At 72.3% G+C, this 45,767-nt stretch carries 42 protein-coding genes; 19 read left to right on the plus strand and 23 right to left on the minus strand.

From position 1 onward, the window contains the following. Window positions 1–208 precede the first annotated feature (208 nt). Window positions 209–1,654, plus strand: a complete 1,446-nt coding sequence (locus tag L1885_RS02410) for an amino acid permease (protein WP_235795293.1) — start codon at window positions 209–211, stop codon at window positions 1,652–1,654. Between the two features lie 131 nt (window positions 1,655–1,785). Continuing rightward, window positions 1,786–2,594, plus strand: a protein-coding gene (locus L1885_RS02415; protein WP_372481842.1) for an IS5 family transposase whose coding sequence is annotated in 2 segments (ribosomal slippage) — window positions 1,786–2,133 and window positions 2,136–2,594 — 807 coding nt in all. Because the reading frame shifts where the segments join, the coding sequence is not laid out codon by codon here. A 36-nt stretch (window positions 2,595–2,630) separates the two neighbouring features. Here L1885_RS02415 and L1885_RS02420 read toward each other — a convergent pair. From L1885_RS02420 to L1885_RS02450, 7 genes are all read right to left on the minus strand, one after another. Then, entirely contained in the window at window positions 2,631–3,095 is a 465-nt protein-coding gene (locus L1885_RS02420) for a DUF3885 domain-containing protein (protein WP_235795260.1), read from the minus strand. Between the two features lie 692 nt (window positions 3,096–3,787). Beyond that, window positions 3,788–4,612: a 3,4-dihydroxyphthalate decarboxylase gene (gene phtC / locus L1885_RS02425; RefSeq protein WP_235795261.1), complete on the minus strand. Its 825-nt coding sequence runs from the start codon at window positions 4,610–4,612 to the stop codon at window positions 3,788–3,790. Window positions 4,613–4,906: 294 nt separating this feature from the next. Continuing rightward, the gene (gene ligD / locus L1885_RS02430; RefSeq protein ID WP_235795262.1) at window positions 4,907–5,923 is read right to left on the minus strand and encodes a non-homologous end-joining DNA ligase; all 1,017 of its coding nucleotides are present in this window, start codon (window positions 5,921–5,923) and stop codon (window positions 4,907–4,909) included. Next, window positions 5,920–6,864 (minus strand): DNA polymerase ligase N-terminal domain-containing protein, encoded by a 945-nt coding sequence (locus L1885_RS29345; protein ID WP_372481843.1) that lies wholly within the window; start codon window positions 6,862–6,864, stop codon window positions 5,920–5,922. Before L1885_RS29345 ends, ligD begins: the two co-directional genes overlap by 4 nt. Window positions 6,865–7,224: 360 nt before the next feature. Further along, on the minus strand, window positions 7,225–7,614 hold the full coding sequence (locus L1885_RS02440; protein WP_235795263.1) for an Asp23/Gls24 family envelope stress response protein: 390 nt from the start codon (window positions 7,612–7,614) through the stop codon (window positions 7,225–7,227). Beyond that, the gene (locus L1885_RS02445) at window positions 7,608–8,534 is read right to left on the minus strand and encodes a hypothetical protein (protein ID WP_235795264.1); all 927 of its coding nucleotides are present in this window, start codon (window positions 8,532–8,534) and stop codon (window positions 7,608–7,610) included. Before L1885_RS02445 ends, L1885_RS02440 begins: the two co-directional genes overlap by 7 nt. Continuing rightward, entirely contained in the window at window positions 8,525–9,118 is a 594-nt protein-coding gene (locus L1885_RS02450; protein ID WP_235795265.1) for an RNA polymerase sigma factor, read from the minus strand. Before L1885_RS02450 ends, L1885_RS02445 begins: the two co-directional genes overlap by 10 nt. A gap of 301 nt (window positions 9,119–9,419) precedes the next feature. On the opposite strand from L1885_RS02450, the gene L1885_RS02455 reads away from it, so the two are divergent. The 4 genes from L1885_RS02455 (at window position 9,420) to L1885_RS02470 (ending at window position 11,410) form a co-directional block, all read left to right on the plus strand. Continuing rightward, window positions 9,420–9,956, plus strand: coding sequence for an Asp23/Gls24 family envelope stress response protein (locus tag L1885_RS02455; RefSeq protein WP_235795266.1), 537 nt, complete (start codon window positions 9,420–9,422; stop codon window positions 9,954–9,956). Window positions 9,957–10,140: 184 nt separating this feature from the next. Beyond that, window positions 10,141–10,329 carry a hypothetical protein gene (locus L1885_RS02460; RefSeq protein ID WP_235795267.1) on the plus strand — a complete coding sequence of 63 codons (189 nt, stop codon included), beginning with the start codon at window positions 10,141–10,143 and terminating at the stop codon, window positions 10,327–10,329. Next, window positions 10,329–10,718, plus strand: coding sequence for a hypothetical protein (locus L1885_RS02465; RefSeq protein ID WP_235795268.1), 390 nt, complete (start codon window positions 10,329–10,331; stop codon window positions 10,716–10,718). Before L1885_RS02460 ends, L1885_RS02465 begins: the two co-directional genes overlap by 1 nt. Window positions 10,719–10,720: 2 nt before the next feature. Beyond that, window positions 10,721–11,410, plus strand: coding sequence for a DUF6286 domain-containing protein (locus L1885_RS02470; protein WP_235795269.1), 690 nt, complete (start codon window positions 10,721–10,723; stop codon window positions 11,408–11,410). Between the two features lie 813 nt (window positions 11,411–12,223). On the opposite strand, the gene L1885_RS02475 is transcribed toward L1885_RS02470, so the two are convergent. From L1885_RS02475 to L1885_RS02490, 4 genes are all read right to left on the minus strand, one after another. Continuing rightward, on the minus strand, window positions 12,224–13,048 hold the full coding sequence (locus tag L1885_RS02475) for a DUF1295 domain-containing protein (protein ID WP_235795270.1): 825 nt from the start codon (window positions 13,046–13,048) through the stop codon (window positions 12,224–12,226). Continuing rightward, a complete protein-coding gene (locus L1885_RS02480; protein WP_235795271.1) occupies window positions 13,045–14,403 on the minus strand; it encodes an SAM-dependent methyltransferase in 1,359 nt (452 codons plus the stop codon). The genes L1885_RS02475 and L1885_RS02480 overlap by 4 nt, the downstream gene beginning before the upstream one ends. 3 nt (window positions 14,404–14,406) lie before the next feature. Further along, a complete protein-coding gene (locus L1885_RS02485; protein ID WP_235795294.1) occupies window positions 14,407–15,123 on the minus strand; it encodes a DUF1365 domain-containing protein in 717 nt (238 codons plus the stop codon). Between the two features lie 83 nt (window positions 15,124–15,206). Beyond that, window positions 15,207–16,529, minus strand: a complete 1,323-nt coding sequence (locus tag L1885_RS02490) for an NAD(P)/FAD-dependent oxidoreductase (RefSeq protein ID WP_235795272.1) — start codon at window positions 16,527–16,529, stop codon at window positions 15,207–15,209. Window positions 16,530–16,772: 243 nt separating this feature from the next. On the opposite strand from L1885_RS02490, the gene L1885_RS02495 reads away from it, so the two are divergent. Next, window positions 16,773–18,644, plus strand: a complete 1,872-nt coding sequence (locus tag L1885_RS02495) for a molybdopterin-dependent oxidoreductase (RefSeq protein ID WP_235795295.1) — start codon at window positions 16,773–16,775, stop codon at window positions 18,642–18,644. 158 nt (window positions 18,645–18,802) lie between these two features. After that, on the plus strand, window positions 18,803–19,459 hold the full coding sequence (locus L1885_RS02500; RefSeq protein WP_235795273.1) for a fasciclin domain-containing protein: 657 nt from the start codon (window positions 18,803–18,805) through the stop codon (window positions 19,457–19,459). A gap of 566 nt (window positions 19,460–20,025) precedes the next feature. Here the strand turns inward: L1885_RS02500 and L1885_RS02505 are convergent. Both L1885_RS02505 and L1885_RS02510 read right to left on the minus strand, forming a co-directional pair. Beyond that, complete coding sequence (locus tag L1885_RS02505; protein ID WP_235795274.1) at window positions 20,026–20,778, minus strand: anti-sigma factor; 753 nt, start codon at window positions 20,776–20,778, stop codon at window positions 20,026–20,028. Continuing rightward, window positions 20,775–21,359 carry a sigma-70 family RNA polymerase sigma factor gene (locus L1885_RS02510; protein WP_235795275.1) on the minus strand — a complete coding sequence of 195 codons (585 nt, stop codon included), beginning with the start codon at window positions 21,357–21,359 and terminating at the stop codon, window positions 20,775–20,777. Before L1885_RS02510 ends, L1885_RS02505 begins: the two co-directional genes overlap by 4 nt. 441 nt (window positions 21,360–21,800) lie before the next feature. Here L1885_RS02510 and L1885_RS02515 point away from each other — a divergent pair, with 441 nt between their 5' ends. Continuing rightward, the gene (locus tag L1885_RS02515; protein ID WP_235795276.1) at window positions 21,801–22,691 is read left to right on the plus strand and encodes a GNAT family N-acetyltransferase; all 891 of its coding nucleotides are present in this window, start codon (window positions 21,801–21,803) and stop codon (window positions 22,689–22,691) included. 523 nt (window positions 22,692–23,214) lie between these two features. Here the strand turns inward: L1885_RS02515 and L1885_RS02520 are convergent. Further along, window positions 23,215–24,174, minus strand: coding sequence for a GlxA family transcriptional regulator (locus L1885_RS02520; protein ID WP_235795277.1), 960 nt, complete (start codon window positions 24,172–24,174; stop codon window positions 23,215–23,217). A gap of 486 nt (window positions 24,175–24,660) precedes the next feature. Between L1885_RS02520 and L1885_RS02525 the strand changes: the two genes are divergently transcribed. Next, complete coding sequence (locus L1885_RS02525; RefSeq protein WP_235795296.1) at window positions 24,661–25,119, plus strand: cupin domain-containing protein; 459 nt, start codon at window positions 24,661–24,663, stop codon at window positions 25,117–25,119. Window positions 25,120–25,293: 174 nt separating this feature from the next. Here L1885_RS02525 and L1885_RS02530 read toward each other — a convergent pair whose 3' ends face one another. Continuing rightward, on the minus strand, window positions 25,294–25,791 hold the full coding sequence (locus L1885_RS02530) for a hypothetical protein (protein WP_235795278.1): 498 nt from the start codon (window positions 25,789–25,791) through the stop codon (window positions 25,294–25,296). Between the two features lie 238 nt (window positions 25,792–26,029). Here L1885_RS02530 and L1885_RS02535 point away from each other — a divergent pair, with 238 nt between their 5' ends. Beyond that, the gene (locus L1885_RS02535) at window positions 26,030–27,679 is read left to right on the plus strand and encodes a M1 family metallopeptidase (protein WP_235795279.1); all 1,650 of its coding nucleotides are present in this window, start codon (window positions 26,030–26,032) and stop codon (window positions 27,677–27,679) included. A 47-nt stretch (window positions 27,680–27,726) separates the two neighbouring features. Here the strand turns inward: L1885_RS02535 and L1885_RS02540 are convergent, their stop codons facing one another. Both L1885_RS02540 and L1885_RS02545 read right to left on the minus strand, forming a co-directional pair. Beyond that, window positions 27,727–28,317 (minus strand): GNAT family N-acetyltransferase, encoded by a 591-nt coding sequence (locus tag L1885_RS02540; RefSeq protein ID WP_235795280.1) that lies wholly within the window; start codon window positions 28,315–28,317, stop codon window positions 27,727–27,729. 69 nt (window positions 28,318–28,386) lie between these two features. Continuing rightward, entirely contained in the window at window positions 28,387–28,962 is a 576-nt protein-coding gene (locus L1885_RS02545) for a TerD family protein (RefSeq protein ID WP_235795281.1), read from the minus strand. Between the two features lie 249 nt (window positions 28,963–29,211). Between L1885_RS02545 and arfB the strand changes: the two genes are divergently transcribed. Further along, window positions 29,212–29,643: an alternative ribosome rescue aminoacyl-tRNA hydrolase ArfB gene (gene arfB / locus L1885_RS02550; RefSeq protein WP_235795282.1), complete on the plus strand. Its 432-nt coding sequence runs from the start codon at window positions 29,212–29,214 to the stop codon at window positions 29,641–29,643. A gap of 87 nt (window positions 29,644–29,730) precedes the next feature. Here the strand turns inward: arfB and L1885_RS02555 are convergent, their stop codons facing one another. Beyond that, complete coding sequence (locus L1885_RS02555) at window positions 29,731–30,213, minus strand: flavin reductase family protein (protein WP_372481844.1); 483 nt, start codon at window positions 30,211–30,213, stop codon at window positions 29,731–29,733. A 475-nt stretch (window positions 30,214–30,688) separates the two neighbouring features. On the opposite strand from L1885_RS02555, the gene cdgB reads away from it, so the two are divergent. Together cdgB and L1885_RS02565 are read left to right on the plus strand one after the other, a co-directional pair. Then, entirely contained in the window at window positions 30,689–32,554 is a 1,866-nt protein-coding gene (cdgB, locus tag L1885_RS02560; RefSeq protein ID WP_235795283.1) for a diguanylate cyclase CdgB, read from the plus strand. Window positions 32,555–32,874: 320 nt separating this feature from the next. Continuing rightward, the gene (locus L1885_RS02565) at window positions 32,875–33,945 is read left to right on the plus strand and encodes a carbohydrate-binding protein (RefSeq protein WP_235795284.1); all 1,071 of its coding nucleotides are present in this window, start codon (window positions 32,875–32,877) and stop codon (window positions 33,943–33,945) included. A gap of 173 nt (window positions 33,946–34,118) precedes the next feature. On the opposite strand, the gene L1885_RS02570 is transcribed toward L1885_RS02565, so the two are convergent. The 3 genes from L1885_RS02570 to L1885_RS02580 form a co-directional block, all read right to left on the minus strand. Continuing rightward, a complete protein-coding gene (locus tag L1885_RS02570; protein WP_235795285.1) occupies window positions 34,119–34,865 on the minus strand; it encodes a DUF4232 domain-containing protein in 747 nt (248 codons plus the stop codon). A 369-nt stretch (window positions 34,866–35,234) separates the two neighbouring features. Beyond that, window positions 35,235–35,432 carry a DUF8839 family protein gene (locus tag L1885_RS02575; protein WP_235795286.1) on the minus strand — a complete coding sequence of 66 codons (198 nt, stop codon included), beginning with the start codon at window positions 35,430–35,432 and terminating at the stop codon, window positions 35,235–35,237. 182 nt (window positions 35,433–35,614) lie between these two features. Beyond that, window positions 35,615–36,274, minus strand: a complete 660-nt coding sequence (locus L1885_RS02580) for a hypothetical protein (RefSeq protein ID WP_235795287.1) — start codon at window positions 36,272–36,274, stop codon at window positions 35,615–35,617. 558 nt (window positions 36,275–36,832) lie between these two features. Here L1885_RS02580 and proP point away from each other — a divergent pair. Then, on the plus strand, window positions 36,833–38,383 hold the full coding sequence (proP, locus tag L1885_RS02585; protein ID WP_235795298.1) for a glycine betaine/L-proline transporter ProP: 1,551 nt from the start codon (window positions 36,833–36,835) through the stop codon (window positions 38,381–38,383). Between the two features lie 49 nt (window positions 38,384–38,432). On the opposite strand, the gene L1885_RS02590 is transcribed toward proP, so the two are convergent. Then, window positions 38,433–39,839 carry a S53 family peptidase gene (locus L1885_RS02590; protein ID WP_235795288.1) on the minus strand — a complete coding sequence of 469 codons (1,407 nt, stop codon included), beginning with the start codon at window positions 39,837–39,839 and terminating at the stop codon, window positions 38,433–38,435. A 744-nt stretch (window positions 39,840–40,583) separates the two neighbouring features. On the opposite strand from L1885_RS02590, the gene L1885_RS02595 reads away from it, so the two are divergent. Then, a complete protein-coding gene (locus L1885_RS02595) occupies window positions 40,584–40,976 on the plus strand; it encodes an SPW repeat protein (RefSeq protein WP_235795289.1) in 393 nt (130 codons plus the stop codon). 126 nt (window positions 40,977–41,102) lie between these two features. Further along, entirely contained in the window at window positions 41,103–42,113 is a 1,011-nt protein-coding gene (locus L1885_RS02600) for an arylamine N-acetyltransferase family protein (RefSeq protein WP_235795290.1), read from the plus strand. 137 nt (window positions 42,114–42,250) lie between these two features. Here the strand turns inward: L1885_RS02600 and L1885_RS02605 are convergent, their stop codons facing one another. Next, window positions 42,251–42,973 carry an MBL fold metallo-hydrolase gene (locus tag L1885_RS02605; protein ID WP_235795291.1) on the minus strand — a complete coding sequence of 241 codons (723 nt, stop codon included), beginning with the start codon at window positions 42,971–42,973 and terminating at the stop codon, window positions 42,251–42,253. Between the two features lie 203 nt (window positions 42,974–43,176). Between L1885_RS02605 and L1885_RS02610 the strand changes: the two genes are divergently transcribed. Further along, entirely contained in the window at window positions 43,177–43,833 is a 657-nt protein-coding gene (locus tag L1885_RS02610) for a TetR/AcrR family transcriptional regulator (protein WP_235795292.1), read from the plus strand. Window positions 43,834–44,156: 323 nt separating this feature from the next. Then, window positions 44,157–45,203, plus strand: coding sequence for a zinc-dependent alcohol dehydrogenase family protein (locus tag L1885_RS02615; RefSeq protein ID WP_235795299.1), 1,047 nt, complete (start codon window positions 44,157–44,159; stop codon window positions 45,201–45,203). Window positions 45,204–45,767 lie beyond the last annotated feature (564 nt).

The raw sequence follows: 45,767 nt of genomic DNA on the forward strand, positions 1-45,767 counted from the left end.
CGCGGGCGGACCGGGCGCCGGAGCCGCGGACGGCGGCCAGGGCGCCGGGGCGCTCGAAACAGCCGCAGCGGCTGGACGCGGTAGCGCAGGACCAGGGAGCGGTCCGGCCGGCGGCGTGGCCACTCGTCCCGGGGCGGGCGCGGGCGCCGGGACCGCGGACGCGGGCGACGAGGGCTACAGCAAGGACCTCAAGTCCCGCCACATCAACATGATCGCGATCGGCGGCGCCATCGGCACCGGCCTCTTCCTCGGAGCGGGCGGCCGACTGGTCTCGGCCGGACCCGCCCTGGCCCTCGCCTACGCGGTCTGCGGGCTCTTCGCGTTCTTCGTGGTGCGCGCGCTGGGCGAACTGGTGCTCCACCGGCCCTCCTCCGGCTCCTTCGTCTCGTACGCCCGTGAGTTCTTGGGCGAGAAGGGCGCCTACACGGCCGGCTGGATGTACTTCATGAACTGGTCGACCACCGGCATCGCCGACATCACGGCCGTCGCGCTGTACGTGCACTACTGGGGCATGTTCACGTCGGTGCCCCAGTGGCTGCTGGCGCTGTTCGCGCTGGCCGTGGTGCTGTCGATCAACCTCATCTCGGTGAAGATCTTCGGCGAGATGGAGTTCTGGTTCGCGATCATCAAGGTCTCGGCCCTGGTCGTGTTCCTGGCCATCGGCGTGTTCCTGCTGGTCACACAGCACCCCGTGGGCGGCAGGACGCCCGGCTTCGACATCATCACCAGCCACGGCGGCATCTTCCCGACGGGAGTGCTGCCGGTCGTGATCGTGCTCCAGGGCGTCGTCTTCGCCTACTCGGCCGTCGAACTCATCGGCGTCACGGCGGGCGAGACCGCCGAACCGCAGAAGATCGTGCCGCGTGCCGTGAACTCGATCATGTGGCGCGTCATGGTCTTCTACGTGGGTTCGGTCGTCCTCCTTGCCCTGCTCGTCCCGTACACCGGGTTCCATTCCGGGCAGAGCCCCTTCGTGACGGTGCTGTCGAAGATCGGCGTACCGGCCGCGGGCGGCGTGATGAACCTCGTCGTGCTGACCGCGGCCATGTCCAGCCTCAACTCGGGCCTCTACTCGACCGGGCGCATCCTGCGCTCGATGGCCATGGCGGGCTCGGCGCCGCGCTTCACCGGCCGGATGAACCGGCACCAGGTCCCCTACGGCGGGATCCTGCTGACCGCCTCCGTCTGCATCCTGGGCGTCGGCCTCAACTACGTGGTGCCCGGCGAGGCCTTCGAGATCGTCCTGAACATCGCGTCACTCGGCGTACTGACGGCGTGGGGCATGATCATGATCTGCCACCTGGTCTTCGTGAACCGGTCCAAGAAGGGGCTCGTCACACGTCCCTCGTACCGGCTGCCCGGATCCCCCTGGGTGGAGCTCCTGACCCTGGCGTTCCTCGCCGGAGTCCTGGTGCTGATGTGGTTCGACAAGCCCATCGGCCGCAACACGATCCTCATCGTCCCCATCGTCGCGGCCGCACTGGTGGCGGGCTGGTTCCGCGTACGCGGCCGGATCGCCGCACGCACCGACGGCGGACAGGACCGGGGCGCCGGCGGCCCGGGTGCCGGCGGCCCGGGTGCGGGCGGTCCGGGTGCGGGCGGTCCGGGTGCGGGCGCCGACGACCGCGGTGGCGCGGGAGCCCCGGCGGCCTGACAGAAGCGGAGCCGGGGGCGAGGTCCGTCAAGGGCACGGAGGGATCGGAATGGCGGATGCCCCTCCCCGCGGGGCGGCGAGGGGCGCCTAAGACGCCGTTTCTTATGGCTCGATCGCTCGTTGAGCTGTGCATGACGAATCTGGTTGAGCGGCTTGTGCCGGATGAGTTGTGGGTGCTGTTCCGGCGGGTGGTGCCGCCCACGGAAGTGAAGCGTCCGCAGGGCGGAGGCCGCCGTCGGGCTGGCGACCGTGAGGTTTTGGCCGCGGTCATCTTCGTGGCCACCTCGGGTTGCACTTGGAGGCAGCTCCCGCCAGTGTTCGGCCCAGCCTGGCAGACGGTCTACCGGCGGTTCGCCAAGTGGAGCGCGGATCGGGTCTGGGCCCGTCTCCACCGGGTAGTACTGGACGAACTCGGGGCGCGGGGCGAGCTGGACTGGTCGCGGTGCGCGATCGACTCCGTCAGCGTCCGGGCGGCAAAAGGGGGCTTCTGACGGGACCGAATCCGACCGACCGAGGCAAGTTGGGATCGAAAATCCATCTGGTCACCGACCGGAACGGCCTGCCGCTGTCACTCGGCGTCTCCGGTGCCAACATGCACGACAGCCAGGGACTGGAACCGCTCATCCGCGGAATCCCACCCACCCGTTCCCGTCGCGGCCCGCGCCGCAGGCGGCCGGCGAAGCTGCATGCGGACAAGGGCTACGACTACGACCACCTGCGACAATGGCTCCGTTCACGCGGCATACGCCACCGCATCGCCCGCAAGGGGGTCGAGTCCTCCACCCGGCTCGGCCGCCACCGCTGGGTCGTCGAACGAACCGTGTCCTGGCTGGCCGGCTGCCGACGCCTGCACCGCCGCTACGAACGCAAGCCCGAGCATTTTCTTGCCTTCGTTGGCATAGCGGCCCTGCGCATCTGCTTCCTTCGGCTGATGTGCTGAGCCGGGGAATTCGGGCAGGGTGGTGATCCTGAACCGTCAAAGCCCCGACGGGCTGCCGGAAAGCCAGTGGGCGTGCCTGTCACGGGTCCGATCCCGTTCCTCAGGCGTGGTGAGGAAGACGTCCGCGCCCCCGTCGTAGGGGTAGTGAATGCGCCGCATCTGAGTATCGGTGACGAAGACTCCCGCTACCTTGTCGTCGGCGATGTCACGGAGCAGCTCGTCGAGGCAGCCATGTCGCCAGGGTCGGCGGGCGGCAAAAAGATGGCAGTAGGTACGGAACTCCGGGTCAGGGTCGTCCTCCACCAGCAGGCTCTGCCAGTAGCCAGCGCCAGGCTGGAACGGTGGAACCTCGGCTTCGGTCGTCCAGACCGGCGTGATCACGTACACATCCCCACCGGCAAACAACTCATCGAGGATTGTGTTGTACCGCCCCAGGACGATGGCGTACTCGGTCTCGTTTTCTGCGTATCGCTTCGACTCCGGCAGGCTGTGGAAGCGCACCCAGACATCCCGGTACGGGCCGCGGAGCTTGTACCCAACCGGCGGGCAGTCGGGCCAACGCCGCTGCCACAGGTCCGTCAAGACCGTCCGTACGCCTCCAAACACCTGCCTCACTCGTCCTCTCGGGCATGAGCTCCTGTCGACGATCATGATGCCCGGCACCCACCCACCAAGAGAAACGGCGTCTAAGGCCCGCCCGGTCGGCTCCGGACAGTGCGCCGGGTTCTGCCGTGCCTCCTGCGGATCGCGTTGCCCCTCGGTCCGACCTTTCTCGGACTCCTCTCGGTCTCCTCTCGGACTCCTCTCGGACCTGAGCCAACGCTCGCCCGGCCCGCCCCGGGCCTGCCCGGTCCGCTCGGCACCACCCGGTCCGCTCCGTCCTGCCCGGACCGGACCGGTTGAACGCGAGCCGGGCCGGCTGAGCGCGATCCGGACTGGCTCACTCGTGCTCGGAAGGGCTGAGCGCGATCCGGACTGGCTCGGCCGTGTTCGGAAGGGCTGAGCGCTAGCCGGACCGGCTCGGCCCCGCGCAGTTCGGCTCAGCCCGCGGACCGGCTGAGCCCCGCCCGGTCCAGCTGAGCGCCATCCGGGCCGCATCAGCCCTGCCCCGTCTCGGCCCCGCCCGGATCGTCTCAGCCTCACCCTGCGGCGGCTGAGCGCCCCCGGGCCGGCTCGACTCCGGCCAGGTCGGCTCAGACGCTGCTCAGCCCAGCGTGGTGCATCTTCGCTACGTTCGTGCGCCATACGAGTTCGTCGTTGAATCCGCCCCCGAGATCCGGCAGTTCCGCGATGTCCTCGTCGGGCAGCACCGGCGGAACGCCGTGCGCGTTCGCACTGAGGGTGATCTTGGCCAGCGCGTCCAGATTCAACGCCCGTACCACCGCCTCCTGCACCGTCGCACCCGTGGCGACGATGCCATGCCCGCGCAGAATGCAGGCCGGCCGGTCGCCGAGCGCCTCGGCCAGCTCCTTCCCCAGGTCGGCCCGGGTGACAAGGACCCCGCGGGGGTAAACAGGTATGCCGCCCAGTGCCATCCGCATCGCGGGGATGTTGTACGCACCGACGATCGGCCGCAGTTCGAGGCCACCCAGGTCAGCCGCGACAACCGACGGGGGATGCACGTGCACCACCGCGCGCACGTCGAGGCGGGCCTTCAGCACCTCCTGATGGATCGGGAGTTCATTGGGCGCCTTCGTGCCCTCGGGCAGCCCCGACGGCGTGCCACCCAGCGGAACCCGGTGCACATCACTCCGCCCGGTGAACAACAGTCCCCGCTCGCCCGCTCCCCGGCACCGTACGTACAGCATGTCGGGATCTTCCGCGTCCCGCAGGCTGATGTGGCCGAGGATGTCCTCGGCCAGGCCCTGGAACGCGAGGATGCGACAGCCCAACGCGATCAGCTCCGCCGGATCCGTGGATCCCGCGCGATCCGCGACGGGATCGCGCACCGTGCTCGTCTCCGTGTGCGTGCCCGTGGGGACGACCGTAGCGCCCGTGGCGTCTGCAGGAAGGCTCATGACAGCAACTCTTCTGCTCTGAAGAAACTTCTTCTTTCGCTGTGCACGCTGCCACCACCCCTTTCACTGGTCAAGAACGCCGTCTCACGCCCGCATCAGGACGGCTGCCAACACGGGCACGGCCCGCGATGGCCGGGTGGGCATGGACTCGGCGGCCACGTAGAGTGCGGTCGGTATCTGGCGCCAGGCCTCTGTCGGCACCTCACCGGTGTCCGCCCCACCCCCGACCGATCCATGCCGATGCAGCCGCACGACACCCCACCGTTCCGGCACGCCTGGCGTGCCGACGCCCGCTCAGCCGCCGGTGGCCTTCTCGCGCACCACGTCGCCCGGCTCCTTGTCCTCCCGGAGCCCGAGGAAGCGCGGATGACGCAACATGCCGTCCCGGGTCCACTCCGTGAACCCGATCTGCGCCACCAGCTCCGGCCGTGCCCAGTGCGCGGTGTGCTCACGGACACGATCGGAGAACGGCACGCTGGGCGTGGCCAGTTCGTCCAGGCGCGCACGGATGTCCCGCAACGTGGCCCGGTCGTATCCCGTGCCGACCTTGCCCGCGTAGCGCAGTCGGGAGCCTTCGTAGTACCCGATCAGCAGCGCGCCGAAGCCCGTGCGCGAGCCCCCGGGCTCGGTGAAACCGCCCACGACGAACTCCTGCCCCCGGGCGCACTTCAACTTCAGCCAGTCGCCCGACCTGCGCGGCTGGTAGCCGCCGGCCGCCCGCTTCGCTATCAGGCCTTCCCAACCCTGTCGGCAGGCCCGCGCCAGCAACTCCTCGCCCCCCTCGTTGCGGTGCGGCGTGAACCGCAGCGGTGCGTGGTAACTGAGCGCCCGGCGCAGCAGCGACTTCCGCGAACGCAGGGGAAGGCGCGTCACATCGGAACCGTCCAGGCGCAGGATGTCGAAGACGTAGTACGTCACTGCCACGTGGCTGGCGCGCGCCTTGCGCTCGTCCGTGATCCCGAGCCGCTGCTGAAGGCGGGAGAAGTCCGTCCGGCCGTGGGAGAACGCCACCACCTCCCCGTCCAGGACGAAGTCCGCCGTGTCCTGGTCCGCCAGAGCGTCCACGATCTCCGGGTAGGTCGCGTTCTCTCGGAGGCCGTTGCGTGAGAGGAGCCTGGTGCCGCGCTCGTCACGTACGGCCAGCAGCCGGACGCCGTCCAGCTTGCGCTCGAATATCCATCCGCCGGCGTCGAAGTCGCGACGGTCGCTGAGCGTCGCCAGCATCGGCTGCGCTGCGAGTTCGGCGCCGGACGGCGCCTCGGACAGCAGCCGGCGTTCATCGGGGGAGAGGGAGGACAGGAGCTCGCTCATGTGCCACCGCCTCGTGCCGTTGCCGTGCCCGCCCGTGCGCGGCCGGTGGCCCTGGCCTTCGCACTGCTCTTCGTGGCCTCGCCCTTCCTGTCCTTCCCGCCGCCGTTGCGGGTGTTGATCATGTGGTGGGCGCTGTCCTGCTCACCGTCCTCTTGGGCGACCTGGTTCAGGGTCCGTCCGGACTGCGCCGACCTGGCTCGGCGGGGATCCGGCGTGTGGGTGCCGTGGCGATCGGCCTTCCTGTCGGCCCGCTTCACGAGGAGCCACGCTTCCTCGCCGTCGTCCTCGTGGCCCGTGCCTTCCCCGCCCCGGAAGCGGGTGAGTGTGTACCCACCCTGCAGCTTGGGTCCGTCGAGCCAGAAACTGGCGTGTCCCGCGGCGAGAGCCTTCGCGAAGGAGTCGGCATCAGTTGCCTCGCCGTTCTTTCCGAGCGGCTGGTACGTGCCGGTGTCCCACACGATCACGGTGCCCGCGCCGTACTGTCCGCCGCCGATGACGCCCTCGTATCCCCGGTACTCCATCGGATGGTCCTCGGTGGGTACCGCAAGCCTCTTGTCCCGGGGGTCCGTGGACGGCCCCTTCGGCACGGCCCAGGACTTCAGGACACCTCCCACCTCCAAACGGAAGTCGAAGTGCATCCTGCGGGCATCATGAATCTGCACGACGTAGGACAGAGACCCGGACGCGCCATCGGCCAGGTCAGGGCCCCTGCGCGACTCTGTTTCCCCTTCCCCTTCCGGCCTCCGTCCGCCGGTCGCGTCTCGGCCATGCGTCGCGCGCCGGCCCGCGGTCGTCTCAGCCCCGCGGCCCTTGCCCGAACGGCGTGGGCTGCCCCCGTCGTCCCCCTGCTCTCCTCCTGCTGTGCCGCCGCCGCGTGGCTCTCCTGTGGCGGTGAAATCGCGCTTCTCCCGATACCGCCCCAATGAGTCGTCCCCAGCCACAGATCCCTCCTTCGACGCAGGTCAAACCCCGAGTACCCCGTGAACGTCTTCCTTCTCACCCCGTGCGTGCCGGACGCTAGCGCGCCCCCCGCCGGCCTCACGATGCCGCCGCCCACAGTCCCGCCGCCGGCCCCGCGATGATCACGCCCACGGTCCGCCGCCGGCCCCGCGAGGCCGCCGCCTACCGCGCGCCACTCCGCAGCCCGCCGACCCGCCACCGGGGCGACGCAGCGGTGAAGGCACGGGACCCTGCGCCGCCACGCCGGGGGCCCGGCCCGGCAGCAGCACCCTCTCCTGAGCCGAGTCGAGCCGCCTCGACCCCGGGGCCGGTGGGGTGCCACGCTCCGTAGTGGCGACGTCTTACACCACTCCCGTCACGGTCACCGTGACCGAGAGGGACCGGCCCGCGTCGGACTGCTGCTCTCCTGTCGCCGTCGGTGGATGCTCGAGCTGCGAGGACAGCACCTTGGTGGCGGCGGATGTGGCGGCGGCCCGTACCGCCCGCGTCACGTCCAGAGCGCGGTGCCCCTGCCCGGTCACCAGTTGAACCGTTATCCGCCATTGCTCCGACTCGGCCTCATAGGCGACTCGCACACCGGAGACCGGGTGAGTCGAGCGGCGCCCCACACCGCGAACCACATCGGCGAAGCCGGGCCGAAGAAAAGCGACGCCGTCGATGGCGACAACGGCATCCGCGATCGCCCTGGTCAGATTCCCCGCCAACTCGCGCCTGCCCGCAGCGTTCACCATCGATGACTCCGTTCTCCTGCCGGGCCGACCCCTCCCAATGGGTCGGCGAACTCGTCGTCCAGGACATCCACGACTGAGACATCTATGGCCCGGACACGGATACCGACTGTCTCGTCCGCAGCCGTCGTCACCCGCTCGCGCACGCTTCTTGCCAATTCGGGCACGGTCCACGAGAGCGTCGCGGCCACCTCAAGGTAGACGTCGACGGGCCCGCGATCGGGTGTGATGACCATCGGAGCCTGGAAGAACGGGGCCCCGCCCACCGCCCGCGTCGGAACAGTGTCCAGAGCGCCGCTCTCATCTGCGCTGCCGTTCGGGGTCTCGCTGCTGTGGGTGGCGTCCCGATGCCAGGACGGAGGCGAGTCCGAGTCGTCGAATGCCGCGTCCTGCCTCGCGGCCGGCCGGATACGGCAACTGCCTGCCCGCACCCCGGGCAGGGCGTCCGCCGCTTTCCGCAGCAGCTTCGCCAGTGCTGCCTCGACGATCCACGCGTCCTCCTCCGGCTCTCCGAGAGGGAGCGTCCGTCCCGGCCTCAACTCCAACCTCACCACGTCCATCACGCGGGCCGTGACCGACTCGACGCGGCTGCCGAACGCCTCGTTGTCGCTCCGGCCGGCTGCGGCTTCGAAGTCGCGGTCTGCTGTCTCATCGGCGGCGACGAGATCCTGCAGGGCCTGGAGGCGGTCGAGTGCGGCCGCGCAGTGCGGGCATCCGGCCACATGGAGGTCGGAGTCCGCCTGCTCCGCATCCCATGCCTGCCACAGCAACGCCAGTGAACGGCCGCAGGGCAGCAGCTCGTCCCCGTTCACGTCTCCGTCCATGAAGCGATCACCCTCCCGGATCGGGCTTTCAGCGGCACCTTGGCCACCTTCGTGGACCGGGCCCCCGTCCCACGACGGCCGGTTCCTCTTCATCGCCATGCGACCATCGCCTCCGTCAGAGCGCGGCGTGCCCGATAGATCTTTCCGCGAACAGCCTCCGAGTTGATACCGACGGCCGCTGCGATGTCGTCATATGACAATCCGTACACCGTGCGCAGAACCCAACAGGCGTGCTGTTCAGGCGGCAGACGACGCAGCGCGCCACCGAGATCCGACACCGCGGCGGCATTTTCGGCGGCGCGGGCCGGGGAGACCGCGTGGTCCGGCGCGGTGGGCTCAGGAACAGCGTCGAGCGGTGTCGTCGGGTGCCGGGCGCGGAGCTGGTTGAGGCACTTGTTCGTCACGATGCGGAACATCCACGTGCGGAACTGTGATTCATTGCGGAATTGGGGCAATCGCCGCCAGGCACTCACGAACGCGTCCTGCACGGCGTCCTCCGCGTCGCCACGGTCCGCCAGCAGACGGGTGGCCAGCCTCAACAGACCTGGCGTATACCTGCGGACCAGCGTCTCGAAGGCGTCCGTATCCCCTTCACTGGCACGCACGACCAACAGAGCTTCGTCCGGCCAGGACCGGCCTTCGGCTGCTCCGGCGCGTCTGCCCTGCCTCTCCCTTACAGGCACGAACGGCCTCCTCTCCCCGTGCTTGCTTCGAATCGTTGGACACGGGAGCAGCCGTGATCCTCACGCTCGGCAGCCCAGGAAAAAAATTTCGATCAATTCGCCGCAGGAGCGTGAGGATCGCGCCGCGAAGGTGTCGAACGGTTATCGGCACGCTGCTCCGCTGCCCCACGGGGCAGAGGACATACGCGCGCACGGGCCCGCACATATGCGCACCCGCCCGAGCGCGCATATGAGTAAGACAAGCGGCGAGCGTGCGCAGATCGACACGAGCTCGACTCAACACGGTTCGAGGAGGACCCCCATGACGACATCCGCAGTGACTTCGGGAGCGAAGACCGTCCCGCCGGCTCCCAGCGGGCCGCCCCCGCACGTTCCCACCAGGACCGGCGGCCAGGACACGACGACCGTCGACGCCGGACGCCGAGGGGTGGACGCACCGGCGGGGACACGTGGCAAAACCATCATCGCGACCGGTGTGGTGGAAAAGATCGCCGGCATGGCGGCTCGGGAGGTTCCCGGCGTGTACGCGCTCGGTGGCGGTGGCCTCAGCCGCACGTTGGGCGCGGTGCGGGACCGGGTTCCGGGCGGTGGAGGGCGAGCCGGCCTGGGCCGCGGAGTGAAGGTGGAGGTGGGCGAACGACAGACCGCGATCGACCTGGACGTGATCGTGGAGTACGGCGTCTCCATCCAGGACTGCGCCACGGACATCCGGGAGAACGTGATCTCGGCGCTGGAACGGATCACGGGACTGGAGGTTGTCGAGGTCAACATCTCGATCGGAGATGTCCATCTCCCGGACGACGACACGGCTCAGGACAGTGATCTGCGGCTGCAGTAGGGGCACCGTTGAGGCCGGGAAGGGTCGTGCCGCGCTCGGGGACGACGCCAGGACGGGGTGGCCGGCGTCGGCCTCCGCAGTCGATCCCGCAGGTGCGGGCGCCGGTTTCCAGGGAGCGTCACATCTGTCCAGGTGATCGGTCCAACGGCTGTTTCAGCAGGTCGGGCTCGGCAAAGGAGAAGAGATGAAAGGGTGGTCCGCGCTCGGCATCGTGGCGGGCATGGCATTGGGGTTCGCCGGCTATTTCGGCGGGTTCGGAGCCTTCCTCCTGGTGGCGGCGTTGGGGGCGGTCGGTTTCGGTGTCGGCCGGATAGCTGACGGCGACCTGGATGTGCACGATCTGCTGCACCCGGACCGGCGCGGGAGGCCCTGATGCCGTCGGCGACCACCGAGATCGGCGGTGCCGGAAAAGCCGGCCCCGCCAGCTCCGTCAGCGCGGCGCAGGTGTCGGCGCAGCGAGGCACGACAGTGCTGAGCGACCGCGCGGTGGGCCGAGTAGCCGCACAGGCCGCCCAAGAGGCACTGTCGCCGTACGCGCACACGGCGGCCAGGGCCACCGCTGACGTGCGTCGCGGCGCCGCACGGGTAGCCGTGGAGATCGACCTGCCATATCCCGTGGACTTGGACGCTGTGTGCAGGCAGGTGCGGCAGCACGTCACGGAAAGAGCCGGCGCGCTGACAGGGCTGCGAGTGGTTGTCGTCGATGTTCTGGTGGGTCGTCTGACGCCCGTGCGGGCGCACAGCAGCGAGAGGGTGGAATGACCATGGCGCGGATGTCCGGCCCGACGTCAAAGGTGCCGAGGGTGCGGCGGCCCTGGTCGCCGAGGCGCGGTCCCGCCACGCTGTGCGCGCTGTTGGGAATGGCCTCTGGCGGGGCCGTTCTCTACGACGTGGTGATGGTGAGGCTCGGCGGGACGCCCGCGCCGTGGCGCCATGCCCTGCTCGAACGCACCTACGGGGTGAGCCCGACGACCGCGCTGGTCGGCGTGGTTGCGGCCGTCCTGCTGGTGGCGGGTCTGTGGCTCATCTGGCTCGCGCTGACACCCGGTGCGCGCAAGTTCGCGCCCATGGTCCCTCCCGAGACCGGGGTGCGCGCTTTTTTGGACAGGTCGGCCGTGACCTTGTTGCTGCGCGATGCGGCGCTGGAGGTTCCGGGTACGGGATCCGTGCGGATCGGTGTACGGCGGCGCAAGGTGCTCGTACGGGCGACGGTTCGCTACGGAGCGATGGACGAAGTCCAGGACGCGGTGACCCGGACCCTTTCCGAGAAGCGGGACGGCCTGGGACTCGCATCCGAACCCCGGCTGGTGGTTCGGGTGCGGCCCGACGAGACCTGGGCGGCGCCCAGGGACGCAGTGCCGGAAAGGGGCGCTGCCGCCGGCATCCCAGCGCAGGAACAGCAGGTTCGAGGGGACAGCGCCGCGTCGAGGATGCGTGTCGGCGACGACACGTGACTGGACCGCCTGAGAAGCGAAGGCGTGCAGGGAGCGAAATGTCCGAAGAGAGGCGGGAAGCGGCGTGCGGGGAACGGCGAACAGGGGCCTGATCGCGCTGATCGGACTCGCGGCTGTAGGGCTCGGCAGTTGGTTGGGGGCAACCTGGCTGATGAGCCGGGCACATGCCGGAACGGTGCCGGCCTGGTGGCCGGCACATGGCGTGGGCCGGCATCTGGTGGATCGTACGGCCGTCGACCGGCTCAGGCGTGAGGACTGGTGGACACCCGTCGTGATCAGCGGATTGGCTGTCGGGCTACTGCTGTGCGCAGGCTGGTTGCTGACACAGGGCGGCCGGCGACGACCCAACGCGCTGTCCCTGGAGCAGTCAGGAGGGCGACTGCGCAGGGCGACACTTGAAGGCGCGATAGCGGCAGAAGCAGAAGCGCTCTCCGGCGTGAAGGGGGCTCGCGTCCGGCTCACCATGAAACGCAGGCGGAGGGACAGGGCGCCCGGTCGTCCCTCGGGTTTCCGTTCCCGGGTGACGCTCGTGCTGGAGCCGTACGCGGATCCTGCGCCCGTGCTCACGGAGCTGGTGGAGGGCCCCTTGGCCCACGCGGGCACCTCCACGGGGCTGGGGCGGCCGAGCACGACCGTGCGGATGCGTACCGCATCGCACAGGGGTCGCAGGGTCCGCTGAACGGACAGGTGCGAAGGTGCCGACCGGGCCGCCGTGCAGGACCAGGACTAGACGGTGCAACGGGGCTCGGGCCGGTTCCCACATCGGCCCGCGTCCCGGTGCGGACAGCGGCGTGCGACGCGGAAGCAGGGACCTCACACTCCTTGGGACGGCTGCCCCTTCGGCGGCCGGGGAAAGAAGCCGCTCGTGCGGGCGGTGTAGTCGGCGAAACCCGGTCGGTCGGCCATGTGCCGCTCCAGCAGGCGCTTGCCACTTCCCATGGTGAGCAGCAGCGACATGACCACCGGGCTCACCACCGTCGCAGCGGCCGTCTGCCAGCTGCCGCACGCGAAGAGGAACAGTCCCCACCACACACAGAAGTCGCCGAAGTAGTTGGGGTGGCGCGTCCAGCTCCACAGACCGCGGTCCATGATGTGGCCCCTGTTGGCGGGGTCCGCTGTGAACGAGGCCAGTTGGTGGTCGCCCACGGCCTCGAAGAACAGTCCCACCAACCACACGGCGCAGCCCGCGTACGCGAGCGGACCCAGTGCGACCGGCAGGTACTGCGCGGCCTGGACCGGTAGCGACACCAGGACGACGAGCAGCGCCTGCAGCAGGTACACCTTCCGCAACGCCCGCAGCCGCGGGTTGCCTGATCCCCGGGCCAGCATCTTCTCGTAGCGGGGATCCTCGCCCTTGCCGCGTCCTCGCCGGGCGATGTGCGCGGCAAGCCGCAGGCCCCAGACCACGGTGAGCGCCGTGACCAGCCACTGGCGTCCCCCGTCCCCGTGGCCCCCGCCGGCCGCCGATCCGAGCGAGACGACGGCCGAGACCGCGAAAGCAGTTCCCCACGCCACGTCCACGTACCGGTGCCTGCCCCGTGCGACCGCGATCGCGAAAGTCACCAGCATGACGGCAAACACGCCAACCGCCGAGAACCCGACACCGGCTCCGAAGGCCCCCCAGGGATAGTCGCTCACGAGCCACCGTCCGACCCGGTCGCACCGGCGACGGCGTCGGCGGCCGCACCGCTCGCGCGGGCGCCCCTGCCCGTGCGGGAGAGCACGATCTGCCGTACGTCCAGATAGCCGGAGCGGAACCCCGCTTCCGAATAGGCGAGATAGAAGGTCCACATGCGTCGGAAAGTCTCATCGAAACCCAAAGCATCCACCTCCCGGGCGTGCTCCGCGAAGGCCTCACGCCACAGCCGCAAGGTCTCGGCGTAGTGAGGGCCGTAGGCATCGGCCCGAACCGGCCTGAGGTCGGTCATGCGCGAGCAGATCGACTCGACGGCCTCCAAGGACGGGATCACCCCGCCCGGAAAGATGTATTTGTGGATCCAGGTGTGAGTGTCCTTGGTGGCGAGCAGACGGTCGTGCGCCATGGTGATCGCCTGGAGAGCGACACGTCCGCCGGGAACCAGCAGCCGATCCAACGTTCTGAAGTAGTCCGGCCAGAACTCCACGCCCACGGCCTCGATCATCTCGACGCTGACCACGGCGTCGTAGGTGCCCTGGACGTGCCGGTAGTCGCACAACTCGACCGTCACCGCGTCCGCGTGGCCTGCGGCATCGACCTTGCTGCGCGCAAGCTCCTGCTGCTCCTCGGAAAGGGTGACGCTGTGTACGTGTGCGCCTCGCTCGGCGGCCCGCACGGCGAGTTCTCCCCAGCCCGTGCCGATCTCGAGCAGCCGGGTGCCGGGACCGACCTCAGCCGCGTCGAGCAGCAGGTCGATCTTGTGCCTCTGGGCCGCGGGCAGCGCCGCCCGGTCGGCGGGAAGCGCCCGGAACACGGCGGAGGAGTAGGTCATCGTGTCGTCGAGGAACAACGCGAAGAGGTCGTTGGAGAGGTCGTAGTGGCGGCGGATGTTGTCCCGGGACCCCTCAGGCGTATTGCGCTGGGCCGAGGGATGGCGCGAGACGAACGCCCTGCGCAGGCGCTGCAGCGACTCCGGGAGGAGGCGGTGCGCGTGGCCGGCGAGGACGGTCAGCACGGCGACGAGGTCGGGCGCGTCCCACTCGCCGGCCATGTACGACTCGCCGAATCCGATCAGGCCGCCGGCGCCGATCCTGTGGTAGAAGGCCGCCGGGTCACGGATGTCCATACGAGGGCCGCCGATGCCTATGGTGGCCGCTTCGGCACCGTGCAGGTGCACGGCCAGCGGGAGGCCGGCCAGTGCGTGGTGGACGATGCGGCGCGCGATCGCGGTGCGCATCCGCGACGCGCGGGGCAGCCGTGCGACGTCCGGCCAGCGGGCGGGGTCGGCAGGGGTGTGAAGTGCCGCAGGGGAGGACGGCTCGGCCGGGTGGTCCGGACGCTGGTACGAAAGGGTCACGTGTTACTCCAGGCCTTCCTGGTGCGGATGGTGAGGACGAGGCTGCACGGGAAGGCCGCGCAGCACTCGCAGGGCAACGCCGTGGAGGCGGATACCCACGGAGACGGCTGCGGTGGACCATGGCCGGCGCGCAACGACGCGCAGGAGCTCGCGCCGCGTGGCGGGTCGCCGGGTGCCACGCACGGTCGCGGTGAACGCCCTGCCGGCCTGCCGGTCCAGATGAACGGTCAGCGACAGCCGGTCACCGGGCTCCGGCAGGAGCATGGTGTACCCGCCGTCGACGGGAAAGAAGGGCGAGACGTAGAAGTCCTTGTCGACGGTGGCGCGCCCGTGGTCGTCGGTGCGCAGCAGATAGCAGTGCCGCTCGCCGTAGGTGTTGTGCACTTCCGCGACCACGCATGCCGTGGAGCCGTCCGGGCGATGGCACCAGTACAGCGTCAGCGGATTGAACACGTGGCCCAGCACGCGGGCGTGCGCCAGCATCACCACCCGGCCTCCCGCGAGGTCGATGCCGTGCGACGAGAGGAACGCATCGAGTCCGGCGCGGATCGTGGGCCTGTTGCCGCCGAAGTGGTCGCGCCCTTCGAAGCGGGCCAACGAGCGCATCCACCGCGGCAGCACGGGGGGCTGATCCGGGTCGATCAGCCAGAGGTAGGTGTGCGCGCGGAAGGAATAGCGGCGGGGGGAGAGCCGCACATGGCCGATCGTGCACGGATACAGCGCGGGGACCGCGGGCGGTGCGGGGTCGCTCGGCTCGGGGGCCTCGGGCGAATACGCCGGGCGCGTGTTGCCGGTCTCCCGGGTCACCAGGCCACTCCCATCGACGCGGCGGCGACGACGCCCGAGCGGCAGCCGTCCTCGTGAAAACCCCAGCCGTGGTAGGCGCCGGCGTAGGCAGTCGTCCCGGTGTTGAGCTCGGGCAGGTGACGCTGCGCCTCGACGGACTCCGGCGTGTACACGGGATGCTCGTAGTCCATGGCGGCGACGACCTGGCCTTCGTCGACGAGGTGGCCGCCGTTGAGAGTCACCACGTAATGCTCGGGGGAGTCGAGGCGCTGGAGGCGGTTCATGTCGTAGCTGATCCGCACCGCGGACGCGTCGGCGGAGCAGCCCGGCAGGAGCATGTTCCACGATGCCGCGGCGCCCTCCGCGCCGGGCAGGAGCGATGTGTCGGTGTGGAGTTGGGCAGGGTTGCGCGCGTAACGGAAGGCCCCGAGGGTCTGACGTTCCGCGTCGGTCGCGTCGGTCAGCATTCGCAGCGCGTCGCCGGGGTGGACGGCGATCACGACCCCGTCGTAGGGCTCGGCGCGGCCGTCGTCCGACGTGACCGTCGCACCCTCGGAACCCCGGGTGAGGGCCCGGACGGGAGACGACGTGTGGACGTTGCCGAGCTGCTTGGCGATGCGCTCCACATAGGCCCTCGACCCGCCGCTCACCGTGCGCCAGGTCGGGGAGCCGCCCACGGACAGCAGGCCGTGGTGGTCGAGGAACCGGAACAGATAGGAGGCGGGGTATCGCAGCGCCGTCCGCCCGTCGCAGGACCAGACCGCGGAGACCAGGGGGGTGATGAAGTGGGCGACGAAGTAGGGGGTGAAGCCGGCAGCGTCGAGGAACGCGCCGAGGGTGACGGCCCGACTTGCTCCGTCCGAGCGGGGTCGGGTCGGCCGACCGCCTTGGTGCGACTGCTCCGCCTCGTTCCGGAGGAGGCGACGGGCCGCTCGGTGGAAGCGGGGTATCTCGGAGAGCATGCGGAGATAGGCCGGCTTGAGGGCGTTGCGCGGCTGTGCGAGGACGCCGCGCAGGCCGCGCGCGCCCGCGTACTCCAGGCCGCATCCCTCGCAGCGCACGGACATGCTCATCTCGGACTCCTGGGTCCCGACGCCCAGCTCGCCGAAGAGACGGAGGAGATACGGGTAGGTGCGGGCGTTGTGGACGATGAACCCGGAGTCGACATGGTGGATCCGGCCGTCCGCCGAGGGCACGGCGTGCGTGTGGGCGTGCCCGCCGAGCCGGTGGTCCGCCTCGTAGAGCGTCACCGCGTGGCCGCCCCGGCGGAGAATGTAGGCGGCCGTCAGTCCCGCCACTCCACTGCCGACGACGGCCGTCTTCCGTGCCGCTCCGCTCATCGCTCGCCTTCCCTCCGGGGCGGCCGGGTCGCGCCCCTCACGTGGAATCTTCGGAGCGGAAGGAGCTGAGGACTGGTCCGGATCACACTCGGGTCTGTATCGCGTCGATGAGTTCATCCGGTCGGGTGAATGACCAATCCCGGCCCGCGGTCGCGCCGAATGGCGGTCGTGACTGGAGATACGGAAGTCGACGCGCGGAAGGACCGCCCCGGGCGCCGGGGTGGCCGGGCGCTGCGCGTCCTCATGGGCTCGGCGAGCGGTGCGGTCGCCGGTTTCGCGGCGCTCGCCGTGGCGGAACTCGTCTCGGCCGCCGTGCGGCCGGAGGCCAGTCCCGTCACGGTGGTCGGCGGCGCAGCCGTCGACCGGACCCCGCCCGAGCTCAAGGACTTCGCGGTCCGCCACTTCGGCACCGAGGACAAGGCGGTGCTGCAGTTGGGCATCGTGGTGGTGCTCGCCCTGTTCGCCTTCGCGGTGGGGGCGTTGGCCGTTCGGCACCGGCGGATCGGCGCCGTGGTGGCGCTGCTGTTCGGCGTCGTGGGCGTCGCCGCGGCGGTCACCCGGCCCGACGCCCGCCCTTCCGACGTCCTGCCGTCCGCGGTGGGTGGGGTGGTGGCCGGCTGCTTGCTGTACTGGCTCGTCGGCCGCGTCCCCGGCGTTCCGGCCTCCACTGCCGTCGGCGCGGGGAAGGCCGCGAGCCTCTCCGGCGGCGGCGGCGCGGCAGGCACGACTGCGTACGGGGACCGGTCGGGCAGGGCGCCACGGGGCGCCTCTCGAAGCACGCCCGAGCACGGGAACGACGCGGGCCGGACCTCGGCCGGCGGGCTCCCGGGCCCGACCGGTGCGCCTCTCGCGTCCGGCAAGGCCGCGTCCGGCAAGGCCGCGTCGGGCAAGGCCGAGTCCGGCAAGTCCGAGCCCGGGAAGGTCGCGTCCGGGACGGCCGAGGCGGAGACGGTTGAGCCCGGGAGGGTTGAGCCCCGTGCGGCTGAGCCCGAGGGCGCTGAGTCCGGCGTGATCGGGCGCGGGGCGTTCGACCGCCGGGGGTTCGTCGTGGCGGCCACCGCGGCTGCCGCGGTGTCGGCCGGGGCGGGCGCCCTCGGGCGGCACCTCAACGCCGACAAGCTGGCGGCGGAGGCGGCCGACCGTGCCGACATCGTGCTGCCGCGTCCGGTCTCCACGGCTCGGCCGGTCCCCGCGGAGGCGCACCCGAACGTGGCGGGGCTCAGCCCCTTCGTGACGGCGAACAAGGACTTCTACCGGGTGGACACGGCGCTGGCGGTGCCGCACGTGGACGCCGGGGCCTGGAGGCTGCGCCTGCACGGCAAGGGGGTGCGGCGGCCGGTGACGTTCACCTTCCAGGACCTGCTGCGCCGGGACCTGATCGAGCGGCACATCACGCTCACCTGCGTGTCGAACCAGGTCGGTGGCCCCTACGTCGGCAACGCCCGCTGGATCGGAGTGCGCCTGGCCGACGTGCTCAAGGAGGCCGGAGTCAGGCCGCCGTCACAGGGCGGCCCCGCCGACCAGCTGGTGGCCCGTTCCGTGGACGGCATGACGATCGGCTCCCCGGTCGAGACGGTCATGGACGGCAGGGACGCGCTCCTCGCGGTCGGCATGAACGGCGAGCCGCTGCCGTTCGCCCACGGTTTCCCCGTGCGGATGGTGGTGCCCGGCCTGTACGGGTACGTCTCGGCCTGCAAGTGGCTCACCGACCTCGAACTGACCACGTTCGACGACTTCGACGCCTACTGGGTCAAGCGCACGTGGTCGCGCGAGGCGCCGATCAAGACCGAGTCCCGCATCGACACGCCGCGGCCCTTCGCGAGCCCGAAGGCCGGCGTCGTGCCCGTCGCCGGTGTGGCGTGGGCCCAGCACCGGGGCATAGCGCGCGTCGAGGTCCGCGTCGACGGCGGGGCCTGGCACGACGCCGAGCTCGGCGCGGAGGACACCAGCGACACCTGGCGCCAGTGGGTGTGGCCGTGGAAGGCCGCCTCCGGCAGCCACACCCTGGAAGTCAGGGCCACCGACCGCACGGGCCACACGCAGACCGAGCATCGCGTCGGGACCGTGCCGAACGGTGCCACCGGCTGGCATTCGGTGGTGGTCGCCGTGACGTGACACCACTGCCCCGCGCCCGCCGGAACCGCCGCGGTCCGGTGGCGACTTCGATCCCCAACGGTCCCGGGCCGGCGGGCCTCACCCCGTTCCGGGTCCCCCGCAAGACCAACCCCCCTCTGGGTGCACGACCCGTGCGCCGCATACGAAAGAGAGTCCACATGCGTACCAACCGTTTCCAGCGCACCGCCGTCCTCGCTGCCACCGCGCTGGCGCTGCCGGTCGTCCTGACCGCGTGCTCCAGCGACAACGGCAAGGACAGCGGCAGCTCGGGCGCGTCCGCCGCGTCCTCCGCGCCGATGCCTTCGAAGTCGTCCATGTCGAGCCAGTCGAGCACGATGGACAAGCCCTTCGGTCCCGCGTGTGCGTCCGTGCCGAAGAGCGGCGCCGGAAGCTTCAACGGCATGGCGCAGGACCCGGTCGCGACGGCCGCGTCGAACAACCCGGACCTGTCGACGCTGGTCACGGCCGTGAAGAAGGCGGGCCTCGTCGACACCCTGAACAGCGCCAAGAACATCACCGTGTTCGCGCCGACCAACGAGGCGTTCGCCAAGATCCCGAAGGCGCAGCTGGACAAGGTGCTGAGCGACAAGGCGATGCTGACGAAGATCCTGACGTACCACGTCGTCGGCCAGAAGGTGACGCCCTCCCAGCTCGGCAGCGGCTCCTTCACGTCGCTGGAGAAGGAGAAGGTCATGACGTCCGGCTCCGGCGAGTCGTTCAAGGTGAACGGCGCCTCGAACATCGTCTGCGGGAACGTGCCGACCTCCAACGCCACGGTCTACATCATCGACAGCGTGCTCATGCCGAAGATGTGAGCACCGAAGATGTGAGCACCGGCGATGTGAGTACCGGAGACGTGAGTACCGAGGACACAGGTCCCGGGGACGCACGCGTCGACGACGCCGGCACCCGAGAGTAGGCAGCTGGGGGCCTCGAACCGAGGATGCTCGAACGCCGGGTACGTGGCACCGCGCCACGCACCCGGCGTTTCGGTGTGCCTGTGTGCCTGTGTGCCTGTGTGCCTGTGTGCCTGTGTGTCCTTGTGTCCGAGTGCGCCGGCGCGCCGGCGCGCCGGCGTGTCGGCGTGCCCGTGTGTCGGTGTCCGGGGCAGGGGGAACAGGCGGGCACCGCGTCGCGGGGCCGGCCCGATTCGGTCCGGACGTGCCACCGCCCTGACCGGTCACTGTCAGGGCCGGGCAGGGCGGATGGTGCGCGCCGTGCGTGTCACGCGCGCCGTGCTTGTCGTGAGTGTCGTGCTTGTCGTGAGTGTCCTGGGGATCTTGTGGTTTGGCGCGAGAGCGGGGCTCCGACGTGTCAGCCGTGGCCGTAGGGCTACCGGTGGTCGATTCGTAGCCGCCGCGACTCGCGGCAGCTGCCGTCGTCAGGCGGGGAAGCGCATCAGCGCCAGCGGGTCGGACGTCGGTGCCGCGGAACCGCCGGCCGGCTCCACTGTGATGCCCATGCCCGACGCCTTGCCGATGTGGCCCGTCAGAAGGACGGCCTGCGAAGGCGAGGCGGAGGTCATGAGTCCGGCGGGCCGCATCGTGCCACCGTCGTCGTACCAGAGCTGGTAGACCTTGCCCGAGGGCGGCTTCGGCAGCCCGGAGGCGATGAACGCGGCCCGGCCCTGGGAGTGCGAGACGACGACCGTGCCGGCGGCCCCGTTGCTCAGCTTGCCGACGGCGGTCCGTGCGTCCGGCGCCGACAGGACGCCGGCGAGGAGGCTGGACTCGTGACGGGCGGCCTGGGCCTGGGCCCGGGCGTCCTGCGCCTCGCTGTGCTGCCAGGCCGCAACGCCGCCGAAGGCGGCCGCCGCTGCCACGCAGGCGGCGAGCGCCCACCGCGCCAGCGCGCGCCTGCGCCGGTCGTTCGCACCGGGCCTGCCGGGCTGCGGGACGGCGGGCGGCAGCTGGCGCTCGGTCGCGACGAGCTGCATGACGCGTTCCTTCATGATGCTCGGCGGGACCACGGACACGGCGAGGCCGAGGCGGCCCGCGGTCGCCGACAGCTCGGCCACCTCCTGGGCGCACGCCGGGCACGCCAGCAGGTGCCGTTCGAACTCGGCGCTCTCCGCGGGGTCGAGTGCGTGCAGCGCGTAGGCGCCGGTCAGTGTGTGCAGGTCGGCGGTGGTCATGCCGTCACCCCCAGGCAGTCGCGCAGCCGGATCAGACCGTCTCTGAGCCGGGTCTTCACGGTGCCGAGCGGCACCGACAGCAGTTCGGCGACCTCGCGGTACAGCAGGCCCTGGTAGTACGCGAGCGTCACGGACTGCCGCTGGAGTTCGGTGAGCGTGCGCAGGCAGCGGCGCACCTGTTCGCGTTCGAGGCGGGCCTCGACCTGTTCGGTGACCTCGTCGAACGACGGGGTGCGCTCCAGCAGCGCTGCCTTCTGCTCGCGGTCGCTCGCCGCCTGGACCGAGCGGACGCGGTCCACGGCGCGCCGGTGCGCCAGCGTCATCACCCAGGTCATCCCGCTGCCCTTGTCGTGCCGGTAGCGGGCGGCCATCCGCCAGACCTCGAGCAGCACCTCCTGCGCGACTTCCTCGGACTGCGCCGGGTCGCGCAGGACGGACCGTACGAGTCCGAGGACGGGGCCGCTGACCATGTCGTAGACGCGGGAGAACGCCGCCTGGTCACCCCGCGCGACCCGTTCGAGCAGTTCCTCGAGGTCGGGTCCCACGGGGACGGGTTCGCCGATGTGAACGGCCTCTTTCACGCGGTTCTCCTCCGGATGTGATGCGTCGCGCGCGGCGTCGACCGCGGAACGTCAACGCACATTCGTTGCGGCAGCCGAACGGGATTGGTCCGGGCACGGCGCGGCCGGCCCCCCGGCTTGTTCCGCCGGGCGGCTTGCGTCCGCCGCTCTGCTCCGTCATGCCGGCCGGCGTATTCGGTCCCCGTACCCCGGTGCCGGCCGGAGTCCGTGCGGAGCACGACCCCGAGTGTCGTGCGGAGCACGACCCCGAGCGCACCTACCCCGTCCTGAGCGGCGGACTCCTCGCCGGCACGTGCCTCCGGCCGGTGTGCGGGGGCAGGGGACACGTGATGACTCGTTGGGTACGGTGGGACACGCAACGTGACAGGTGGGTGGACGGGCGGGGCGCATCGGGTCGATCGGCGCCGGGCCCCGACCGACAGGGGAGGGAGCCCGCAGCACATGAGTGGTCACGACGCGTCGGCGTCCGGCGGGAGCGGGGGGCTGGTCGTGGCGCCCGCGTCGGCGGCCGAGTGGGCCCTGGTGGAGCAGTGGGCCGCCGACGAGAACTGGAACCCTGGTCTCCGGGACGTCGCCTGCTTCCATCCGACGGACCCCGGGGGCTTCTTCGTGGGCCGGCTCGACGGCCGCCCGGTGTCCGCGGTCTCGGTGGTCAGGTACTCCGAGGCGTACGCGTTCCTCGGCTACTACCTCGTCCGCCCCGACCTGCGCGGCCGCGGCCTCGGCCGCGCGACCTGGCGCGCCGCGCTCCCGCACGCGGGGAGGCGGACCGTCGGCCTGGACGCCGTCCCGGAACAGGAGCCCGCCTACCGGCGGTCGGGCTTCGCCGCGGCGTACCGGTCCGTGCGGTACGGGGGGCGGCCCGCACCCGTGCGGCCGCCGGGCGAACGGATCGCCGCAGGCGTGGAGCGTGCGGCGCCGGACGGGCTCGACGCCGTCGCAGCGTACGACGCGCCCTGCTTCCCGGCCGGACGGCGCGCCTTCCTCGCCCGCTGGCTCGCCGAGCCCGGGCACGTGGCATACGTACGGATGCGGGGCGGGACGATCAGGGGCTACGGGGTGATCCGCCCGGCGAGGTCGGGCCACCGCGTCGGCCCGCTGTTCGCCGACACACCCGAGGACGCGGGCGCACTGCTCGACGCGCTGCTCTCGCACGCGGATCCGGCGGGGAGCGTCGCCGTGGACGTCCCCGAGGGTCATGCGTCCGCCCGTGCGGTCGTGGAGGAGCGGGGGCTGGCGGCGCAGTGGCACACGGTGCGGATGTACGCGGGCCCCGCGCCGCGCATCGCGTCGGCAAGGATCTTCGGCAGCACCAGCCTCGAACTCGGCTGATCGCCTTGCGGCCATTGCGGCCGTCGCGGCCATTGCGGCCATTGCGGCCGTCGTGGCCCTGGGCCGGCCCGCCCGACCGGATCGTCCGACGATCAGACCGTCTGTTGAGCAGTTCACCTGCTGAGGTGCTGAGGTGCTGAGGTGCTGAGGTGCTGAGCTGAGGTGCTGAGGTGCTGAGGTGCTGAGGTACCGACCCGCGCAGCCGGGAAGAGGCGCCGGGAAGAGGCCGGGGAGCCGGAGAACGGCCGCTCCCGTTTCAGGTGCGGGAGCGGCCGCCGGGGCGGCGCGAGGACGGAGCGGGGGAGCGCTCGCGACCTGCGTCGTTGCCCCCCTTCCTCGTATCACAGAAACGAGCCGGTGATGCCTGCCCGGACCGGACTGGCGCAGGGTCGGCACGAGGCGTGGAAACACGCGGAACGGTGCGGAGCGCGTACGAGGGGGAGCGGTCGCGGCCGGCGGACGGGCCGGGCGTGCCGGACGGGGCGTGCCGTACGGGGCTCCCGGCATGGGCGCCCACCTCTCCTCAGCGGGTCGGCGACGGCCCGGTGCGCGGCGCGAAGCGCTCGCGGTATCCCGTGGGGGTGAGGCCCGTCTGGCGGCGCATCAGAGTCCTCAGGTGGCAGGCCGTACCGAGGCCGCTCGACCGGGCCACCACGTCGAGGCGCACCTCGCCGCGTTCGATCAGCCGGCACGCCAGGGCGACCCGTTCCGCGGTGAGCCAGGCGAGCGGCGTGGTGCCCAGTTCGGATCGGAAGCGCCGGTGCAGGGTCGCGGCGCTGACGCTCGCGTACGCGGCCATGCCGGCGACCGACAGCGGTTCGTCCAGCCGGTCGCGGGCCCACTCCAGCAGGCGTGTCAGTGACGCCTCCGGGACCGCCGGCACCGGACGTTCGACGAACTGCCGCTGGCCGCCCTCGCGGTGGCCCGAGAACACGAGCCGGCGCCCCACCGCGTTCGCCACCTCGCTGCCGTGGTCGAGCGCGATCAGGTGCAGACACAGGTCGAGCGCGGCGGCGCTGCCCGCGGCGGTGAAGACGTTGCCGTCGTGGACGTAGAGGACGTCGGGATCGAGGCGCACGGCGGGGAAGCGCTCGGAGAACAGGTTCGCCCACCGCCAGTGGGTGGTGGCGCGGCGCCCGTCCAGGACCCCCGCCGCTGCGAGGGTGAACGCGCCGGTGCAGAAGCTGACCATGCGCGCCCCGCGTTCGGCGGCCCGCCGCACGGCGCGCACGACCTCGGGGGAAGGCCCGGCCTCGGGGTCGGGACGGTTGGGGACGATGACGGTGTCCGCGTGCTCGGTGGCATCGAGGCCGGCAACGCCGGTCATCGTGAACATCCCGAGGTGCATGTCGACGGCCGGTCGTGCGGCACACAGCGTGAGCTCGTACCAGGCGCGGCCGAGTTCCGGCCTGCGCAGGCCGAACAGCTCGGTGGCCACGCCCAGTTCGAACGGGTTGGAGCCCTCGTCGACGAGGAGCGCCACCGAGTGCGGCGTCGTGGCCGCCGAGGGGTGGGGCGGGCCTCCGGCGTCCGCTGCGCCCGGGGGCTTCGTCCCGGCACCTCGGACCTCTGCGGCGCGGCCCGTGTCGGGACCGGGTCCGTTGCCGGTTCCGTTGCCGGGTCCGATCCCGCCGCCGGCGCGACCGTCCGGGCCGGTGGGCCGGGGCGGGCGGCCCGGGCTCCCGGAAGGGGACATCCCCGGCGGCTGATGCGAGGATCGGAGCGACATATGCGATTCGTATCACTCGTGCGGCTGGACCGCCACGGGGACCATGGCCGCATGACGACTTCGGACACACCGAACACGCCCGCCCCGGACGCCACACCCGCCGGCCAGAACACACCAGAGGCCACGGGCACGGGTACGGGCACGGACACGCACCCGCAGGCGGAGACTGAGGCGCCCACGGTCACAGAGGCGGCCACGGTCACAGAGGCGGCCACGGGCGGCGGCGCGGCCCGCCCGCGCGTGCCGATCGGCCTCGGCGAGGCTCTCGCGGGTTTCGAGGACCTGTGGAGTCCGCGCATCGTGACGCGGGTGAACGACTACGACGTCCGGGTCGCCAAGGTGGCGGGCGACCACGTGTGGCACGTGCACGAGACGACCGACGAGTTCTTCCTGGTGCTGGACGGCGAGCTGTCCATCGCTCTGCGCGAGGACGCGGAGCCGGGCGGCGAGGGCGCGGAGCCGGGCGGCGGGGGCACCGGCGGCGCGGCGGTCGGCGGCGGACGGGTGGAGCGCACGGTACGGCTGGAGCGTGGCGCGGTCTTCGTCGTGCCGAGAGGGGTCGAGCACCGGCCGTCGGCGCCCGGTGGCGCGTCGATCCTGATGTTCGAGCCCACCGGGACGCTCTCCGTCGGTGACCGGCACGACGAGCTTCCCGACCACGTGGATGCCACGACGGGACACGCGCTGCACCGCCCGTAGCCGCGTCAGCAGCAGCCGCACCTCGTCCGAAGCCGCCGCAGCCGCAGGCTCGTCCGAAGCCGAAGCCGAAGCCGAAGCCGAAGCCGAAGCCGAAGCCGCACCGCGCGTGGCGGGCCGCGGAGCCGCACCGCCCCTGGGCGCACCGTCCGCCGCCGGGCCCCGCCCGGCCGGGCCTCAGACTCGGGGGAAGCGCGCCTGGAGGTCCCAGACGAGCACGTTGTCGCCGAGGCCCTCGTGCATGTCGGTGAGGTCCTCGACGACGTCGTGGAGGAAGTCGCGCGCCTCACGGCGCAGTTCGCCGTGGCCGAAGGTCAGCGGCGGTTCGTCGCCGGGCATCCAGTCGGCTTCGATGTCGACCCAGCCGAACCTGCGCAGGAACAGCATCCGGTCGCTCGACTCCGTGAAGTCGAGTTCGGCCTGCTGGGCCCGCGAGGCCCGGCTGCCGAGCGGGTCGCGGTCCAGCTGCTCGACGATGTCGCACAGGGCCCAGGCGAAGTCGAGCACGGGCACCCATCCCCAGGCTGTGGACAGTTCCCGGTCGGCCTCGGTGTCCGCCAGGTACACGTCCCCGCAGAACAGGTCGTGCCGCAGCGCCCGGCTGTCCGCCGTCCGGTAGTCGGTCTGCGGGGGATCGGGGAAGCGGCGGGAGAGCGAGTAGCCGATGTCGAGCACCCGCAGATCGTGTCACGCCCGGTCCTGGACCTGCGCCCGGCCCAGCTACCGAGGCCGGTGACCGGCACCACCGGGCTCCCGACTCCGCGGCCCGCGCGGCTCCCGCACGCTGCGCCCCGGCCCCGCCCGGCCCCTTCGCCTGGTCCCACCCCGCGCGGTTCGCCCCGCCCCGCCCCGCGCCGCGCCGGTCCGGCGCGGGGGCCGTCGCGACCGCTTGTCGGATCGTACGATCGGTCGCGTGATCACCCGCAGACTCCGGACGGCCGTCGTCACCGGCCGGGCCGTCGCGGCCGTGCTCGCGGCCGCGGTCGCCGTGGCCGGGTGCGGGGTGAGCGGCGCGCGCCCGGGCACGTCGGGTGTCGGCGACCCCTACTTCACCACCCTCGGCAACGGCGGCTACGACGCACTGCACTACGGCCTCGACCTGACCTACACGCCGAGCGGCACCCATCTCGCCGGAACGGCCGAGATCACGGCCCGTGCCACGCGGGATCTGAGCGCCTTCGACCTCGACCTCGTCGGCCTGCACGTGTCGTCCGCCACCGTCGACGGCGCGCCCGCCGGCGTCGCGCGGACGCGTACGGAACTGACGCTGCGTCCCCGCCGCGCGCTGCCGCGGGGGCACGTCTTCCGTGCCGTCGTGCACTACGCGGGGGTGCCCCGCACGCTCACCGACCCCGACGGTTCCCACGAGGGCTGGCTCGTCTCGGACGGAGGCAGGCGGGTGGCGGCGCTCGGCGAACCCACCGGGTCCATGACCTGGTTCCCCTCGGACAACAGGCCCGGCGACAAGGCGACGTACGACATCGCCGTGACCGTTCCGTCCTCACTGACGGTGGTGTCCAACGGGGAGTTGCGGGCGGAGCGGCACTCCGGCCCGGCGGTGTCCCCGGCCCCCGAAGCCGCTCCCCCCGCCGCGACCGCCGGCCCGAAGGCGACCGACTCCGCCGCCCGCACCATCACGACGGCAGCCACCCCCGGAAGCACCGGAAGCACCGGAAGCACCGGGACCACCGGGACCACCGGGACCACCGCAAGCAGTGGCACCACCGGCACTACTGGCACCACCGGCACTACCGGCACCACCACGTACACCTGGCACATCGCGCAGCCCATGGCGTCCTATCTCGCGACCGTGGCGATCGGCCCGTACGCCCTGCGGCGGACGCGGCTGCCCGTCCGCACCGGCACGGCGCCCGACGGGCGTCCGATCACCGTCCTCGCGGCCGTCGACCCGGACTCGGCAGCGAAGGGCAGGCGGCTGCTGGACGCGCTGCCGGGGATCATGGCGTGGGAGGAGAAGACGTTCGGGCCGTATCCGTTCTCCTCCACCGGAGTCGTCGTCGGACGCTCCGGCCAGGCCGAGTACGCGCTGGAGACGCAGAACCGCCCGTTCCTGCCGGGGCCGGGCGCGACCGCCACGCTCGTGCACGAGATGGCGCACCAGTGGTACGGGGACGCCGTCACGCCCGCCACGTGGCGCGACATGTGGCTCAACGAGGGCTTCGCCACGTACGGCGAGTGGCTCTGGCTGGACAGCCGCCCGGGCGCCGCCCGGGTCCCCCTCGCCCGCAGCTTCGCCGACGCCTACCGCGACCGTGGCAACTGGGCCTTCCCTCCTCCCGATCCGCCGAGGGCCGCCGACATCTCCGCTGCGCCGGTGTACGGGCGGGGCGCCATGGTGCTGCAACGGGTGCGCGAGGTCGTCGGCGATCCGGCCTTCCGGCGCATCCTGCGCGGCTGGTCCCGCACACACCGCTACGGCAACGCCTCGACGGCCGACTTCCTCGCCTACGCAGAGAAGGAGGCGGGCGCCCGCGGACGGCGGCTGGACTCCGAGGTGTGGCGGACCTGGCTCTACGGCACGGTCAGGCCACCGATGGCATGAGTTGGGGAGCCTCACCGGGCCGGGGAGCCTCACCGTCCCCGGGAGCCTCAGCTCCCCGCCGGGCGCGTCAGATCCTTGCGGAGTACGGCGCAGGAGCGGTCGGGGCGGCGCCGGTCGGGTGCGCGGTCGATCTCCTCGTAGCCGAGCGCGTTCCAGAAGGCGAGCGCGGTGGAGTTGTCCTCCGGCACGGCGACGCGGACACCGCCGCGGCCTGCGGTGCGGAAGCGCTCCTCGGCGGCCGCGGCGAGCTGCCTGCCGTAACCGGCCCGCCGCAGTTCCCCGTGGACCATCAGCAGCCCGATCACGGGGTCCGACATCCCGTCGGCGGGGTCGGGCGGCGACGTGCGGCGGGCCGCGGTTCCCGGGGCCGGGTCGCCACCGCTTCCGGGGGCGTGCGCGAGGGTGACCGCCACGGCGACGAGACGGCCGGCGGAACGGGCCAGCAGCACCTCGGCCCCCGGATGGACCAGTTCGTCGGCGAGCGAGGCCGCCACCTGCTCCGGAGTGATCGCGCCGGGATCCGGGAACTCGCCGCTGAGCTGCTGGAAGGCGTGGTCCGAGGCGTACAGCGCGGCGAGTTCGGTCAGGAGCGGGCCGGGCAGGTCGCCGTCGGCGGACTCCAGCGGTTCGACGATCATGCGCGCAGCGTACGCGCGGGGGCCCGGACCGGGCCGGGCCCCACGCTCACGCCCGACGTACGTTCGGAGTCAGAGGTTGACGCCGAAGTCGGTCGCGATGCCGACGAGGCCGGACGCGTAGCCCTGGCCCACGGCGCGGAACTTCCACTCGGCGCCGTTGCGGTACAGCTCGCCGAAGACCATGGCGGTCTCGGTGGCGGCGTCCTCGCTCAGGTCGTAGCGCGCGATCTCGGCGCCGCCGGCCTGGTTGACGACGCGGATGTACGCGTTGCGCACCTGGCCGAAGTTCTGCTGGCGGTTGTCCGCGTCGTAGATGGAGACGGGGAAGACGACCTTGTCGCAGTCCGCCGGCAGGGCGGCCAGGTTGACGTTGATCTGCTCGTCGTCGCCCTCGCCCTGGCCGGTGAGGTTGTCGCCGGTGTGGACGATGGACTGGTCGGGCGAGGTCTTGTTGTTGAAGAAGACGAAGTGCCCGTCGGAGACGACCTTGCCGTCGGCCTTCACCGCGATCGCGGAGGCGTCGAGGTCGAAGTCCTTGCCCGTGGTGGTGCGGACGTCCCAGCCGAGGCCGACCGTGACGGCGGTGAGGCCGGGGGCCTCCTTGGTGAGCGAGATGTTGCCGCCCTTGGACAGGCTTACAGCCATGGGAATTGTCCCTTTCGTTGCGAACGCCGGTGACGGATCGGAAGCTACCGCCACCCCCTACAACGCGGCCAGGGGAGGGTCGGGTTCCATCGACTTTACTTTCTTTACCGAGCTCTGACGCCCTTTACCGAGCTCTGACGCCGTCGGCACGGGCGTCCGCCCGCCGGCCTCCCCAGCCCCCCGGGCCCCGCCCGCCCCTGGCGTCAAATCGGGGTGACGGGAAGCCGGGGACGCGAGATCATGGGTGGCATGTCCGGACCGCCTTATGTCATCCGAGGCTCGGTCTCCCTGCCGGAGGCCGAGCTGATGTGGCGTTTCTCGCGTTCCTCGGGGCCCGGCGGACAGCACGTCAACACCACGGACTCCCAGGTCGAGCTGCGTTTCGACCTCGCGAACACGAAGGCGCTCCCGCCGGTGTGGCAGGAGCGCGCGCTGGAGCGGCTCGCGGCCCGGCTGGTGGACGGCGGCGTGATCGCCGTGCGCGCGTCGGAGCACCGTTCGCAGTGGCGCAACCGCGAGGCGGCGGCCGTACGGCTGACGGCCCTGCTCGCCGAGGCGACGGCGCCGCCGCCGCGCGCCCGCCGCAAGTCGAAGGTCCCGCGCGGGATCAACGAGCGGCGGCTGCGCGAGAAGAAGCGCCGCGCGGACACGAAGAGGGGCCGCTCGGGCCGCGACTGGTAGCCCCGCGCCCGCCAGAACCCCGGCCCACGTCCCGCGTCCCGCCGTGCCCGGCCTCCCCGCGGCGCCCGTCCGGCCCGTCCCGTCCGCTCAGTCGAGCTGCCGGTACCGTCCCCGGAAGTACGTCAGGGGTCCGCCCTCCGCAGCGGGCAGCTCGACCGCGAGGACCCGCCCGATCACCAGCGTGTGGTCCCCGGCCGCGACGCGCTGCTCGGTGCGGCACTCCAGGGTCGCGAGCGAACCCCGCACGAGCGGGGCGTCGGTGATCTCACCCCTGCGGTAGGGGATGTCCTCGAAGAGCAACCGGTCGCTCAGCCGGCCCTTCATCGCGAAGCGCCCGGCGATGTGCCGCTGGCTCTCGGTGAGCAGGGACGCGGCCCACAGCGGCTGCTCCTCCAGGAGGTCGTCCATGCGCGAGCCGGTGCGCACGCTCACGAGGACGAGCGGGGGGTCGAGCGACACGGACAGGAACGACGTCGCCGTCATGCCCGCGTCCTCGCCGCTCGGGCCGTCCTCCGACAGGGGGGCCTCACGGGCCGTCACCAGGACCACCCCCGCGGCCAGCCGGGACATGACGCCGCGGAACTCGTCGTTGCTCACCCCCTCAGCATGGGGGACGCCGCGGTGGTCGTGCGGCAGGGGAAGGGCGGAGGCTCGAGTTGTCTGGTGCACGCGTCGGACGCTAACCGGAGCGTCCGTTCCGCCGCATCGGGCCAGGGGACCAGCCGGGACCTAGGACCACCGCGGTGCCTCGGGGCACGCGCGCGAGGGGAGAGCCGACCTGCGGTGAACCCGCAGGTGGGACCGTGTGGGAGCCGACGACTGAACCCTCCGGCACACTGAACCGTGTTCAAAAAGGTGCAGAGAGCGCTCCCACCCTCTCGTCCCGATCGTTCATCATTTGATGTGACTTGACTCACAGAGCCCACTAATCGTTGACCCTGTGTACCGGTCAAACAGCTCGCTGTGATTCAGTGAAGGGAACAGTGCAACACGAGAGGCGATCAGAATCCTGGAGTTGCTGTCGAGGTCTCAGGGAGAGCGAGCGATGGAGACCGAGTCGGAGCCCTATGTCCGTCTTGCGACCATGCGGCAGCTGCATCAGGCCGTCGCGGAGCTCAACACTGCCCGGAGCCTGGCGGACACGCTGCAGACCGTCGCCGACGGCGTCGTGACCGGCCTCGGCTATGAGCTGGCCTGCGTCAACGTGGTCCAGGCCGACGGTGACCTGGTCGTCGCCGCGTTCGCCGGCTCCGCGGCGGCCGAGGCGCTGATCGCGGGACGCGTCGGCTCGCGCACCTCCTGGGAGCGGCGCCTGAACATGGGCGAGCGCTGGGGCGAGCTGCGGTTCATACCGCACTCGGAGGGCTGGGTCCTCCTCGACGACGACGTGCCGCAGTGGCACACGGAGGGGCCCGAGCCGCGGTTCGCCGACGAGTGGCATCCGCAGGACCGCCTCTACGCGCCCATGTACGCGTCCACGGGCGGGGGCACCAGCGAGTTGCTCGGCGTCATATCGGTCGACCGCCCGCGCGGCGGCCGCAAGCCCGGCGCCTGGGGCCAGGAGGCCCTCCAGATGTACGCGTCGCAGTCGGCGTTCGCCATCAGCAACGCCCGCCTGCGGGCCAACATGCAGCGCGCGCTCGTCCGCCTCGAACGGGAGCAGCAGGCGCTGCGGGCCAGCGAGGAGTCCTTCCGCCAGGCCTTCGAGTACGCGCCGAGCGGCATGGCCGTCGCGGAGATGGGCGGCGACCAGCGCGGACGGCTGCTGCGCACCAACGACGCGCTGTGCCGGCTGCTCGGCAGGCCCGCCTCGGCGATGCGGAGGCACTCGTTCGCCGACCTGGTCCACCCCGAGGACATCGGCACCCTGCTGCGGACCTCCGCCGAGGGAGGCAGGGCCGAACTGCGCCTCACCCGCCGCGACGGCTCGTACGTCTGGGTGTCGCTGCGCAACTCCGTCGTCGCGGACACGGCCGACGGGCCCCGCTTTCTGCTGACGCACGTCGAGGACATAGAGGAACGCAAGAGCCGTGAGATCCAGCTCGCCCACCGCGCCTCGCACGACTCGCTGACCGGCCTGCCCAACAGCGCCGAGCTGCGGGCCCGGCTGAGCGCCCGCATCTGCTCGCGGCCGGGCGCCTCCCGGGCCGCGACGGCCGTCGAGCAGCTGGACGCCGCGTTCGGCGGGTACGACGGCCCCGGCGTGGGCCACGGGAGCGCGCCGTACGACGCCGACGGCGGCCCGTACGAGGCCGATGCACTCCACGACGGCGCCGGCGGCCCGTTCGCGAGCGACCCCTATCAAAGGGGTACGAGCGGTACGTACGAGAACGGATCCCACGACAACGCCGCGTACGAGATCGCCTACGACGGCTACGGGGCCGGTGCGGACGCCTACGAGGAGCGCACCGGGGAGCGCGGCGGCGCCTTCGGCGGTTTCGCCCCCCTCGGCGGCGCGCACGACCACCACACGCACATCGCCCCGCCGGGCGAGGGTCCGGGGCAGGAGGGCGGGAAGGGACTCGCCGTCCTCTTCTGCGACCTGGACGGCTTCAAGTCCATCAACGACCGGTTCGGCCACAACACGGGCGACGCCGTGCTCATCGAGGTCGCGCGCCGGCTCACGACCGGCGTGCGCGACGGGGACACCGTCGCGCGGCTCGGCGGCGACGAGTTCGTGGTCCTCGCGGACGGCCTCGGCCCGGGCGACGCCTCCGACCTGGCCGTGCGCCTGCGCAACGCGATCCTCCCGCCGATCCGGGTGGACGGCCGTGCCGTGCGGGTGGGCGCGAGCTTCGGCATCGGCTGGGCGAGCTGCGGGATGAGCGTGGAAGAGGTGCTGCAATCCGCCGACCAGCGGATGTACCTGGAGAAGAGGTCCCGCAGCAAGGTCAGCCGCAGGGCGGGCTGAGCGGCGCGCGGGCGGCCGGTCGGCACGGCCGGTCACGGTGACGGCCGGCGGCCGGTCCGGCCTCGGCCCGCGCCGTCGGCGGCAGCGTGTGCCCGCGCGGGCCGTGGCTGAATCCGGACGCTCCCGAAAGGGCGGGCGAGACATTGTTCACCCGGCCGCACCGCGGCCGTTCCCGGGCGTCCACCGCGGGTGCGCCGACGAGGCAGAAGGGGCTTCCGGAGCCGTGCCCGCACGGGCGAGCGCAGTCCGGGGCCCCAGGTACAAGAGGTAGGCTCGCCCGGTCGGCGACGCTGACGAGATGGTAGAGGAGTGACCCAGGGATGACGGCCGGGAACGACGGCGCGAGCACACCCGAGGACGACGACCCCTTCGGCTATCTGTATGCCGACGGGCAGCAGTCGGGCGGTGCCCAGCAGCGGCGGCAGGGCGGCTACGGCTACCCCGGCCCCGCGGCCCAGCCCGGCGTGCCCAGAACTTCCTACAACCAGGTCAGGACGGTCGGGGAGCGCCAGTACGGCGGCCCGCAGCAGCAGGTCCCGCCGCAGGGCCAGTACCCGCAGCAGCCGGGCCCCTACGGCCAGCAGGGCACTCCTCAGGGGTCCTACGGGCAGCAGCAGGCGGGGTACGGCCAGCAGCAGGGCGGCTACGGCGCGCCCAACCCGCACTACGCGGCTCCCGAGACGCAGACCATGGGCCCCGGTGCCGCGCCCCGCCAGGGGCCGCCGGGCGGGCCCTCGGGGCCGGGCCAGCGCGGCGGTCGCGGGAGCGGCCCCAACACGCGCGGCCTGCTGATCGCGGCCGTCGCCGTGGTCGCCGCGGTGGTGATCGGCATCGCCATCGCGCTGATGACGAGCGGCAGCGGTGACTCCAAGGACGACCAGGCAGGTTCCGGCGCTTCGGCCTCGGCCGGCTCCGGCGCCTCCGAGGGCCCCTCGGACAAGCCCTCCGCGAGCGCGAGCGACGGCGGCGCGCTGCCCGAGCAGGACGCCTCCACGCTCCAGCTCTCGGCGCCGGCCGCCGCGGCCACCGACGTGCCGGGCGCGAAGGCGAAGGGCGGCGTGTACGTGGCGATGCCGGGCGTCGGCGCCGCGGCGACGTGGACGGTCGACGTGCCGAAGGGCGGCAAGTACACGCTGTTCGCGAACTACGGCGTGCCGGGCACGGACGCGAAGATGTCGCTGTTCGTCAACGACCAGGACCGCCGCTCGATCAGCATGAAGAACTTCGCGAACGCCCCGGCGGGAGCGGCGGACAAGGGCTGGACGACGACGTACTCGTGGATCAGCCTCAAGAAGGGTTCCAACACGATAAAGATCTCCTGCGAGCAGGGAGACCAGTGCGGTGTGAACCTGGACCAGCTCTCGCTGAAGGCGGGCAACGTCACGAGGTGAGTGCCCCACGGGGCACGAGGACCGCGCACGTCGGCTCCCGTCGCGGGACGCGCGTGCGCGGCACCGGATCACGAACGGCCGGGAGGTCCCGGACGGCGGCGGCCCCGGGCGCTCGGGGCGGGTCCTGTCCGGGCCCGCTCGCGCTGCGACGGGCGCCCGCGCGGGCGGCCCGGTCAGTGGCCGCCGACGGGCCCGACGAAGGTGGCCGGGTGGGTGGCCCCGTCCTGGCGCAGGACGGGCTGGTAGTCCCAGGCGAGCGACGCGGAGTGCGTCTCGTTCGGCGGGGTGACGACGAGGGTCTTCACGTCGACCTGCTCGCCGTCGCCCTTGCTGTAGGGCATGTACGTCACGGTGAAGCTGGTGCTGCCGCCGGGCCGCACGGTCACCGCGTGGGGCGCCTGGGAGGTCTGCCGGCTGAGCGACCACGTGACGCCGCCGCCCACGAGGTCCACGCCCGGGTAGCCGTCCATGCTGCACGCCGCCGAGCCCTTGTTCGTCATGGTGACGACGACCCCGCCCGGGGAGCCCACCGACTGGGCGCCGCTGCCGGGGCCGTACGCGAAGGCGAGGTCGGCGGTCCGGCAGGCGCCCCCGCCGGTCGCGGCGTCCGCCCGGGCGGCCGTGCCGCGGGCGGGGGAGGCGGCGGAGCCCCGTCCGGACGATCCCGCGGCGGCCGCGGCCTGGCCCGAGCCCGATCCGGAATCGGTGCCCGCACCGGATGCGGCGGTCGCACCCGCCCCGTCGGCGTCCTTCGAGGAGCCCGCCGCGGTGCCGCCCCCGGCGCTCCCGGTGGCCGTCGAGGCGGTCGCGGAAGCCGCCGCCGAGGCGCCGTTCGTGCCGGAGGCGCCTCCGCACGCGGTGAGGAGCAGGCCACCGGCGAGGGTGGCGACGGCCAGGGGAAGGATCGAGGAGCGACGCATCAGGGAGTACCTCGGTTCGGGGCGCCGCAGCCCTGGGGCGCGGCTCGGCGGACGAGCGGTTTCGGAGGCGACCTCCGCGGCCCCCTCTGTGATCATCCTTGCTCACCGAAGGCCGTTCATGACCGTCCGTCGTGCCTCTACGACCGCACCGTCGAGCGTCTGTGACATGGCAACAGTGCACGTCAGGGGGCGCGGCAGGGCGTTGAGCCCCGGAAGGGCGGGCCGTTCGACGGTGCGGCGGCGGCCGGGAGCCGCCGCCACGTCCCGGGGCTGTCACGGTGGCGCACCGCTCGCCCCCCGAGGCGCAACCCGGAGGCTCCCGGCGCGTCCGCCCACCGGGCCCCGCGCTGCGGCTTCCGTCACCGGGTCCTAGGCGACGGCTCCCGCCGCGCCGGCCGTCGCCGCGTCCGCCGCGTCCGGCGCGACCACCAGGAACGCGTCCGCCGCGAGGTCCATCACCACGGTCGCCTCGGTGCCCTCGTCCCGCCGGTGGGCCGCGAACTCCTCGGCGGGCCACGCTCCGCGTGGCGCTCCGGCGGGGAATCGGGCCAGGATCTTCTTCTCCATCAGGCGCTCCCCTCGGGGTTGTTGCTCTGCTTCTGCGTATGTCCACACTCCCCCTCGATACGCCTGCCGAATGCGTCGGTGTGCCCGGCGTTCCCGCGCATGCACCGCGGCCCCGTCGGCACGGTGCCGAGGGGGCCGCGGTCGCGTAGTTCGCGTCGCTGAGTGCGTGTCGCTCCGGCGGCTCAGTACGAGAGCGCCGGCGCCTTCGCGGCGCGGGAGGCGCTGCGCACGGTGGAGACGCCCACCGCCAGCAGCCAGTAGCTGAGGATCGCGCCCATCAGCGCCGTCGTGCCCCAGCCGTTGGCCGCGTAGAAGTGCGCGGGGACGTTGCCGAAGAACAGCGACGGGACGAAGGCCAGGTTGACGGCGGCGAGGGTGTAGGCCGACCAGCAGGTCCAGCGCGGCAGCAGGCGGGTGCGGGAGAGGATGAAGCCGACGCAGGCGAGGAAGATGCCGAGCATGAGCCGGGAGATCGAGCCGTACAGGATGTAGGTGCCGCTGACGGTGATCGTCGGGTCGATGGGGTGGTCGGACGCGATCACGGCGCCCGCCTCCAGGCCGCTGGAAACCAGGGTGACCGTCGCGTAGACGAGACCCGAGGCGAAGGCCAGGGAGCCGGCCCACTCGTACTCCGGGCTGACCCGCTTGACGAGTTCGCGGAACGCCGTGACGAACAGGACGAGGAACGCGAGCCCGAGGATCCCGAGCAGCAGCCGCGCCAGCACGTTGGAGGCCGGCGGCGGCCCGGAGTAGACGAAGTACAGCGGCACTTCGACGATGAGGGCGGCCGCGGCGGAGATGCCCGCGATGCCGGTGAAGCGCCTGGCGATGGTCTCGTTCATGGGTTCCCCCGAAGTGTGGTGTCGATCCGTGTCGTGCCGGCGCCCGCTGCCGCGCGGGCCGCGGCCCCCGGGCGGGTGCCGCGTGCGGTGGTGCGTACGAGTGCCCGCGGTGCAGCGTGCGGTGATGCGTGCGGTGATGCGTGCGGTGATGCGTGCGAGTCGAGCCTGCGGTCGTGCCGCCTGCGGTCGTCCCGCCTGCCGTCGTGCCGCCTGCGGTCGTGCCGCGCCCGCCGCGTCCTGCCGGCACCGAGAATCCTGCCGCTCCCGGCGCCCCGGGTCGCTGGGCCTGAGGACCGGATCGGGGGTGGACCTGACGACACCCTCCCGCGTGGCACGGGCCACCCGAATCTCTGCTTCTCGCCGGGGTATGCGCGCAGGGCCCATCGGCGCCACGCGGTCCGTACACCGGCCTCCCGGCGGCGGAGACCGCGACGGCGATAATGGGCGAAATCCGAACCCAACGGACAGGATGAGATGAATATCGGCCGCCCACGTCGATCGAATCCCGTACGACAGGGCCGCGCGAGGACCGGTCCGGACCGCCCGGTCAACGACCGGCTGCTCCGCTCACTCCTGCGCCGGCGGAAGCGGCCGCTGACCGAGGCCGACGTCACCGTGACGAACAAGGCCGAGGTGCACCGGGCGGTGTCCGCGGCGGCGCTCGGCAACATGATGGAGTGGTTCGACTTCGGCGTGTACGCCTACCTGGCGAGCACGCTCGGGAAGGTGTTCTTCCCGTCGAGCTCGCCGGGCGCCCAGGTCGTCTCCACGTTCGCGACGTTCGCCGCCGCCTTCTTCGTGCGTCCGCTCGGCGGTCTCGTCTTCGGTCCGCTGGGCGACCGCATCGGCCGCAAGCGCGTCCTCGCGGTCACCATGATCATGATGGCGATCAGCACGTTCGCCGTGGGCTTCCTGCCGGGGTACTCGGCCATCGGTTTCGGGGCGCCGATCCTGCTGCTGATCTGCCGTCTGGTGCAGGGGTTCTCGACCGGCGGCGAGTACGCGGGCGCCACGACGTACATCGCCGAGTACGCGCCGGACAAGCGCCGCGGCTTCCTCGGCAGCTGGCTCGACTTCGGCACGTTCATCGGCTACGCCTTCGGCTCCGGCGTGGTGACCCTCCTGACCGCGCTGCTCGGCAGCGACGGGATGGTGCACTACGGCTGGCGCATCCCGTTCTTCATCGCGGGCCCACTGGGTCTCGTCGGCCTCTACATGCGGCTGCGGCTGGAGGAGACACCGGCGTTCCAGCGCGAGCAGGAGGCCGCGGCCGCCGAGAACCGCGAGGGCGGGGGCGGCGCGGCCGAGGCGGCGCGCGCCGACGACGAGCTGGCGAGCGGCGCGCGGCAGTCGGGCAAGGGGCGGCTGCGGGAGATCTTCACGCAGCACTGGGAGGCCGTGCTGATCTGCATGGGCCTCGTCCTGCTCTACAACGTCACGAACTACATGGTCACCTCGTACCTGCCGACCTTCATGACGGAGACCCTGCACCAGGGCGACGTGACCGCGCAGTTGCTGATCCTCGGCACCATGGTCGTGGTGGCCCTGACCATCACGACGGTGGGGCGCTCCTCCGACCGGTGGGGGCGGCGGCCGATGTTCCTGGCGGGCAGCATCGCGATGGTCGTGCTGGCCGCCCCGGCGATCCTGCTGATCAAGCAGGGCGGGATCGTGCTTCCGGCGCTGGGCTGCCTGATCCTCGGCCTGCTGCTGGTGTGCTTCGCGGGCACGTCCGCCTCGACGCTGCCGGCGCTGTTCCCGACGCGCATCCGCTACGGGGCGCTCTCGATCGCCTTCAACGTCTCCGTGTCCCTCTTCGGCGGCACGACGCCGCTGATCGCGTCCGCGCTGGTGGAGAAGACGCACGACACCATGATCCCGGCGTACTACCTGATGATCGCCGGGCTGATCGGCCTCATCTCGACGTTCTTCCTGCACGAGACGGCCGGCAAGCCGCTGCGCGGCTCGGGGCCGATGGTGGAGACGGAGGAGCAGGCCCGCAGCCTGGTGGCCCGCAGCCGGACCGAGGCCGGCCGCCAGGCGCGGGACGTGTGGCTGCGGGTGCGCCACCCCGGCCGGCACCACACGCACCACGACGGCCGGGGCTGAACCCGGCGGACGGGCCGGGGCCGCGGGGCCCCGGCCGCCGCCGTCGCCGTCAGCCCCGCCGGGCCAGTTCCGGTACGAAGCGGGCCGCGTCGACCGTGCCGACACCGGTCGCCATGTCGTAGCCGCGCACCGCGTCGTAGCCGGTGACGCCCTGGTACGAGTTGTTCGTGCCGTCCCTCACGTCCACCACGCCCGTGAACGGGTTCCACAGCGACTGCGCCGACAGGCTGTACAGCGCCTGGTGGATGTCCCCGAGCCGGTGCCCGGCCTGCTGGTCGGCGAGCGCGACGATGCCGGAGAACAGCGGGCTGGCCTCGCTCGTGCCGCCCGACACCCCCCAGCCGGTGTCCGCCGGGTCGTAGCTCGTGTACGTCCAGGCGCCGCCGTCCACCGCGGCCGCCATGGAGACGTCCGGGGTGCCGCGCTGCGCGCCGACGGCGCGGCGGACGCCGTCCTGGTACGAGGGCCGGGCGAAGACGTGCGACTGACCGCCGCCGCCCGCGCCGTAGTCGTTGTAGACGCTGTCGGGCGCGGTGCGCGCGCCCTTCTCGTCCAGGTGCAGCTGGGTGCCGCCGATGGACGTCACGAGCGGGTCGGAGGACGGCCAGGAGTTGACGCGCCGGTCGTAGTAACCGACCCCGTCCTCGGTCGAGTCGGTGGCCCCGCCGTCGCCGGAGGAGGCGAGCACGGTCACGCCGCGCTTCGCCGCGGCCTCGAACGCGTACCGCAGTCCGCGGATGCTGGAGAAGTCGCCCGCGGCGAACCCGGGGAAGGTGTTCTCCGTCGCGCCGAAGCTCTGCGTGATGACGTCGCCGACGCCCCGGTCGACGAGGCTCTTCTCGGCGTCCATCATCTCGGGCAGGCCGGTGGTGCCCTCGGTCTCCGCGACGCCCGTCTCGACGAGGACGAGGCGCGCGTCGGGCGCGACGGCGTGCGCCATCTGCACGTCGAGGCTGGTCTCGCCGGCCCACCCGGTCATGGTCTCGTCCGTGGGGTCGAACGCCGGGACCTTGCCCCACTTCACGATGTCGACGTGGGTGCTCTTGATGCCGAACTGCTTGCTGTAGACGTCGAGGTCGTGCTGCACGGTCGGCGAGCCGAAGGAGTCCACGATGACGATCGTCCGGCCCTTGCCGGTGATCCCCCTGCGGTAGAGGGGGTTCAGGTCGTACGCCTGCCGGTACTGCGTGGGCGTGTAGCACGCGATGCCGTACTGGGCCTGGCACTGCGCCGTCGTCAGCGGCCCGCTCGCGCCGCGGACGAGCTGGTGCCCCGCCACGGCCGGCACGGGCCGGGGAAGGGCGGCGGAGGCCGCCGGCGCGAAGGCAGAGGCGGAGGCGGCCGGGGCGGGCGCCGCTCCCGGCGCCGTGGCGAGGGCGCAGGCCGCGAGGGCGGTGACGCCGGCAGCCAGGGCAGCGGCTCTCTTCCGGGGCAGGGCCGGGAGAACTCTGTGCATGGAGGTGCTCCTTGCATCGAGTGGATCATGCCGACCGATCGGGCGATCGGTATGACGATCAGATCGTCAGGTCGTCGCTGGAACAAGGAGCCCTGCACGCGGGAGGCTCCTGTTTACTCCGGCCAGCCGAATATTTTGCCCGTACATGACACCTTCGCGGCTTGGCTTCGCGACTCGGCGCGACCCACCCGGGCACCCCGTCAGGAGGCCGACGGGCGCGGACGGAGCGGAGCGACGCAGGGTAGCGGGGGGCGGGGCAGCGAGGGGCCGGGGCAGCGGGGCGGGGGGCGGGGGGCCGCGAGTACGCGTCCGGGGTCCCGGACGCACGGCACCGGAGGAACGGCACCGGACGGGCGGCGGCCGCGGGAGCGCGGGCGGCCGGCATCGGAAGATCGGCGAAATCGCAGACTCGCGGAACCGCAGAAGCGCTGAATCGCGGGAGCACTCCCGGCCGGTCCCGGAGCAGCGGGGTCCGCGGGTGTGAGCTTCGAGGCGCCACGACACGGGCGCGGGCCCACCCCGCCGAGGGCGGTGTATGGGCCGCGAACCTCATGACACACCCATATTAAGTAACAAATACATCAAGGAGCATAAAATCAGCATCAATGCTGATTGAGGTGTGGCACTCAGGTGACTCGGATTCGGTCACACGCCACATCGAAGGAGGTGGCCGAGATGGCGGCACACACGTCACCCGGCGCGTCATCCAGTACGTCACACAGCATTGACGAACACCCGGACATCATGGCCCTCCGAGCCCGCTCGGAGAAGGCCACTTCCACGCCCATGGCGCAGGCGGTGGAAGGGCTCGCGCTGCTCGCCGGTCTGTACCTGGCGGCATCCCCCTGGATCACCGGATTCAGCGGATTCACCGCGCTGACTATCACCAACCTGATCGCCGGAATCGCGTTCGTCCTGTTCACCATGGGCTTCGTCAACTCGGCCTACGAGCGCACGCACGGCATGAGCTGGGCCGCACTCGGCATCGGCGTGTTCACGATCATCGCCCCGTGGGTGGTGACCGGCAGTTTCGACACGACCCGAACGATCTGGAGCAACTGTGTCGTCGGCGGCGTGATGGTGTGCCTCGCGCTACTGACCGCGGTCATGGGCGCGGCGGGAGCGCGACGGCGCTGACCGCGGCACCACCGGAATCGATTCCGACGGAACCGGCGGCACGGATGCGTGCCGCCGGTTTCGTGCGCGCGGGCCCGCCGGACACCGGACGCCCGTCCCGGCGGGCCCCACCGTAGGGTTGGCCGCATGAACGCAGGCCGCAGCTCCGCCGGACCCGACACCGCGCCCGGGGCGGACGGTGAGGCGAGCGGGCCCGGGACGGACGGTGGCACGGACGGCTCCGCGTACGTCGCGGCCTACCTCCGCCGCATCGGCCTGCACCCCGAGAACGCGCTCGACGCGCTCGACGCGGACGCCGCGACCCTGCGGGCCGTGCACCGGGCGCACGCCTACGCGCTGCCCTTCGAGAACATCGACCCCGTCCTCGGCACGGTGCCGTCCCTCACGGCCGCCGACCTCGACGCCAAGATGGTGCGCGGCGGCCGGGGCGGCTACTGCTACGAACAGAACACGCTGCTGGCCAACGCCCTCGTCGCCCTCGGCTTCCGCGTGACCCTGCTGGCCGCGCGCGTCCTCGTCGGCACCGACGACATCGCCTCGCGCCCCCGTACGCACATGGCGCTGCTGGTCGAGCCGGTCGCGGGCGAGGACGGCAGCGGGCAGACGGGCGGCGGGCAGACGGACGCCGGACGGGCGGCCGAGGGGCGCACGCCGTACCTCGCCGACGTGGGCTTCGGCGCCCCGGGGGCGCTCCTCGAACCGGTGCCGCTCGTCGCCGACACCGTCTTCACGGCCGAGGGCCGCACGCACCGCCTCGTACGCCTGCCGCATGACGGCCCGTCCCCGATGTGGGCGCTCGAGGCCCGCGGCGGGAACGGGTGGGCCCGGCAGTACGCGTTCACCCGCGAACCCTTCGAGCGGCCCGACTTCGACGTGATCAACTGGCACATCGCCACCAACCCGCGGTCGCCGTTCTCCCGGCGCCTGTTCGTGCAGCGCGCGCTGCCCGGGAGTGTGCACCGGGCGCTCACGGACGGCACGTTCACCGAAACGCGCGACGGCGGCGCGGTCCGCACCTACGACGTGCGCTCGGACGCCGCGCTGCGCGAAGCCCTGACCGGCGAGTTCGGCATCACGCCGCCCGACGGCGCCGACCTCGCCCCCGCGCACCTCGCGGCGCGCCGCCTCACGCCCTGACCTCGTCGGGCGGCGGGTCACCACGGCACCCTCGGACTGAGGACTCCGGACTCCGGACTCGGGACTCGGGACTGCGGGCTCCGGACTCGGCGCTCGGGCCATGGAGGCTGCCCGGGCGCACGGACCGGCCGGCACGCCTAGCCGAGGGACGCGCCCGCCTCGCGTACCCGGCGCACCGCCTCCCGCACGCCCCCGTCCCAGGGCGTCCCATGTCCCGGGAGCACCCACTTCGCGTCGATCTCCGCGAGCCGGTCGAGCGAGGCCAGGGCCTGCTCAGGGTCGTCGGTGAAGGGCGCCGGAGCCGGGCCGCGCCGCCCGGTGAGCACGTGGCGCGTCGTGAGCCCGTCGCCGACGAACACCGCGTCGACCGCGGGCACGTGCACGGCGATGCTGCCCGGCGAGTGCCCGGGCAGCGCCATGACGCGGGGTGCGCCGGGCAGGTCCAGCACGTCCCCGCCGGCCACCTCCGACACCTCGCTCAGGTACGTGGTGCGCAGGCCGCCCTTGCGGGCCGAGTACCACAGGAAGCCGGCGGTGGCGCCGATCTTGGCGTGCCCCATGCTGTTGTGCGCCTTGGCCTCTCCCCGGGCGCGGGCCGCGTCGGCGCCGTGCACGAAGACCGGGGTGCCGTGCTCGCGGCGCAGCCGCTCGGCGAAGCCGAGGTGGTCGGTGTCGCCGTGCGTGAGCACCACGCCCCGGACGTCCGCGGGGGTGCGGCCGAGCCCGGCGAGCTCGGCCTCCAGCTCCCGGTAGTGCCCGGCCAGCCCGGCGTCGACGACCGTCACGCCCTCGTCGGTGACCACCAGGTAGCACGCCACGATGTCGTTGCCGATCCGGTGCAGGTTCTCAGCGAGCCTCATGTCCTTCTCCTTCTCCATGTACAGCTGCCTCCACGCCCGGAGCTTCCGGGCTCGGAGGCTCCGGGACCTCACGACCCCGGGAGCCACGAAGCCGCCGGGCCTCGATGGCTATGAGCCGTAGCCATGACAGCTACGATACATAGCCATCATGGCTATGGCCAATAGCTATGATGGAGAAGACACCGCAGCCGGAAGGAAGATTCATGCCGACACCCGAACGGACCTCGCTCGAAGCCATCGTCGAAGCGGCCCGCGACATCCTGGAGACGCAGGGCATCGCGCAGCTGACCATGCAGGCGGTGGGGAGCCGGGTCGGCGTGCGCGCGCCCTCGCTCTACAAGCGGGTGCGCAACCGGGACACCCTCCTCCGCCTGGTCACCGAGGCGACCTTGCGCGACCTGGAGGAACACCTCGGCGCGGTTCCGGTGTCCGCCGACCCCGGCGAGCGGCTGGGCCACCTGCTGCGCGCGATGCGCGCCTTCGCCCACTCCCGTCCGGCCGCGTACCACCTGATCTTCTCCAACACTCCCGCGCCGACCCGGCCCGAGCCGGCCCTGCTCGCCCACTCGGCGGCGCCCCTCCTGGAGACGGCGGCGGAGCTGGCCGGACCGGACCAGGCGCTCGAGGCCGCCCGCACGGTGACCGCCTGGGCGCACGGCTTCATCAGCATGGAGCTCGCCCACGCCTTCAACCTGGGCGGCGACGTGGAGCGCGCCTACGAGTACGGCATGGCCCGCCTGGCGAGCGCCCTCACCGAACCAGGTGCGCCCGCCGAACCGGGCACAGCCGCCGAATCCGGCGCCCCCGCCGGACCGGGCACCCCGGCCGGACGGGACGGCGAGGGGGCCGGGGGCCGGTGAGGGACGCGGCCCGCCGCGGTCCGGCCGCGGCGGAGTGGGCCGGACGACGCACCGGGCCCCCGACCGCGCGAGAATGCTGGGACGGGGCCTGCCCGCGGGGCCGGAGGGACGGGCGCCGCCCACGCGGCGGCCCCGGACAGCGGCGGACGGCGGCGACCGGCTGTTCGCCGTGAACGGCTGGACAGCTGCGGACGGCTGAACGGCTGCGGACGGCTGCGAGCAGCGACCGAACGACCGAGAACCGACGACCGACGACGAACGACCGACCGACGAACGACGGACGACTACGAACGACGAACGACACAGGAAGGGGCGTGACGGCCATGCGCGCCGTGGTGTTCGATGAGTTCGGCGCCGCGCCGGAGGTCCGGGAGGTGCCCGACCCCGTCCCCTCGCCGGACGCCGTCGTCGTGCGCGTCGAGGCCACGGGCCTGTGCCGCAGCGACTGGCACGGCTGGATGGGGCACGACGAAGGAATCACGCTGCCGCACGTGCCGGGACACGAACTCGCGGGCCGCGTCGAGGCGGTGGGCTCCGCGGTGGTGGGCTGGCGGCCCGGGGACCGCGTCACCGCGCCGTTCGTCTGCGCGTGCGGCCGGTGCGCGTCCTGCGCGGCCGGGCAGCAGCAGGTGTGCGAGGCGCAGGAGCAGCCCGGTTTCACGCACTGGGGGTCGTTCGCGGAACTCGTGCCGCTGCGCCACGCGGACGTGAACCTCGTCGCCGTGCCGGACGCGATGTCGTTCCTGACGGCCGCGTCGCTCGGCTGCCGGTTCGCCACCGCCTACCGGGCGGTCGCGGAGCGCGCGGCGGTCCGTCCCGGCGAGTGGCTGGCCGTGCACGGCTGCGGCGGTGTCGGGCTGTCGGCGGTGATGATCGCGGCGGCGGCGGGCGCGCGCGTCGTGGCGGTCGACGTGGCGCCCCGCGCGCTGGAGCTGGCGCGCGAGTTCGGCGCGGTGGCCACCGTCGACGCGTCGTCGGTCGAGGACACGGCCGCCGCGGTGCGGGACGTGACGGGCGGGGGCGCCGAGGTCTCGATCGACGCCCTGGGCTCCGCCACGACCTGCGCCGCGTCCGTGATGTGCCTGCGGCGGCGCGGCCGGCACGTGCAGGTCGGGCTGCTGCCCGGCGGCAGCACGCCGGTCCCGATGGACCGGGTCGTGTCGTACGAGATCGACGTCCTGGGCTCGCACGGCATGGCGGCGCACGCGTACCCGCGCCTGCTGGGGCAGGTGGCCTCGGGCGGCCTGCGCCCCGATCTGCTGGTCACGTCGGTGATCGGGCTGGACGCGGCACCGGCGGCGCTGGCCTCCATGGGGGAGCGGGCGGGGGCGGCCAGGGCCGGGATGACGGTGATCACCCCCCAGTCCTGAACGCGAGACCCCGGCGCCGGACGACCGCCTCCGGCAGCAGCGCCGGACGACCGCCTCCGGCCCCGGCGCCGGACGGCGCCTCCGCGCCCGCCTCCGGATGCCCCACCAGCCCGCCCCACCACCCCGTGCCCGGCCCCGGCGCACCACCGGGCCGCCCCACCACCCTCCGCCCCGTCGCCCCGCCGCGCCGGAACACACTGCGCGGCGGACCCGGAGACTCCCGCGAAGCGGAACCGGGAACAGCACGCGAACCGCACGCGGGACGGGGCCGGTGACACCGCACGAGGCGTGCCCCGACCCGGGAGCCCCGGGCGCCCCCGCATGCGGCAACCGGGGGACCCAATCTGAGTATTGAGTTAATCGGTCGCGGCCGCCGTGTGGCTTTTTCCTTTCCGGGCACGGGCACTTTGTGGACCCGACACCTGGAACCGACACGACAGCGGCGGCCGGTGCGAACGGTGCGACCGAGGAAGCGACGGGCGGCGGCAGACGCCCCGGGTACGTCCCCCGGGGCGCCGCCGCACGTCCCTCCGGCGCCCCGGCCGGCCGCTCCGGCCGCGCGCC

Source organism: Streptomyces fuscigenes, from assembly GCF_021556455.1.
Lineage (GTDB): Bacteria > Actinomycetota > Actinomycetes > Streptomycetales > Streptomycetaceae > Streptomyces > Streptomyces fuscigenes.

What these genes read in the sequence shown, in the direction of transcription:
- L1885_RS02410 (WP_235795293.1), top strand. Translation starts at nt 209, where the DNA reads ATGATCGCGATCGGCGGCGCCATCGGCACCGGCCTCTTCCTCGGAGCG.
- phtC (WP_235795261.1), bottom strand. Translation starts at nt 4,612, where the DNA reads ATGAGCCTTCCTGCAGACGCCACGGGCGCTACGGTCGTCCCCACGGGC.
- ligD (WP_235795262.1), bottom strand. Translation starts at nt 5,923, where the DNA reads ATGAGCGAGCTCCTGTCCTCCCTCTCCCCCGATGAACGCCGGCTGCTG.
- L1885_RS02440 (WP_235795263.1), bottom strand. Translation starts at nt 7,614, where the DNA reads ATGGTGAACGCTGCGGGCAGGCGCGAGTTGGCGGGGAATCTGACCAGG.
- L1885_RS02445 (WP_235795264.1), bottom strand. Translation starts at nt 8,534, where the DNA reads ATGGCGATGAAGAGGAACCGGCCGTCGTGGGACGGGGGCCCGGTCCAC.
- L1885_RS02455 (WP_235795266.1), top strand. Translation starts at nt 9,420, where the DNA reads ATGACGACATCCGCAGTGACTTCGGGAGCGAAGACCGTCCCGCCGGCT.
- L1885_RS02460 (WP_235795267.1), top strand. Translation starts at nt 10,141, where the DNA reads ATGAAAGGGTGGTCCGCGCTCGGCATCGTGGCGGGCATGGCATTGGGG.
- L1885_RS02465 (WP_235795268.1), top strand. Translation starts at nt 10,329, where the DNA reads ATGCCGTCGGCGACCACCGAGATCGGCGGTGCCGGAAAAGCCGGCCCC.
- L1885_RS02470 (WP_235795269.1), top strand. Translation starts at nt 10,721, where the DNA reads ATGGCGCGGATGTCCGGCCCGACGTCAAAGGTGCCGAGGGTGCGGCGG.
- L1885_RS02490 (WP_235795272.1), bottom strand. Translation starts at nt 16,529, where the DNA reads ATGAGCGGAGCGGCACGGAAGACGGCCGTCGTCGGCAGTGGAGTGGCG.
- L1885_RS02495 (WP_235795295.1), top strand. Translation starts at nt 16,773, where the DNA reads ATGGGCTCGGCGAGCGGTGCGGTCGCCGGTTTCGCGGCGCTCGCCGTG.
- L1885_RS02500 (WP_235795273.1), top strand. Translation starts at nt 18,803, where the DNA reads ATGCGTACCAACCGTTTCCAGCGCACCGCCGTCCTCGCTGCCACCGCG.
- L1885_RS02505 (WP_235795274.1), bottom strand. Translation starts at nt 20,778, where the DNA reads ATGACCACCGCCGACCTGCACACACTGACCGGCGCCTACGCGCTGCAC.
- L1885_RS02515 (WP_235795276.1), top strand. Translation starts at nt 21,801, where the DNA reads ATGAGTGGTCACGACGCGTCGGCGTCCGGCGGGAGCGGGGGGCTGGTC.
- L1885_RS02540 (WP_235795280.1), bottom strand. Translation starts at nt 28,317, where the DNA reads ATGATCGTCGAACCGCTGGAGTCCGCCGACGGCGACCTGCCCGGCCCG.
- L1885_RS02545 (WP_235795281.1), bottom strand. Translation starts at nt 28,962, where the DNA reads ATGGCTGTAAGCCTGTCCAAGGGCGGCAACATCTCGCTCACCAAGGAG.
- arfB (WP_235795282.1), top strand. Translation starts at nt 29,212, where the DNA reads ATGTCCGGACCGCCTTATGTCATCCGAGGCTCGGTCTCCCTGCCGGAG.
- L1885_RS02555 (WP_372481844.1), bottom strand. Translation starts at nt 30,213, where the DNA reads ATGTCCCGGCTGGCCGCGGGGGTGGTCCTGGTGACGGCCCGTGAGGCC.
- cdgB (WP_235795283.1), top strand. Translation starts at nt 30,689, where the DNA reads ATGGAGACCGAGTCGGAGCCCTATGTCCGTCTTGCGACCATGCGGCAG.
- L1885_RS02565 (WP_235795284.1), top strand. Translation starts at nt 32,875, where the DNA reads ATGACGGCCGGGAACGACGGCGCGAGCACACCCGAGGACGACGACCCC.
- L1885_RS02570 (WP_235795285.1), bottom strand. Translation starts at nt 34,865, where the DNA reads ATGCGTCGCTCCTCGATCCTTCCCCTGGCCGTCGCCACCCTCGCCGGT.
- L1885_RS02575 (WP_235795286.1), bottom strand. Translation starts at nt 35,432, where the DNA reads ATGGAGAAGAAGATCCTGGCCCGATTCCCCGCCGGAGCGCCACGCGGA.
- L1885_RS02580 (WP_235795287.1), bottom strand. Translation starts at nt 36,274, where the DNA reads ATGAACGAGACCATCGCCAGGCGCTTCACCGGCATCGCGGGCATCTCC.
- L1885_RS02590 (WP_235795288.1), bottom strand. Translation starts at nt 39,839, where the DNA reads ATGCACAGAGTTCTCCCGGCCCTGCCCCGGAAGAGAGCCGCTGCCCTG.
- L1885_RS02595 (WP_235795289.1), top strand. Translation starts at nt 40,584, where the DNA reads ATGGCCCTCCGAGCCCGCTCGGAGAAGGCCACTTCCACGCCCATGGCG.
- L1885_RS02600 (WP_235795290.1), top strand. Translation starts at nt 41,103, where the DNA reads ATGAACGCAGGCCGCAGCTCCGCCGGACCCGACACCGCGCCCGGGGCG.
- L1885_RS02605 (WP_235795291.1), bottom strand. Translation starts at nt 42,973, where the DNA reads ATGAGGCTCGCTGAGAACCTGCACCGGATCGGCAACGACATCGTGGCG.
- L1885_RS02610 (WP_235795292.1), top strand. Translation starts at nt 43,177, where the DNA reads ATGCCGACACCCGAACGGACCTCGCTCGAAGCCATCGTCGAAGCGGCC.
- L1885_RS02615 (WP_235795299.1), top strand. Translation starts at nt 44,157, where the DNA reads ATGCGCGCCGTGGTGTTCGATGAGTTCGGCGCCGCGCCGGAGGTCCGG.